Source organism: Streptomyces sp. NPDC002671, from assembly GCF_053592475.1.
Window position 1 is genome coordinate 1 of the sequence record NZ_JBSFVU010000038.1, and the last position, 57,671, is coordinate 57,671.

43 protein-coding genes and 5 pseudogenes (1 of these 48 running past the window's edge) are annotated in these 57,671 nt (G+C 69.4%); 34 read left to right on the forward strand and 14 right to left on the reverse strand.

The window, feature by feature from the left end; all coding sequences use genetic code 11:
- Positions 1–95 precede the first annotated feature (95 nt).
- Positions 96–502, reverse strand: a pseudogene (locus tag ACWD35_RS37440) (adenosylhomocysteinase); the annotation flags it as partial.
- Between the two features lie 9 nt (positions 503–511).
- On the opposite strand from ACWD35_RS37440, the gene ACWD35_RS37445 reads away from it, so the two are divergent.
- The 5 genes from ACWD35_RS37445 (at position 512) to ACWD35_RS37465 (ending at position 7,558) form a co-directional block, all read left to right on the forward strand.
- Positions 512–1,267 (forward strand): DUF6531 domain-containing protein, encoded by a 756-nt coding sequence (locus ACWD35_RS37445; protein WP_451355840.1) that lies wholly within the window; start codon positions 512–514, stop codon positions 1,265–1,267.
- Between the two features lie 404 nt (positions 1,268–1,671).
- A complete protein-coding gene (locus ACWD35_RS37450) occupies positions 1,672–2,475 on the forward strand; it encodes a hypothetical protein (RefSeq protein ID WP_451355841.1) in 804 nt (267 codons plus the stop codon).
- 204 nt (positions 2,476–2,679) lie between these two features.
- A complete protein-coding gene (locus ACWD35_RS37455) occupies positions 2,680–3,045 on the forward strand; it encodes a hypothetical protein (protein WP_451355842.1) in 366 nt (121 codons plus the stop codon).
- The gene (locus tag ACWD35_RS37460) at positions 3,029–7,309 is read left to right on the forward strand and encodes a polymorphic toxin type 17 domain-containing protein (protein ID WP_451355843.1); all 4,281 of its coding nucleotides are present in this window, start codon (positions 3,029–3,031) and stop codon (positions 7,307–7,309) included. The genes ACWD35_RS37455 and ACWD35_RS37460 overlap by 17 nt, the downstream gene beginning before the upstream one ends.
- Positions 7,310–7,330: 21 nt before the next feature.
- Positions 7,331–7,558 carry a hypothetical protein gene (locus tag ACWD35_RS37465; protein ID WP_451355844.1) on the forward strand — a complete coding sequence of 76 codons (228 nt, stop codon included), beginning with the start codon at positions 7,331–7,333 and terminating at the stop codon, positions 7,556–7,558.
- 775 nt (positions 7,559–8,333) lie between these two features.
- Here ACWD35_RS37465 and ACWD35_RS37470 read toward each other — a convergent pair.
- From ACWD35_RS37470 to ACWD35_RS37485, 4 genes and pseudogenes are all read right to left on the reverse strand, one after another.
- Positions 8,334–8,822, reverse strand: a complete 489-nt coding sequence (locus tag ACWD35_RS37470) for a hypothetical protein (protein WP_451355882.1) — start codon at positions 8,820–8,822, stop codon at positions 8,334–8,336.
- A 322-nt stretch (positions 8,823–9,144) separates the two neighbouring features.
- A pseudogene (locus ACWD35_RS37475) lies at positions 9,145–9,585 on the reverse strand (SWIM zinc finger family protein); the annotation flags it as partial.
- A complete protein-coding gene (locus ACWD35_RS37480) occupies positions 9,582–12,416 on the reverse strand; it encodes a DEAD/DEAH box helicase (RefSeq protein ID WP_451355845.1) in 2,835 nt (944 codons plus the stop codon). The pseudogene ACWD35_RS37475 and the gene ACWD35_RS37480, both read right to left, overlap by 4 nt.
- 126 nt (positions 12,417–12,542) lie before the next feature.
- Positions 12,543–14,786 carry a plasmid pRiA4b ORF-3 family protein gene (locus ACWD35_RS37485; protein WP_451355846.1) on the reverse strand — a complete coding sequence of 748 codons (2,244 nt, stop codon included), beginning with the start codon at positions 14,784–14,786 and terminating at the stop codon, positions 12,543–12,545.
- A 420-nt stretch (positions 14,787–15,206) separates the two neighbouring features.
- Here ACWD35_RS37485 and ACWD35_RS37490 point away from each other — a divergent pair, with 420 nt between their 5' ends.
- Together ACWD35_RS37490 and ACWD35_RS37495 are read left to right on the forward strand one after the other, a co-directional pair.
- Positions 15,207–15,722 (forward strand): RHS repeat-associated core domain-containing protein, encoded by a 516-nt coding sequence (locus ACWD35_RS37490; RefSeq protein WP_451355847.1) that lies wholly within the window; start codon positions 15,207–15,209, stop codon positions 15,720–15,722.
- Entirely contained in the window at positions 15,719–16,156 is a 438-nt protein-coding gene (locus tag ACWD35_RS37495; protein ID WP_451355848.1) for a hypothetical protein, read from the forward strand. Before ACWD35_RS37490 ends, ACWD35_RS37495 begins: the two co-directional genes overlap by 4 nt.
- 815 nt (positions 16,157–16,971) lie before the next feature.
- On the opposite strand, the gene ACWD35_RS37500 is transcribed toward ACWD35_RS37495, so the two are convergent.
- Both ACWD35_RS37500 and ACWD35_RS37505 read right to left on the reverse strand, forming a co-directional pair.
- Positions 16,972–17,652, reverse strand: a complete 681-nt coding sequence (locus ACWD35_RS37500) for a hypothetical protein (protein ID WP_451355849.1) — start codon at positions 17,650–17,652, stop codon at positions 16,972–16,974.
- Entirely contained in the window at positions 17,649–17,981 is a 333-nt protein-coding gene (locus tag ACWD35_RS37505; RefSeq protein WP_451355850.1) for an amidase family protein, read from the reverse strand. Before ACWD35_RS37505 ends, ACWD35_RS37500 begins: the two co-directional genes overlap by 4 nt.
- Before the next feature lie 272 nt (positions 17,982–18,253).
- On the opposite strand from ACWD35_RS37505, the gene ACWD35_RS37510 reads away from it, so the two are divergent.
- Positions 18,254–20,320: a discoidin domain-containing protein gene (locus ACWD35_RS37510; RefSeq protein ID WP_451355851.1), complete on the forward strand. Its 2,067-nt coding sequence runs from the start codon at positions 18,254–18,256 to the stop codon at positions 20,318–20,320.
- A 395-nt stretch (positions 20,321–20,715) separates the two neighbouring features.
- Positions 20,716–21,759 (forward strand): annotated as a pseudogene (locus tag ACWD35_RS37515) (alpha-galactosidase); the annotation flags it as partial.
- Between the two features lie 147 nt (positions 21,760–21,906).
- Here ACWD35_RS37515 and ACWD35_RS37520 read toward each other — a convergent pair.
- Positions 21,907–22,530 (reverse strand): TetR family transcriptional regulator, encoded by a 624-nt coding sequence (locus ACWD35_RS37520; RefSeq protein ID WP_451355852.1) that lies wholly within the window; start codon positions 22,528–22,530, stop codon positions 21,907–21,909.
- A 60-nt stretch (positions 22,531–22,590) separates the two neighbouring features.
- Between ACWD35_RS37520 and ACWD35_RS37525 the strand changes: the two genes are divergently transcribed.
- The 3 genes from ACWD35_RS37525 to ACWD35_RS37535 all read left to right on the forward strand — a co-directional run bounded on the left by ACWD35_RS37525 (position 22,591) and on the right by ACWD35_RS37535 (position 25,372).
- Positions 22,591–23,937 (forward strand): GH1 family beta-glucosidase, encoded by a 1,347-nt coding sequence (locus tag ACWD35_RS37525; RefSeq protein WP_451355881.1) that lies wholly within the window; start codon positions 22,591–22,593, stop codon positions 23,935–23,937.
- A 233-nt stretch (positions 23,938–24,170) separates the two neighbouring features.
- Positions 24,171–24,350 (forward strand): hypothetical protein, encoded by a 180-nt coding sequence (locus ACWD35_RS37530; protein WP_451355853.1) that lies wholly within the window; start codon positions 24,171–24,173, stop codon positions 24,348–24,350.
- A 251-nt stretch (positions 24,351–24,601) separates the two neighbouring features.
- Positions 24,602–25,372 (forward strand): hypothetical protein, encoded by a 771-nt coding sequence (locus ACWD35_RS37535; RefSeq protein ID WP_451355854.1) that lies wholly within the window; start codon positions 24,602–24,604, stop codon positions 25,370–25,372.
- 233 nt (positions 25,373–25,605) lie between these two features.
- On the opposite strand, the gene ACWD35_RS37540 is transcribed toward ACWD35_RS37535, so the two are convergent.
- Complete coding sequence (locus ACWD35_RS37540; protein ID WP_451355855.1) at positions 25,606–25,977, reverse strand: hypothetical protein; 372 nt, start codon at positions 25,975–25,977, stop codon at positions 25,606–25,608.
- A gap of 222 nt (positions 25,978–26,199) precedes the next feature.
- Here ACWD35_RS37540 and ACWD35_RS37545 point away from each other — a divergent pair.
- A pseudogene (locus ACWD35_RS37545) lies at positions 26,200–26,316 on the forward strand (family 1 glycosylhydrolase); the annotation flags it as partial.
- Positions 26,317–26,530: 214 nt separating this feature from the next.
- Here the strand turns inward: ACWD35_RS37545 and ACWD35_RS37550 are convergent.
- Positions 26,531–27,628, reverse strand: coding sequence for a baeRF2 domain-containing protein (locus ACWD35_RS37550; RefSeq protein WP_451355856.1), 1,098 nt, complete (start codon positions 27,626–27,628; stop codon positions 26,531–26,533).
- Positions 27,629–28,007: 379 nt separating this feature from the next.
- Between ACWD35_RS37550 and ACWD35_RS37555 the strand changes: the two genes are divergently transcribed.
- Together ACWD35_RS37555 and ACWD35_RS37560 are read left to right on the forward strand one after the other, a co-directional pair.
- A complete protein-coding gene (locus ACWD35_RS37555) occupies positions 28,008–28,136 on the forward strand; it encodes a hypothetical protein (RefSeq protein WP_451355857.1) in 129 nt (42 codons plus the stop codon).
- Positions 28,124–28,465, forward strand: a pseudogene (locus ACWD35_RS37560) (transposase); the annotation flags it as partial. The gene ACWD35_RS37555 and the pseudogene ACWD35_RS37560, both read left to right, overlap by 13 nt.
- Here ACWD35_RS37560 and ACWD35_RS37565 read toward each other — a convergent pair.
- Positions 28,408–29,319 carry a TetR/AcrR family transcriptional regulator gene (locus ACWD35_RS37565; RefSeq protein WP_451355858.1) on the reverse strand — a complete coding sequence of 304 codons (912 nt, stop codon included), beginning with the start codon at positions 29,317–29,319 and terminating at the stop codon, positions 28,408–28,410. The pseudogene ACWD35_RS37560 and the gene ACWD35_RS37565 overlap by 58 nt on opposite strands.
- On the opposite strand from ACWD35_RS37565, the gene ACWD35_RS37570 reads away from it, so the two are divergent.
- The 15 genes from ACWD35_RS37570 (at position 29,306) to ACWD35_RS37640 (ending at position 45,806) form a co-directional block, all read left to right on the forward strand.
- Entirely contained in the window at positions 29,306–30,661 is a 1,356-nt protein-coding gene (locus ACWD35_RS37570; RefSeq protein WP_451355859.1) for an MFS transporter, read from the forward strand. The two genes, ACWD35_RS37565 and ACWD35_RS37570, sit on opposite strands and share 14 nt — an antisense overlap.
- Positions 30,662–30,819: 158 nt before the next feature.
- Positions 30,820–31,362 carry an MOSC domain-containing protein gene (locus ACWD35_RS37575; protein WP_451355860.1) on the forward strand — a complete coding sequence of 181 codons (543 nt, stop codon included), beginning with the start codon at positions 30,820–30,822 and terminating at the stop codon, positions 31,360–31,362.
- 320 nt (positions 31,363–31,682) lie between these two features.
- A complete protein-coding gene (locus tag ACWD35_RS37580) occupies positions 31,683–33,071 on the forward strand; it encodes a condensation domain-containing protein (RefSeq protein ID WP_451355861.1) in 1,389 nt (462 codons plus the stop codon).
- A gap of 38 nt (positions 33,072–33,109) precedes the next feature.
- Positions 33,110–34,303: an AMP-binding protein gene (locus tag ACWD35_RS37585; protein ID WP_451355862.1), complete on the forward strand. Its 1,194-nt coding sequence runs from the start codon at positions 33,110–33,112 to the stop codon at positions 34,301–34,303.
- A gap of 70 nt (positions 34,304–34,373) precedes the next feature.
- Complete coding sequence (locus ACWD35_RS37590; RefSeq protein ID WP_451355863.1) at positions 34,374–35,837, forward strand: MFS transporter; 1,464 nt, start codon at positions 34,374–34,376, stop codon at positions 35,835–35,837.
- Positions 35,834–37,627: an ABC transporter ATP-binding protein gene (locus tag ACWD35_RS37595; protein ID WP_451355864.1), complete on the forward strand. Its 1,794-nt coding sequence runs from the start codon at positions 35,834–35,836 to the stop codon at positions 37,625–37,627. The genes ACWD35_RS37590 and ACWD35_RS37595 overlap by 4 nt, the downstream gene beginning before the upstream one ends.
- On the forward strand, positions 37,624–39,339 hold the full coding sequence (locus ACWD35_RS37600; RefSeq protein WP_451355865.1) for an ABC transporter ATP-binding protein: 1,716 nt from the start codon (positions 37,624–37,626) through the stop codon (positions 39,337–39,339). Before ACWD35_RS37595 ends, ACWD35_RS37600 begins: the two co-directional genes overlap by 4 nt.
- 69 nt (positions 39,340–39,408) lie before the next feature.
- Entirely contained in the window at positions 39,409–39,891 is a 483-nt protein-coding gene (locus tag ACWD35_RS37605; RefSeq protein WP_451355866.1) for a thioesterase II family protein, read from the forward strand.
- A 750-nt stretch (positions 39,892–40,641) separates the two neighbouring features.
- On the forward strand, positions 40,642–41,190 hold the full coding sequence (locus tag ACWD35_RS37610; protein WP_451355867.1) for a hypothetical protein: 549 nt from the start codon (positions 40,642–40,644) through the stop codon (positions 41,188–41,190).
- 450 nt (positions 41,191–41,640) lie between these two features.
- Positions 41,641–42,222, forward strand: coding sequence for an AAA family ATPase (locus ACWD35_RS37615; RefSeq protein WP_451355868.1), 582 nt, complete (start codon positions 41,641–41,643; stop codon positions 42,220–42,222).
- A 125-nt stretch (positions 42,223–42,347) separates the two neighbouring features.
- Positions 42,348–42,887, forward strand: a complete 540-nt coding sequence (locus tag ACWD35_RS37620) for a hypothetical protein (protein WP_451355869.1) — start codon at positions 42,348–42,350, stop codon at positions 42,885–42,887.
- A gap of 170 nt (positions 42,888–43,057) precedes the next feature.
- A complete protein-coding gene (locus ACWD35_RS37625; protein WP_451355870.1) occupies positions 43,058–43,468 on the forward strand; it encodes a DUF5959 family protein in 411 nt (136 codons plus the stop codon).
- A gap of 372 nt (positions 43,469–43,840) precedes the next feature.
- Positions 43,841–44,197 carry a hypothetical protein gene (locus ACWD35_RS37630; protein WP_451355871.1) on the forward strand — a complete coding sequence of 119 codons (357 nt, stop codon included), beginning with the start codon at positions 43,841–43,843 and terminating at the stop codon, positions 44,195–44,197.
- A 206-nt stretch (positions 44,198–44,403) separates the two neighbouring features.
- On the forward strand, positions 44,404–44,709 hold the full coding sequence (locus ACWD35_RS37635) for a hypothetical protein (RefSeq protein ID WP_451355872.1): 306 nt from the start codon (positions 44,404–44,406) through the stop codon (positions 44,707–44,709).
- Between the two features lie 308 nt (positions 44,710–45,017).
- A complete protein-coding gene (locus ACWD35_RS37640) occupies positions 45,018–45,806 on the forward strand; it encodes a thioesterase II family protein (RefSeq protein ID WP_451355873.1) in 789 nt (262 codons plus the stop codon).
- A gap of 52 nt (positions 45,807–45,858) precedes the next feature.
- Here ACWD35_RS37640 and ACWD35_RS37645 read toward each other — a convergent pair whose 3' ends face one another.
- Entirely contained in the window at positions 45,859–47,418 is a 1,560-nt protein-coding gene (locus ACWD35_RS37645) for a long-chain-fatty-acid--CoA ligase (RefSeq protein WP_451355874.1), read from the reverse strand.
- Positions 47,418–48,962 carry an AMP-binding protein gene (locus ACWD35_RS37650; RefSeq protein ID WP_451355875.1) on the reverse strand — a complete coding sequence of 515 codons (1,545 nt, stop codon included), beginning with the start codon at positions 48,960–48,962 and terminating at the stop codon, positions 47,418–47,420. The genes ACWD35_RS37645 and ACWD35_RS37650 overlap by 1 nt, the downstream gene beginning before the upstream one ends.
- Positions 48,963–49,330: 368 nt before the next feature.
- Here ACWD35_RS37650 and hemA point away from each other — a divergent pair, with 368 nt between their 5' ends.
- A complete protein-coding gene (gene hemA, locus ACWD35_RS37655) occupies positions 49,331–50,557 on the forward strand; it encodes a 5-aminolevulinate synthase (RefSeq protein WP_451355876.1) in 1,227 nt (408 codons plus the stop codon).
- Positions 50,558–50,805: 248 nt separating this feature from the next.
- Here hemA and ACWD35_RS37660 read toward each other — a convergent pair whose 3' ends face one another.
- On the reverse strand, positions 50,806–51,000 hold the full coding sequence (locus tag ACWD35_RS37660; RefSeq protein ID WP_451355877.1) for a hypothetical protein: 195 nt from the start codon (positions 50,998–51,000) through the stop codon (positions 50,806–50,808).
- A gap of 201 nt (positions 51,001–51,201) precedes the next feature.
- Here ACWD35_RS37660 and ACWD35_RS37665 point away from each other — a divergent pair, with 201 nt between their 5' ends.
- From ACWD35_RS37665 to ACWD35_RS37675, 3 genes are all read left to right on the forward strand, one after another.
- Positions 51,202–51,798, forward strand: a complete 597-nt coding sequence (locus tag ACWD35_RS37665; protein ID WP_451355878.1) for a hypothetical protein — start codon at positions 51,202–51,204, stop codon at positions 51,796–51,798.
- Positions 51,799–51,803: 5 nt separating this feature from the next.
- Positions 51,804–52,871, forward strand: coding sequence for an arylcarboxylate reductase (locus ACWD35_RS37670; RefSeq protein WP_451355879.1), 1,068 nt, complete (start codon positions 51,804–51,806; stop codon positions 52,869–52,871).
- Between the two features lie 366 nt (positions 52,872–53,237).
- On the forward strand, positions 53,238–57,671 hold part of the coding region annotated (locus tag ACWD35_RS37675; RefSeq protein ID WP_451355880.1) for a beta-ketoacyl synthase N-terminal-like domain-containing protein (this coding region is incomplete at its 3' end). Its footprint extends 623 nt past the window's final position; 4,434 of 5,057 annotated nt are visible.

Genomic DNA, 57,671 nt, shown 5'->3' on the forward strand with positions numbered 1-57,671 from the left:
AGTTGCCTGCGCGTCACGATTGCCTTCCTACCGGATCCGCCTTCCCGACGGACCCGGATCGGCAAGATTGATCACGACATCACACAGGCCCTAGTGCCGTGGAGGAAGTTGACGGCGTTGCCACCGTTCGCCAGATAGAAATAGTGACCGGTGGCCTGGTATCGGGTGACGTGGTCGCCGACCTGAGTGCGGGTGTAGACGTCGGGGAGCCCGGCGAGGTCGAGTTACTCTTCGCTGGAGGTGACGGTGGCGACGTAGGCGCCGTTGCGCAGGTGGGAGAAGTCCTCTCCGCGCAGGGACACCGCGCCTGTGGCGCACAGGACCAGGCCGGCTCCGGTCAGAGCGGCCTCGCGGTCGCGGGCGACGGCGAAGCCCTGGGAGAGGGCCTGGGTGCGGCGTACTGGGTCGATGTCGAAGGCGGTGGCCTGGACTCCCTTGGCGTGCATGAGGTGGCGATGGAGGAGCCGAGCTTGCCGAAGCCGATCACCAGGGCGGGTCGCAGCCCCTGAAGATGGCGACCGGTCTGCAGCACGGCCTCAGCCCGGACGAGGTCAACCAGGCCGCCAAGGACGGCATGATCTTCGGCGGCGCACTCGGAGCAGGCGGCGGCCTGCTGAAAGCGAGCATCGAAGGCGGACTCACCGACACCACCGCGCTGTTCCTGCGCCCGCCATCGCTCCGCCCCGACGTGGTCGAGATAGGCCCAGCAGCCCGCAACGCCGAACGCACCCCGTGCGTGGGCGAGCCGATCGACGTGGCGAACGGCGCGATGCTGATGACGCAGACGGACCTGACGCTGCCGGGGAGTCTGCCGCTTCAGTTCACGCGCACCCACCTCTCCTCCTACCGGGGCGGCGTCTGCTGCGGCCCGACCTGGATATCCACCCTGGACGAGTGCCTCCAGATCGACGGCGAAGGCGTCGTCTTCGCCGTGGCAGACGGCATGCGCCTCGTCTACCCGATACCGGAACCGGGCATCACGGCCATGCCGGCCAAGGGCGCCCGCTGGCCCCTGGAATGGGACGGCACGCCAGACGGCGCAATGACAGTCACGGACCCGACGACGGGGTGGTCCCGCACCTTCGCCGCCCCCGTACCTTCACCCACCTTCGGGGTCTTCCACCTGGCCCTCGAATCCTGGACCGACCGCAACGGAAACCGCATCGACATCGAACGCGACGTCGAGGGCATCCTGTTCGGCATCCGTCCGTTCTCCGCAGACGAGAGCCCCGAACAGCTCAGGGAAGTGGGCTCGTCCGACGGCTAGGTGGAAACGAACGTAGTCTTCGATGACGGGTTATGGCACGCCGCCTGCCCCGTCCGACTGAGACCATCGTGCCATCCAACACCTGAAGAGCCCTGACGGACGTCCGACCGTCCGCCGCTCGGTCCGTTCCTTACGGTACCTGTGCTAGGACTCCTCCAGGTCGTCGAGACCAGAGGCTCATCTTTGCCGCGCGTGGATCTTTGCGCTCAATCCCACGGGACCGGCCGAGGGCGTGATGGCGGGCTCGGACGATGGGTCGGCCAGCGCCGTGGCTTGGAATTCGCGGCCCTGGAACGGCGTTCATTATCGAAATAATCGCTAGACAAAAGCGCTGATTGTTTTCGATTTCTATCCAAAGGAGAACAACTGGTGGATGAGCACTCGGCGGCGAGGAGGGTGAGGTCATGAACATCGCAGACTTGGGCGCTGTCGCTGCTCTGCTCTCCATACCCGCCGGCCTGATCACTGTTTGGTGGAACGGGCGGAGCGTCGACCGCGGGACGAGAGCCACGCTCTTAGCGGGTCTCACCCAAGCTGATGCCTCCGTCGTGGCGGCGCGAGTTCAGGGGCTGGGCGAGTCTGACCTATGGCAGCAGGCCGCCCTCGCCGACGCCTCGGCAGCGTTTCTTCGCTCGGCCGATGCGTTCATACGCATAGTGCGGATGTTGCCAGAACTCGATCACGATCAGCGTGCGTCCCGGCTGGACAAACACGGGGCAGATGTGGAGACCGCGTTCAGTTCGTTGGACTTGCTGGCGTCACCCGACCTACGCCGCTCGGCGGAGGAGGTGCTGTCCTACTGCAAGTCTCTGGAGAGAAGGGCCCTTGACCGGGCCGTGCTGCGCTCGGCCATCAAGGCCCTGGAGGATGGCTGGTGCTACGGCAACCCCGAACTCTGCAACCACCCTCACCATGATTCTGCTTGGGTGGCTTGGGAACTCCTTGTGGACTGGCCCCGGAAGGAAGAGGAGACTAGGGAGGAAGACCGCGGCCTCCTGGAATACTGTCTGGAAGAGAGCCCATGCTTCTCCGAGCAGGAGGCGCGCCGGGTTCTCGCCCTTGCGGACCGCAATCCAGCCTCCTGGGCACACATGCTCGGCGGCTGGATCAGGGACCCCCTCCTTGAACGTTTTACCTCTCTGCGTACGTCCTTTGTGGACGAGGCTCGCGGTGCGCGTCCCGTAGCCGTGACGTCTCTCGGTGCGTAGAGGCTGCCTCGCGACCTGACCGGCTGTCCGTCATTAAGTCAGTGCGGCTGCACTCCGATAGCTCCAAGGTGCCGCGCAACGTCGTTGAGGGGCACTGCCTCACCGTCGGCACATTGCAATTGCATGCCTTCAATATGGCCTTCCCTTGACTCGCCTCCTCTAGGGTCAGAAGCCGCAGTTGCGAACCAGGGGGAGGCGACAGCGATGGACGACGGCAAGGTCCCCGGCAAGGTGCTGGACATCAAGACCGCCGACATCAAGGCGGCAGCACCTGCCTTCCATCAGGGCGCCATGGATCTGAGCAAGGCCCTGACCACTCTCATCAAGACCCTGGACGGCCTCGGTGAGCCCTGGGGACACGACAAGCAGGGCGACCAGTTCGGCGGCGTCTACAAGCCGCACCAGAAGAAGATCGAGAGCGCGGCGGGCATCCTGGTGCTCGGGTTGACGAGCATTCACGAGGCCATGGTGGACATGGCGGACGGGCATGTGGACAACGACGAGCTCATCGCCGGCATGTTCACGGAAGTGAAGACCGACAAGCAGAGCGACGGTGCCGGTGAGCGTTAAGGACAAAGCCCGCCACATCCTTCTCGACATGGGCCTGTGGTGGCCGGAGGCCGACTCCGGCCAGCTGCGGGAAGCCGCCAAAGCATGGCGTGCGTTCGCCGATTCGGTGGATGACGTCCGTTCCCCGGTGAACCGCAGCGCGTCCGGGATCATCCACAACAACACGGGTGAGTCGATCGAGGCGTTCCACAAGTTCTGGGACCGCTACGCCAAGGGCAAGGACGGCGGCTGGCTGAGCGACCTCGCGGAGTCCTCGCGAGAGATGGCCAACGGCTTGGACAAGTTCGCCGACGGCATCGACGACGCGATCAACAAGCTGTGGACGCGGATAGCCATCGACGCGGCAGTGATCGCGGGTGGCGTGGCGCTGGCCATCATGACCGCGGGCATCGCCTCGGGGGCGGCGGCAGCTGCGGCGGACGCGGTCATCGAGTTCGGCGCCACGATAGGCGTCGGGGTCTCCGCCGTGGTGGCCGACATCATCGGAGGTGCCTTCGCCGGCATCGCGTTCGGCGGGGTCGAGTCGGTCACCGTCGACCTTGCCGTGGCCCAGCCGCTACAGATGGCGACGGGTCTGCAGCACGGCTTCAGCCTTGACGAGGTCAACCAGGCCGCCAAGAACGGCATGATCTTCGGCGGCGCCCTCGGAGCGGGAGGCGGCCTGCTGAAGGCGAGCATGGAAGGCGGCCTCGCCGACACCACCCCGCTACTGCTGCGCCCGCCGTCGCTCCGCCCGGACCTGGTCGATCTGGGCCCGGCGGCCCGCAACGCCGACGACACGCCGTGCGTGGGCGAGCCGATCGACGTGGCGACCGGCGCCATGCTGATGACGCACACAGACCTGACACTGCCAGGCAGCCTGCCGATTCAGTTCACGCGCACTCACCTCTCCTCCTACCGGGGCGGCGTCTGCTTCGGCCCGACCTGGATATCCACCCTCGACGAGTGCCTCCAGATCGACGGCGAGGGCGTCGTCTTCGCCGCTGCCGACGGCATGCGCCTGGTGTACCCGGTGCCGGAACCAGGCGTGCCAACCATGCCGGTCAAGGGGGCCCGCTGGCCTCTGGAGTGGGACGGCACACCGGATGGCGCGATGACGGTCACCGACCCGTCGACGGGCGTGACCCGCACCTTCGCCGCCCCCGTTCCCTCTCCTACCTTCGGCGTGTTTCACCTGGCCCTGGACTCCTGGACCGATCGCAACGGCAACCGCATCGACGTCGAACGCGACGACGAGGGCATCCCGTTCGGTATCCGCCACTCGGGCGGCTACTACGTCGCCGTCGACACCCACGGCCCCCGCATCACGGCACTGCGCCTCGTGGCCGAGCCGCCCTCCCGCTACCGCTTGGGCACGGCACTCGACGAGGGCACGATCGTGATGCGCTACGGCTACGACGACGCCGGAAACCTAACAGAAGTCATCAACTCCAGCGGCGAGCCCTTGCGCTTCAGTTACGACACCGAGGGCCGCGTCACCCGCTGGACCGACCGCAACGGCACCTGGTTCGGTTACGTTTACGACGAGCGCGGCCGGGTCACCCGCACCGAGGGCATCGACGGCATCCTCTCCGGCACCCTGATCTACGACGACACCGCCCGCACGACGACGTACACCGACTCCCAGGGCCACGTATCGGTGTACCGGTACAACGCCGAAGGGATGGTGGTGGAGGAGACGGACCCGCTGGGCCATGTCACGTGGACCGAGTGGGATGAATACGGAGTTCGGCCGGTCGCCGTGACGGACCCATTGGGGCACATCACGCGCTACGCGTACGACGGCGCCAGCAACCTCACCGGCCTCACCCTCCCCGATGGCGCGGAGGCCCAGGCGGAGTACAACGCGCTCGGACTGCCGACAAAGGTCATCGAGCCGGGCGGGGCGGCCTGGCGGCACACCTACGACAACCGCGGCAATGTGCGTGTCACCGTGGACCCGACCGGTGCCGAGACCCACTACGAGTACGACAGTTCGGGACACCTGGCCGCGGTCACAGACGCGCTCGGCCACACTCGGAGAATCGTGTCGAACGCGGCCGGTTTGCCGATCACGCTCAGCGACGAGCTGGGACATGAGACGACCGTGGGCCGCGACTTGTTCGGCCGGATCGTCGCGGTGACGGACCCACTCGGTCACACCACACGCATGGGCTGGACCGTTGAGGGCAAGCCGGAGTGGCACGAGTACCCCGACGGCACGCGTGAGTCCTGGACCTGGGACGCCGAAGGTAACCTGATCGCGCACACCGATCTCGCCGGAAACACGACCCGGCAGACGGCCGCACCCTTCGACGTCCCGGCAACCCGCACAGACTCGGACGGCACCCGGTACGGGTTCACATACGACACCGAGTTGCGTCTGACAGGCGTCACCAACCCCGAGGGGCGAACCTGGTCCTACCTCTATGACGAGGCCGGCCGGCTGATCGCGGAGACGGATTTCAACGGGCGCACGCTGACGTACGCGTTTGACGCCGCAGGCAGGCTGATCGCCAGGACCAACGGCGCCGGCGAGATCCTGCGCTTCACCCGTGACGCGCGCGGCAGGGTCGTGGCCCAGGAAACCGACAGCGGTGAGATCACGACGTACGCGTACACACCGGACGGCAACCTGTGCCGCGCGGCCAACGCGGACGCCCAGGTGGCTCTGGAACGGGACCCACTGGGGCGGATCTTGTCGGAGACGGTCAACGATCGCACGTCGGTCTTCCAGTACGACGCCCTGGGGCGCCGTACTCGGCGTGTGGCACCGTCTGGCCTGGCTTCGGACTGGACGTACGACGCGGCCGGACGACCGGTACGACTGCGCTCAGTGGCGGGCTCGCTGGACTTTTCGCACGACGCCGCGGGTCGTGAGATCGAGCGCCGGTTCGGAGAGGGAGTGACGCTCACGCAGAGCTGGAACCCGAACGGGCAGATGGCCGCGCAGTCTCTGTCCTCCGACACCGCCGGGCCCGGTCCGGACCACCTCCTTCAGCACCGCACGTACGCATATCGGGTCGACGGCCATCTCACCGAGATCCGAGAGCTGACTTCGGGCACACGCTGCTTCGGCCTGGACGGCACGGGCCGGGTCACAGAGGTACGGGCGCACGGTTGGACCGAGACCTACGCCTACGACACCACCGGCAAAGTGCGGGAGGTGTCGGCACCTGGCCACGGCTCCCCCGGTGAGCGCGCGTTCGAGGGCACGATCGTCCGCCGAGCGGGGCGGACGACGTACGAGCACGACACCCAAGGCCGGGTCATCCGCCGTACGCGCAAACTCCTCAGCGGGAAAACGCATACATGGTCCTACGACTGGAACGCTGAGGACCGTCTGACCGAGGTGGTCATGCCGAGCGGCGACAGATGGAGGTACACCTACGATCCGCTGGGCCGACGCATCTCCAAGCAGCGTGTGGCTGACGATGGATCACCCGCCGACCGTGTCGAATTCTCCTGGGATGACACCCGTCTGACCGAAGAGACGGGCTCGGACGGCAAGGTGACCACGTGGGACTACGAACCGGACACACACCGCCCGGTCACCCAGACCCTTCACACACCGTCGCCGGTCCCTGTGGGAGGCTCCTTCCTCGCGCGACTCGCCGAGGAGACGGGCCCCGGGAACGCCACGCGTTTCCTCGCAGTCATCACCGACAACGCCGGTTCCCCCATGGAGCTCGTCGCCGAGGAGGGCGAGGTGGTGTGGCAGCGTCGTAGCACGTTGTGGGGCACCCACGTCCCTGCCGGGACCGACGAGCCGGAATCTGTCATCTGTCCGCTGCGCTTTCCGGGCCAGTACGCCGACACTGAGACAAGCCTGAACTACAACTACTTCCGCTACTACGATCCGGAAGTCGCCCGGTACCTCAGCCCCGACCCGCTTGGGCTCGACGCCGCTCCCGATCACTATGCCTACGTCGACGCGCCGCTGCTGCTGGTCGACCCGCTGGGTCTGAAGTGCGAAGAGGTCGTTCCCACGCCCCGGACCGGGGTCAAGGGGCTCATCAAGGACGCTCAGCTCCCCCACACGGGACGCATCCGCTTCGTCCCGGACAAGAGGGTGTCGGTCAGTACGGGCCTGCCCCGCGGCGCTCGGAAGGGCTATATCGACCGGTTCGGTAATGAATGGATCAAGGGACCGTCCAGGACCGCCGGGCAGCCGTTCGAGTGGGATGTTCAGCTGAGCAAGCTGGGCAAGGCCAAGATGGGGTGGCTCAGCAGGGATGGTAGCCACCTTAATGTGTCCCTCGATGGCGAGATCACTCATAAGTGATCGGAAAGGACTGACTCCAAGATGGCGGACACCCTTCCGTTCTACGCAGAAGTGCGCGTGCTCCGGGCCTCCGACAGACCGGATCTGGAGGGCAAGCTCGGAGGCATCCTCGGCATCACCGAGCCGCCCGACGAAGCGACTCCGCCTGCCTACGCCGTGCTGATCGACGGAGAGGAGGAGGTGTACACATTCCTCCGTGAGGAGATCGAGCCCACGGGGGATATGCGAAAGCAGGAGGACTACTACTGACGGCGGTCGCCGACGGTCTGGGCGTCACTGTCTACGACGCGGGTCCGCGGTTATGCACGAGAAGAACGGCGTTGTCGCTCGGACGACAACTCCTGGGCCGGCTTTCGCCGTGTTGCGCGCGGCGGAGGTCCTTGGCCGCAGTCACTTTCCGGAAGACAAGGTCGTATTCGGTTGGGGAGCTGTCCTCGCTGAGTTCCGTTCCTCGTACTAGACGGAAAGAGATAGGGGACGGGCGCTGGAAGGACGAGCCGTATGTCGGTCGTCCGACAGCAAACCGGCTTTCGCCTTGTGGGAGCCCGGTCCTTGGGTCTTGCGGGGCTGGGCCTGGCGTCCCCTGCGGCGGCATCCGGGAGCAGGGTGGAACGCGAGCTGGCCGCGCGTGTTGGATCCGGCAGCCCAGTGGCTTCTGCACCGTCGTGATGGGTCCTGACGCATTGTTGACCGTCGTGCCGGTCAGCCTACGAGCTTCCAATGGAGGACAGAGCGGCCGACGCGGTTGCCCCGAGACGGGATGACCACGGCACCGACGTTGGGTGCGTGTCCGCAACCCGGTTAGCCTGGGGTTGTCTTTGCGGAGGTTGGCGGACACGAACGTCTCGAATCACAACCGTCAGGTGCGGTTGTCGTTCCTTGGCTGGATCCGAGGCAGCCACGACGGTACGGCCGATGTCCGGCCACACCAAGTGAACCGGTGAGGGGCGATGCCGGATGACGGAGCAGTCGGTAGATGTGAACTTGTGGGCTGAGGAGGCGGTTCACGGGTCTGTCGTACGTGTCACCTCTCGGTCTGCTGCCAGACGGAGGTGAGCGCCGTGACGGGGTCGAGGTCGGCGGGCGCTGCCGGCCACCAGTCGCCGTCGTCGTGCTGGAGGTAGGGGTACCAGCGGGTGTCGGGGCCCAGGCGCAGCTGGATGCGGTGGTCGGTGAGGGTGAGGCGGTTGCGCCAGGCCCTGAGGGTGGCGGGGGCGGTGGTCATCTCTGTGAGGGCCGTGGTCAGGGCGTTGCGCGCCGCCGCCATCACCGTCGGGTCGGGGGTGTGGGGGTGTTCGGCGACGGTGATGCCGGTTGGGCCGCCATACCGCCAGGCGCGGGTGAGGCGGGCGAACGCGGTCGGTTTGGCACCGGTGTTCTGGATGAGGTGGTGGAACCACTCGGGGCCGCAGTTGCTTGCGGCGATCCGTGCCGCGTCCTCGTGCTGGTTCAGGTGCAGGCTGGTGGTGTCGCCCGTGAGCAGCCGGGCGGCGCGTGCGGCGGTGTCCGCCATGAGGTGTTCGAGGTCCGTGGCAGACAGGCCGGTGCCGGGTGCCGGGTGGCGGGGCGGCGGGCAGCGCGGCGGTGTGGGGGGCCGGTTCGGGGAGTTCGGGAAGGGGCTGAGTGTGTTCGGTCAGGGCGGCCCAGGCCGCGTAGGCGCCGGCGGCCGCGAGGCCGGCTGGGGCCGGTGGGGTGGAGGTCGCCTGGGCGGCCGTACGGCGGGCGCGCAGCTGGGTGAGGACTTCCTCCCGGCCGCGGCCGCGCAGGGCGAACACCACGAAGGGGTCGGTATCGATGGTGGCGGCGATGGCGTAGCAGAGCGCGGCGGCGTGTTTGCAGGGGTAGCCCCAGTCGGGGCAGGAGCATTCGGGGTCGAGTTCGGTGGGCTGCGGGAGCAGGGGGACGCCGGAGTGTCGGGCGTCGTCAACGAGTTCGGCGGGCATCTCGCCGTCGAGGAGTGCGGCGAGATGCCCGGCCCGGGTCGCGATGGTGTCGAGGAGGGTATTCCACTGCGCGTCGGTGAGGACGGGCAGGTGGACGGCGGAGCGGTAGGGGCGGGGCCTGCTGCCCTGGACGGCGGCTTTGACCTGGCCGGGGGCGATGGTGACGGGGCCGACCATGCCCTGGCGGGCGTAGGTGCGTCCGCGGGACAGGCGCCCCGAGTCCAGGGTGGAGTCCTCCAGGGCCGTCACCCATGCCTGGCCCCACCAGGTCGCGGCGAAGGCCCGCCTGCCGCGGGCCGGCACGCGGCGCGGGCTGGGGACCGAGGGGCTCATGACTGCCTCCCCAGGGCAACGAGTGCGGCGAGATCGTCGTCGGACAGTTCGGTCAGAGCGGCCTCACCGGAGCCGACCACGGCGGCGGCGAGCGCGCGCTTGGATTCGAGAAGCTTCGCCACCTTGTCCTCCACGGTCCCCTCCGCAAGGAGTTTGTGGACCTGTACGGGCTTGTCCTGGCCGATGCGGTAGGCACGGTCGGTGGCCTGGTCCTCGACCGCCGGGTTCCACCAGCGGTCGTAGTGCACGACATGGGTGGCCCGTGTGAGGTTGAGGCCGGTGCCCGCGGCCTTCAGGGAGAGCAGGAACACCGGCACCTCGCCGCGCTGGAAGCGGTCCACCATCTCCTCGCGAGCGGTGACGGGCGTGCCGCCGTGCAGGAAGAGTGTGGGGACGCCTCGTTCCGCGAGATGCTTCTCCAGCAGGGTCGCCATCTGCTTGTACTGGGTGAAGACCAGCACCGACTCGCCCTCGGCGGTGATGGTGTCGATCAGTTCGTCGAGCAGCGCCAGTTTGCCGGAGCGGCCGTGCAGCGGTGTGGACTGGCGCAGGCTGTGCTCTTTCAAAAACTGGGCGGGGTGGTTGCAGATCTGCTTCAGCGCGGTGAGGAGCTTCAGGACCAGGCCGCGGCGGGCGATGCCCTCGGCTTCGGCGATCTTCGCCATGGTTTCACGGACCACCGCCTCATACAGGCTCGCCTGCTCGGCGGTCAGCGGTACGACACGGTCGGTTTCGGTCTTGGCGGGCAGTTCGGGCGCGATGCCCGGGTCGGACTTCTTGCGGCGCAGCAGGAACGGGCGGACGAGACGGGATAGCCGTGCGGCAGCCTGCGGGTCCTCGCCCGACTCGATCGCTCGGGCGTGCCGGTCGCGGAAAGCCGTGAGTGGGCCGAGGAGTCCGGGGGTGGTCCAGTCGAGGAGCGCCCACAGTTCGGAGAGGTTGTTCTCCACGGGGGTGCCGGTGAGCGCGACGCGGGCGCGGGAGGGCAGGGCGCGCAGCTCACGGGCGGTGACGGCGTAGGGGTTCTTGACGTGCTGGGCCTCGTCGGCGGCGATCAGCGACCAGGCGTTCTCGGCGAGGGCCTCCCGGTCGCGGCGCAGCACTCCGTAAGTGACCAGGACGATCTCGTCCCCGGCCAGGTCCTTCAGGTGGCGGTCGCCGCCGTGGTAGCGGCGCACGGGAGTGGATGGTGCGAACCTGGTCGCCTCGCGCTGCCAGTTGCCGAGCAGCGAGGCGGGGCAGACGACGAGCGTGGGGCCCGCGGTGTCGGGATCGGTCTGGCGGTGCAGGTGCAGAGCGAGCAGGGTGATGGTCTTGCCCAGGCCCATGTCGTCGGCGAGACAGCCGCCGAGACCGAGCTCGCACATCTCGGCCAGCCAGGCGAGGCCCCGCTTCTGGTAGTCGCGCAAGGTGGCTTTGAGCGCGGCGGGCTGGGCGGCGGGGGTGCGGGATTCGGGGTCGCGGATGCGGGCGACGAGGTCGGCGAGCGCCCCGACCGCCGCGCAGCGAAGAGTCTCCCCGTCCCGCTCCATCGCGCCGGTCAGCGCGGCGCCCAGTGCTTCCATGGGAGTGAGCGGTTCCATCCGGCGGTGCTTGGCGCGGGCTACCAGTTTCGGGTCGGCGACCACCCACTGGTCACGCAGCCGGACGAGGGGGCGGCGGGCCTCGGCGAGGGCGTCCATCTCAGCCTCGGTGAGCGGGTCGCCGCCGAGCGAGAGCTGCCAGCGGAAGTCGAGGAGGGTGTCGGCGTCGAGCATGCCGCCCGCGCTGGAGCCGGGCGCGGTGCGTTGCTCGATCTCCGCGGTCGCGGTTAGCGCCTTGACCAGCTCGCGCGGCCAGTGCACGTCGATACCGGCCCCGCGCAGTGTGTCGGTGGCGTCGCCCAGCAGGTCGAGGGCCTCGTCGTCGGTCAGCCGCAGCTGGTCCGGAGCCGCGTCCTTCAGTAGCCGGTCGAGCGGTGGCCAGACGCGGGCGCCGCGGCGCAGTGTGAGCAGCGTCTCGGTCTCGGCGCGCGGGCCGAGTAGCCGCTCCACTTCGGCCGGTTCGCTCCACAACTGTGCGGCCTCCACGACGAGCGCGGGATCCGTCGCTGTGTGCAACTGCAGGACGGCCCGGAACTGCCGACGCCTCCCCTCGGGTACGTCGACCCGCAGCGAGACCCTGGCGTCGGCGGTGAACGCGGCGGCGGTCTCCTCGGCCCACTCGCGCAGGGCGGGCACGGCACGCGGCTCGCGCCAGGCGTACGGCAGGGCTCCCATGGCAAGCGGAGCGGCCGGGGTGCGGACCAGTTCGTCGGCGACCGCGTCGCAGAAGTGACGTACCAGCGCGGCCGGTTCCGCGATCCTGAGTGGTGCGGGACCGGGCTCGGGCAGGCAGTGGGCGTGGGGCGGGAAGGCGGCAGCGAGGGTGTCCAGCGTCTGCCGCTGGGCGGAGGTGAAGGGGCCCGCCTGCCAGGTGTCGTAGCCGGCGGGGGTGAGAGCCGGGTGGAGGCGGCCGTCGGCAAGTAGCCGCAGCGCGAAGCGGGCGGCGGCCTGCCAGGCGGCAGCGGACGGATGCGTCGGCTGTGCCCCGGACAGCGCGGCAACGGCGAGGGCGACGGGCAGCGCGTAACCCTCCACTCTGCGCCGTCTGACCGAGCGGCCGTGCGGGAGCACCAGTTCCGCCGTCTCGGCCTCGACGCCCACGGGTGCCATGCCTTCGACGGCGGTTGCCCCGGCGGGCTGCCAGAGCAGCAACCGGCCGAGGCGGGCAGGCTCGCCGGGGAGGAACACCGCCGCCCAGCCGCCGTCGAGCAGACTCCGCCCCCAGGCGGCCGACTCCGGTGCGGCCAACGGTGGCACGCTCCTCGTGCCTGTGCTCTGCTCCCGTACGAGGACTCGTGCCACTCTCTTTCGCCTCACCGTCGTCTAGGCGGTCTTCACCGCGCCTTCGTCCACCAGCAGGTTCCGCCCCTGCTGTCACTGACGGGAGTGGGCCTTGTTCGCTGCGGTACGCATGCGTTTGGCCAGCCGTTTGTCGATGTCGCGCAGGCCCTCACCCAGTTCGGTGAGTACTTGGGCGGTGGCTGCGTGCTCCACTCGCCACAGGTCGTCCACCCGATGTTCGAGCGTCTCCGGCGCCGTGTTCCAGTTCTCCAGGAAGCCCTGGGTCAGCTCCTCGCTCTCCTGAGCACCGGCGAGGATCGACAGTCCGTCGATGAGCAGCCACAGCCCGGCCTCCTCCGCCTGTGCCGGGGCCACATGGGCTTCCGACCCAGGGCGTGCGCCCAGGGTCGCGGTGGCCACCTGGCGGCACCCCTCGATGCCGGAGTCCGCAGCCTTGCGCAGTACGCGCAGTGCGCGGGGGTCGTCGAGGTCGGCCAGCACCAGTTGGGCTACGGCGCGCTTCGCCGCGGCCTCGGGGCCGTCTCCCGCGCAGGCGTCGAGCAGCCCCACCGCGGCATCAGCCGCAGAGCGGTGTTTCAGCCACCCTTCGACCTCCCGGCGCATCTCCTCGGCGGAGTAGCCCAGGAGCCCTTGGAGCAGAGCGGCAGCGTCCGCTTCGGCGTACTCACCGAGCAGCGGCACGGGCACACCGCACTCCATCAGGTAGGCACGGAGCCCATAGCGGCCGAGCGGGGTGAGCCGCATGCGGTCCCCACGCCTGTCGTCCCGTGACCGGTCAGGCGCCGCCGACGAGGTTTCCGAACCGCCGCCCAACTCCTGCCCGCCCATGGCGTTCAGGAGCGTACGCAGAGCCAACTCCGGCGAAGTGTCGCCGTCACCGGGCTCGTACTCCACCGCGCCCAACAGGGCGAGCCCGTCCCCGAGCTCCCGGAAGGACACCGCGAACAGCGCCTGGAAGAGTTCGAACTCCAGCCCGTTCGGGCCCACCTCGCGGGCCTTCGCACGCAGGTCGTCGACATCCACCCAGGTGTCGTCCGGAGCGTCGTACAGCAACCCGACCAGTGAGTCGGCGATCTCGCCCGTCAGCTCGCTCAGCTCACCGTGCCACCCGTCCAGCACCCCCGTCTCACCGATCTCTTCCAGCAGATCGCCCATCGTGGTGGCCCAGAACTCCAGAAGGCTCTCGTCGGCGAAGTCAGTTGTCTCGCCGCCCCGCGCGCGACCCCCGCTGATCGTGATCAGCCCGCCGTCCACGGCGAGCCACCACGGATCATCGAGAACGGCCACGTCCTTGGCGCTGCGCAGCGATTTCAGCGCGCGAGCCCGCGCGACGGCATCGGCATACGGCGAGTCGTCGTCGGCCAGCTTCCACAGCTGGAGTCCCTCGACGGCCTCACGGGCGAGCGCGGGCCGCAGTACCCGGCCGGCGGTGACCTGCCGTCCCTCACGGCACCAGGCGGAGAGCCGCAGCGCCGCGTCGAAGAGCGGGACACCCCGCACGGCAGCGATTAGGTCCTCCTGCGGAGCCAGGGCCACCGGGCGCAGCACAGGCACATCCTCGTCCGGTCCGTCGACTCCGGCCTCGACCGGATCGCCCGCCCGGCACTGCCCGCAGGTGCACAACGCCACGTCCTCGGCGGTCAGCCGACGGACACCGCCGCGCCCGCCCCGATCGCCGGTCGGCGGCTTCGCCGTGCCGGACACCGTGTCCGGCGTCAACCGGGCCAGCCGCGCGGTGATCCCGTCCCGGTCGAAGGCCGCCGGATCGTAACCGGCCACCCGCAGCTCGGCGACAAGCTCACCGTACGGGCCATCCCCGGCCCCGTCCGGGGCATCGAGGAACTTCAGCACCTCGGCCAGCCCCCACACGCCGCCGATGTCCTCGGCCGGGACATCGGCGCGACGTCCGCCGGCGCAGCGCACCGTCCGCTCCGCGCCGGCCGGACACGGCAGAGTCTTCTCCAGCGTGATCCCGTGCTCCCAGTCCTCGCCGAAGTCGTAGACGTAGCGCAGCCGTGCTCCCTCCGCGGCCAGCACGTCGCCGAGCGCGGTGGCGTCCTCGTCGCCGACCCCGTGGCCGAAGCCGAGATCGATGTCGGTGAGTCGGGCCGCATCGCCGTACCCCTGGCCGAACTCGTCGGTGAAGAGGTGTAGATGGCCACCATGCCATCCGAAGGCGACCTGGATGGCGTCGTGCAACGTCCCGAGCGAGGTGTCGGACGGCAGTACCAGGCGCCGCCACAGGGGTGGTTTCGTGCCGTGCAGCACGATCTTCAGCTGGAGATCGGACGGGGCCGTCTTCCCGTCTTGCCGCATCTGCTGCTCCCACCGCACCGGGGCCACTCGAACGGCCCCATCATGGTGCTGTCGGTGGGCCTACCCCAAACCCGGTTGTGGTGGCCACCGTCCATCTGGGCACATTTGGTCTCGACGCTGCCCGCAGCGGATATCCTGCTTCCTCACTTTCGCGGGCAGAGCAGGCGCTCGGGAGCCCACGGCCCTGCCAGCCACAGTTGTCACAGCCCTCGACATGTGCAGACGCAGCGAAATGCCGGGTTTCGTAACCGACCGGGTGCTTGAGCGACGCGGAGACGGCGACGGGAGGAGGAGCCCGACTGCTCGGCTACGCATTGCTCGGCCTGGGTATTGCAGCGATCAGCCCCGTCGCCTTCGGCCACGTGGCCCAGCGGCACTTCGCCCGACCGAGCCCCGCGATCGCGGCCGTCTCCCGAGTCCGTGGACTGCCCCCTGCGATTTCCCGGCCAGTATGCCGACGCCGAATCCGGCCTGCACCAGAACGTGCAGCGCTACTTCGACCCGGAGACCGCGGCGTACCTCTCCCCGGATCCGCTCGGTCTGGAAGCCGGCCCGCACCCGTACTGGTACGGCCCTCACCCGCTCACCTGGACGGACCCTCGTGGTCTCGCGCTCTGCCGCACCACTCCGCGGCTGGAGAACGGAAACCCCAAGGAGGGCTGGCAGCACATCGACGAGCGTCATATCGCGGGAACCGCCCAAGGCGGCCACGGTGATCTCATGCCTCCGTCGACCACCCGTGAGCAGGTGGAGAAGGCTGCGAGGACAATGATCCAGCGAGGTCAGCGTGTATCGGATCCCTCACGCCGAATCCAGACATTTGAAAAGAGAATGACCGTCAACGGCATGTCGGCCCGGTACCGACTCATCGTCGATTCCGGGGACGGAAACCGCATCATCACCTTCTTCCCGGTAGGAAAGAGCTACACACCGTGATCACTGTGGAGTTCACCGTACGACCCGGCCAGGGCGACGCCAGCGGGTTCGATCTGGGAGACATGACCGTCACCGGGGACCTCGGTACGGCCGACTCGGCCGGGCACGTCCCCGATCAGGGGATGATGATCTACCTTTCGGTGGTCCAGCTGCTGGACAGCCTGGGCGACTTTCTCCGGGGCAATGCCCGCGTGCTCAGCTACATCGGTGCCGACACCTCGTTCAAGCTTGTGGTGCGACGGAACAAGGGCGGTCTGTCGGTCGCCGGCAAGAACGGCGCAGTCGCCCGGACAACCGCTCCAGAGCTCGCCTCCGCCGTGCTGCACGCGGCCGAAGACCTGGGGCGCTCTCTCCCCCAGGAAGACCCGGTCGCATCCGACTGGGAAGCCGTCGTCACGGCGTTCCGTCCCCTCGCATCAGGCGGAAAGGGATAAGGGCAGGCGCTCGAAGGGCTAGCAACGGCTGTCCTTCCTGAGGCTCGGGGGCCCGTGCGTGGTGGTGAGCTCGTCTGCACGGTCCTCTTGGAACCCACCCCTGCCAGCAGGTACTACACGCTACGGATCACCTACCAGCACAGACACCGACCGCGCGTGAGAGTCATCGACCCGCCTCTGGCTCTGCATTCGCGTGCCACGGCCTTGTCGCACGTCTATCCCGACGGTGACCTGTGCCTGCACCTGCCATGGGAGTGAAAGGAGGACATGCTGCTTTCAGACACCATCCTGCCGTGGGCCTCGGAGTGGCTCCTCCACTACGAACTGTGGCGAGTCGTGGGGCGCTGGACCGGCAGTGGTCACGAATACGCTGTTCCGCCGTCTGCTGAGGCCGACGGTGGAGATCAGCCGACTGCCGGAGGCGCGTGCCGACCAGCGCCTGATCTTGCAGGGCGGTCGTCTGGGAACCGGATTCCGAAGTCGGCTCCCAAAGCAACCCCACAAACCACTTAGGGGCCTGACCCGCTAAGCGGATCAGGCCCCTAACCTGGTACTACGGCGTCGGGGTGGCGGGATTTGAACCCACGACCTCTTCGTCCCGAATGAGGTTCGGCCAAGAGCCACACCGACTGTTCTGCTGTTTTACCTGGTCAGGGCGTTGGGGTGAGGTGGTCTCGGGTGGTCTTGAAGGGGCCTGGGGAGCGGGTTGGCTTCCAGTTGGCTCCCAGCCGGACATCGGCCAACGGCCGCTGGGGTCGCCCGTCCCGCCGTATCGGCTCGCGTGGAATCCTTGGTGCAACGCTCGACCGACGGGCTCAGATCACCGTTGAGGGTACGTGCTTGCTCAGGTAGCTCTTGAAAGTCTTCCTGATCTCGGCTTGGAGATAGCCTGCCGCTGCCTGCGGTGAGTTGGGCACCACGTCCGGCTCGAAGCCTCTCTTTCGGGTATCGAGGTACCGCACGATGCTCGATGACCTGGTGTTGGAGACGAAGAGCTCGTTCTGGGTGCGAATGTCTGCGCGCAGCCCCTCGAAGTTCCGCGCGAGACCGATGCCGAGGTTGGAGACGTAGTACTTGCACTCGACGATGAGGACGCACTGACTGCCCCGTGGTGCGATGCCCTGCGCCCGGCTCAGGGGGGCTTCCTCCGCCGGCAGCACCAGCACGTCGCACTCGTGCAGGACGCCCGACGCACCGGTCACGTACACGCCGAGATGGACCTCAAGGGCGGGAGCACCGTCGAACTCGATCACGGCGTGGGTGAAGGGCTGGCTGTACAAATGACCAGGCCCCGTTCGGAAGACAAGACTGCTGGTCTTTGCTCCGTAGACGTCTTCGTAGGTGACAGTGGCGCCGTGCCGACTCGCAGCGGCGACGATCAGGGAGAAGATGAAGCCTTCGTAGACGTCGGACGGCTTCGAAGCGGAGTCGTATGACACCGCCCCCGTCTCCAGAAGGTTTTTGATCTCGTTGACCAGGTGATCGACCGTGCTCAACTGACAACCTCCCTCGGGGCTTCGGCCAGCAGTTGACTGACGCGCGTACGTCGCTCAGTCGGCATCCGATCTCCCCGGAACTCCGTTCGGCTACGGCGCGATCGAGCGCATGCCAGCAGGGTCGTACCGGCGAGTGCGGCATCGGCGCCGTCGGACGAACCGCCCGGAGTGAACTTGGTGTTCCACGGGTTGAGGGTGACGCCCCACAGGCGGGTGTTGGTGTACGTCGCGATGGAGAACTCGGGGGCAGTGGTGCGGGCATGGACGGTGCCGCCCGCGTTCAGGATGCGGTCGACGAGCGGGTGGTTCTCGGTGGCGATCTCGTCCAAGATCTTGCCGCCCGGCTCAACACCCCTGACGCGCGGGAGATCCTCGACGGCCTCACGCCCGAAGCTCGCTCCCTCGCCCGAAGGCTGATCACCCTGGCCTGGCGGGGCGCCCCGGCTACCTTTCCGGCGCGTTCGCCGCCCGCGCCTTCTCGGGCATGAGGGCCCCCTGTGGAGCGATCTTCGATAGCCCCCGTCAGGGGGTTGGCGTTGCGAGCTCGCGTCTCTAACGTATAGCGGAACATGAGCCCCGCTCACATTTAAGGATCCATGCGATGACCATGGTTCAACCTCAGCACCGCAGACTCAGATCCCTCACGGTGGCGTCACTGCTCCTCGCCGTGATGGCCTTGGTGCTCGGTCCGATGCCCAGCTCCGCGGCGGAGTCCAACTGGTGGGATCCGTCCGCGCGGCCCGCGCCCGACTCGCAGATCAACGTCACTGGTGAGCCCTTCAAGGGCACCGACGCCCAGGGGCGCGTCAGGGGCTTCGTCGACGCCCATGACCACATCATGTCCAACGAGGGCTTCGGCGGCCGGCTGATCTGCGGCAAGCCGTTCTCGGAGCAGGGCGTCGCCGACGCGCTCAAGGACTGCCCCGAGCACTACCCCGACGGCTCGCTCGCCATCTTCGACTTCATCACCAAGGGCGGCGACGGCCGGCACGACCCGGTCGGCTGGCCCACGTTCAAGGACTGGCCCGCCCACGACTCGCTGACCCACCAGCAGAACTACTACGCCTGGATCGAGCGGGCATGGCGCGGCGGCCAGCGGGTGCTGGTCAACGACCTGGTCACCAACGGCGTGATCTGCTCGGTCTACTTCTTCAAGGACCGCAGCTGCGACGAGATGACCGCCATTCGTCTCGAGGCGAAGAAGACGTACGACATGCAGGCCTTCATCGACAAGATGTACGGCGGTCCGGGCAAGGGCTGGTTCCGGATCGTGACGGACAGCGCGCAGGCCCGAGAGGTCATCGAGCAGGGCAAGTTGGCCGTCGTTCTGGGCGTCGAGACCTCGGAGCCGTTCGGCTGCAAGCAGATCCTGGACATCGCGCAGTGCAGCAAGGAGGACATCGACCGGGGCCTGGACGAGCTGTACAAGCTGGGCGTGCGCAGCATGTTCCTGTGTCACAAGTTCGACAACGCTCTGTGCGGGGTGCGCTTCGACTCCGGCGCCCTCGGTACGGCCATCAACGTGGGCCAGTTCCTGTCGACCGGCACCTTCTGGAAGACGGAGACCTGCCGCGGCCCGCAGCACGACAACCCCATCGGCAACGCGGTGGCACCGCAGGCGCAGAAGCAGCTCCCGAAGGGCGTGGCCGTCCCCTCGTACGCCTCGGGCGCGCAGTGCAACACGCGCGGGCTGACCGACCTGGGTGCGTACGCGGTGCGCGGCATGATGAAACGCCACATGATGCTGGAGATCGACCATATGAGCGTCAAGGCCGCGGATCAGGCCTTCGACATCCTCGAGTCCGAGTCGTACCCGGGCGTCATCTCCTCCCACAGCTGGATGGACCTGGGCTGGACCGAACGGCTCTACAAGCTCGGCGGGTTCGCCGCCCAGTACATGAGCGGCTCCGAGGCGTTCAGCGCGGAGGCCAGACGCACGGAGGCGCTGCGCGAGAAGTACAAGGTCGGCTACGGCTACGGCACCGACATGAACGGTGTCGGAGGCTGGCCGGGCCCACGGGGCGGGGACACCCCGAACCCGGTGAAGTATCCCTTCCGCAGCACGGACGGCGGCTCGGTGATCGACAAGCAGACCACCGGCGACCGCACATGGGACTTCAACACCGACGGCGCCGCGCACTACGGCATGGTCCCGGACTGGATCGAGGACATCCGGATCGTCGGCGGCCAGCGGGTCGTGGACGACCTCTTCTCCGGCGCCGAGTCCTACCTTCGCACTTGGGGCAACACCGAGAGGCACAAGGCCGGGGAGAACCTTGCCTCGGGCGCAGCCGCCACGGCGTCCTCGTCGGAGTGGTGGAACCCGTTCGTCAGCTTCGCGCCCGGCAAGGCGGTGGACGGTGACACGGGCACCCGCTGGGCCAGCGAGTGGAACGACGACCAATGGCTGCGGATCGATCTCGGATCCGCGAGGCCGGTCGGGCGCGTCACCCTCGACTGGGAGACGGCCTACGCGAAGTCGTACCGCGTCGAGCTGTCGGAAGACGGCACGAACTGGAAGACGGTGTGGTCCACAGCCTCCGGTGACGGCGGCCTGGACACGGCACGATTCGCCGGAACTCAGGCGCGCTACGTACGGATCAAGGGGCTGGAGCGCGGCACCCAGTGGGGCTACTCACTTCGCGAGGTCGGCGTCTACGCCGACTGAGGCACCGGTGAGGCGGTGTCCAGGGCCCGGGCCTGCCGGATCGGCTCTCCTGACCCGGCCGGCCCCGGCCGACTTTCCGGCGCCTTCGCCGCCCGCGTCTCCTCGGGCACGAGGGCCCCGGTGGAGCGATCTTCGATAGCCCTCGTCAGGGACTTGGCATTGCGGGCTCGCGTGCCTGACGCATGAGCAGAACATGACCCCCCCACTCACATTTGAGGATTCGCGTGGGGTCGGCCGCTGACCCTGGAGCAGGCCGTCGTGATCGCGACCGACCTGCCCACCGAGGACCCCGGCGGCGACGACCCCGGGGGTGAGGAGTACGTGGTCGAGGGCGGCCTGCGCTTCGGGGCGCCGTCGCTGACCGTCCGGTTCGACGACGGTGTCCGCGGCTTCGAGTGGGGTTCGGCTCGCACACGGTCGAGGGTGACCTGCTCACGCTCTCCTTCACCGACCGTGTCCGCTCCCTCGGTCTCGACCTGCACTACCGGCTCCGGGACGGCCATGACCAGATCGAGCGCTGGGCCGTCCCAACCGCGGACGAGCCGGTGGACGTTCTGCGGTTCGACTCCGCCGCCTGGACGCTGCCCGCCCGCGACGACTACCGGGTCGGTCACGTGGTGGGGGAATGGGGCCGGGAGTTCCAACTCCAGCGCGACCGGGTGCCCGTCGGGGAGACCGTGTTCACCAGCCGTCTCGGCATCACGGGAGAGCACGCCGGACCCTGGCTGATGCTCGACGCGCATGACGCGGCCGAGGAGCACGGCGAGGTCTGGAGCGCGGCCCTGGCCTGGAGCGGCAGCCGCCGGATCACCCCGCGCCGCGCCCCCTACGGTCGCGCCTCCTGGACGGGCGGGTTCGGACACGAGGGACTCGTCTGGAAGCTGGGCGCTGGCGAGCGTCTGGAAACCCCTGTCTTCACCGGGCTGTATGCCCCCGACGGCTTCGGCGGCACCAGCCGCCGCTGGCACGCCTACGTCGAACGTGAGGTGCTGCCCGCCCGTCCGGCCGAACGCCCGCTGATCTTCAACTCGTGGGAGGCGACCGAGTTCGACATCAGCGAGAAGCAGCAGACCGAGCTGGCCGACCTGGCCGCAGGTCTCGGCGTCGAGGTCTTCGTCGTGGACGACGCCTGGTTCGGCGCCCGCACCAGCGACATGGCCGGTCTCGGCGACTGGTGGCCCAACCCCGACCGCTTCCCGAACGGCCTGGGCCCGCTCGCCGACCACCTCCGCGCGCTGGGCATGGGCTTCGGCCTGTGGGTCGAGCCGGAGGCGGTCAACCCCGACAGCGAGCTCTTCCGTGGCCACCCTGACTGGATCCTCTGCCAGAAGGGCCGTACCCGCACGCAGCGTCGCAACCAGCACGTGCTGAACTTCGCCCGCCGCGACGTCCGGGAATGGGCGGTTGAATGGCTGGTCAGGACCATCACCGAGTTGGACGTGGTCTTCCTCAAATGGGACATGAACCGGCCCTTCAGCGAGGCAGGGCAGCCCGGGGCCATGTCCGCGCTGGGCGCGGCATTGTCTGGAAGGTCAAGAGCGTCCGTTAGAGCTCAGCCGGGCGCTGGACCACAAACTGGTTGCCAGTCACCGGAGCCGGTCGTTCAGGTAGCCGTTGAGGACTCGCTTGCACTCGGCGATCAGCTGGGGGTCGCCCTGCGGATCGGTGCGGAAGGCCAGTTTCAGCACGCTGTCCGCGCACTCCAGGGCCACCCGCACAGCGATCTCGAGTTCGGCGTTGTCCTGGACACCGGTCAGGGAGGCGGTCAGTGAGCGCAGCCGTCCGGCGACCGCGGTGTTGTTGTCCAGGGCCGGCTCCAGGATGTGGTCCTGTCCCGCCGCGCCGAAGTCGACCACGCCGAAACCGGTGATCGTCCGGCGCATGGCGACGAACTCGTCGACGGTCACATCCACGATGCCCGGGATGCCGTCGGGCGCCTCGCGCTCCAGCCGGTCCGAGACCCGCTCCAGGAAGGACTCCAGATTGCGGGCGGCGAGCGCGCCGATCAGCCCCTCCCTGTCGGAGAAGAACTGGTAGAGGGTGCCGATGGGCACCTCGGCTCTGCGTGCCACCTCTTTGGTGGTCAGCGCGGCATAGCCGACCTCGTCCAGGAGTTCGGCGCAGGCGTCCAGCAGTCGTTCGAAGCGTTCGGCGCTGCGCTTCTGGACCGGCAGCCGGCGCAGCGTCCCCGCGGTGCGGTCTTGATTCACGCTTCCATCATCCCATCGGGCCGACTAACATGAGCACTACTCATGTTTTAGGGGGTGCGCGTGACACTGGACCATCTGCCCGCGGACTTCATCTGGGGTGCCTCGACGGCGTCGTACCAGATCGAGGGCGCCACCAAGGAGGACGGTCGCGGACCGTCGGTATGGGACACCTTCACAGCCCGCCCCGGCACGATCCGCGACGGGCACACCGGTGACGTGGCCTGCGACCACTACCACCGGTACGAGGAGGACCTCGCGCTGCTGGCCGAGGCGGGCCTCACCGGCTACCGCTTCTCCATCGCCTGGCCCCGGATCCAGCCGACCGGCAAGGGTGAGGTCAACCTCCGGGGCCTGGACTTCTATGACCGGCTGGTCGACGGTCTGCTCGTACGCGGCATCGAACCTGTCCCGACCCTGTTCCACTGGGACCTCCCACAGAGCCTCGAGGACAGCGGCGGCTGGCTGAACCGTGAGACCGCACACCGCTTCGCCGATTACGCCGCCATCGTGGCCGACAGGCTGGGCGACCGCGTCCAGAAGTGGATCACCCTCAACGAGCCGTTCATCCACATGGTCTGGGGCTACGGCCTCGGCACCCACGCGCCGGGCCGCACCCTGTTCCTGGACTGCCTGCCGGTCGCCCACCATCAGCTGCTCGGCCATGGCCTGGCGCTGAGGGAGCTGCGGGCACGCGGCCTCCAGGTGATGATCGCCAACAACTGCACCCCGGTCTGGCCCGCCTCGGACGCTCCCGCCGACCGCACCGCCGCGCGAGCCTATGACAACCTGCACAACCGCCTGTTCAACGACCCGGTGCTCACGGGCACCTACCCCGACCTGTCGGCCTTCGGCGCGGACGCCACCCTCGGCGGCTCCGTCCGGGACGGCGATCTCGAACTGATCTCGGCCCCCCTGGACGCGCTCGGCATCAACTACTACAACCCGACCCGGATCCAGGCGCCGGCGTCCGAGGGGCTGCCGTTCGAAGAGGCCCCCATCGAGGGCTACCGCCGCACCGCCTTCGACTGGCCCGTCGTCCCCGACGGCGTACGGGAACTGCTCGTCGGCCTCAAGGAGCGATACCCGGCACTCCCGCCGGTTTACATCACGGAGAACGGCTGCTCGGTCGAGGACGTCGTCAACGCGGACGGCACCGTCCTCGACCTCGACCGCATCGACTACTTGGACACCCACCTCCAAGCCGTCGACGCCGCCGTAGCCCAGGGCGTGGACGTGCGCGGCTACTTCACCTGGACCCTGATGGACAACTTCGAATGGGCCGAAGGCTTCAATCAGAGATTCGGCCTGGTGCACGTCGACTTCGACACCCAGGTCCGCACCCCCAAGGCCTCCTACACGTGGTACCGCGAGCTGATCGCCACCCACCGGTCCCGGCACGGGAGGTAGGCGGACGGTCTACCCGGACGAGGCGCGGCAGATTGGCAGTCCTGACTGGAACCGGCATGGTCGCCAGCCTCCGACGTGGCACGACAGTAGGTGGAGACTCCGGCCGCGCCAAACGGCCACCCCCATCAGGTCCGTCCGGCCCTTTCATCCGAGCCGAGGCCGCAGAGTGGGCTGGTGCGGGGGAGAAGCCGGGGAGGCCGCGCACGTGGGCCCGTCGGCAGCTGATCGACGCGATGCGGTGGCGGACCCGGACCAGCGTGCCGTGGCGGGACGTCCCCGAGCGGTATGGGCCGTGGGAGCGGATCCTGGAGGAACTGCAGGTCCAGGCCGACGCGAAGGGGGCTGATCGGCTGGGACGTGAGCGTGGACTCGACTGTCTGCGGTGCCCACCAGCACGCCGCCGGCGCGCGTAAATGTGGATCTGCAGGTCGAGCCACCCGGCGGTGTTCTCACCGAACCCGACGACCACGGGCTCGGACGTTTCCCAGGTGGGCTGACCACCAAGAGCCACCTGGCGGTCGAGCAGGCCCAGAAGCCGACGTCACTCGTGATCACGGCCGGCAATGAGAAGGAACCGCTCACCCCGTCCGCCCGTCATCTCCAAGGGGGTTGCCACAGACTCGACGCCCCTACAGCTCTTCACCACCGAGGCCCGAGGAGATCCATGGTCGACACCGTCAGCTCACTGGCCACCCGTCTTCACGAAGTGCTGGTGGAGCTCCTGACCAAGGGACCCGCCGTGGCGGGTACCAGGGGCCTCCACGACGTTGTCGCGCGTGCCACGGCGCTCGGCCCCGACGGTGCGTGGATCGCCGCTTCGGGTCACGCGAGCCTCGCTGGACTGGCGTGGGCGCAGGGGCAGGCGGAACCGGCCATCCTCCACCTGGAGGCCGCGGTGTCAGGGGGCTTCAACGACTGCGTGGTGCTCCACATGGCCCCCATGCTCCCGCTGCACCGAGACCCCCGCTTCCGGGCGCTGTACGAGCGGATGCGTATCACCCAGGCCGACCTCGACGAGTTCTTCTGGCTGCACCGGGAGATGCAGATCACGGTGAGGGAGGCCCAGGACGCGAGCGTCGACAACATCGGCCGCCTCGACACCGGGGTATCGCTGCTCCCGCAGGCCCCCATGCCGACCCGCGAACCGAACACCCTCGGCGTCCTGATCACCCGCATCGATCTCGCCGCGGCCCAGACCGCGCTCCAACAGGCCGCCGTGAAGGCGAAGTTCCAGCGCAGCTCCGGCAACACCAGCCTCAGCCTCATCGACGACTCGTGGGACTACCCCCGTGCCATGCGCGACGCCTGGCACGCCGACGAGCTGGAAACCCGGCGCCGGCAGGCCGCCGAGGCCCGGGCCTTCGTCGAACGCCCCGGCGCCGGAACCGCGCTCGTCCCCTGCCCGCCGCTGGGCTCGATCAGCTACCCGGAGTGAGGAGGCCGGACCCGGGAACCCTGGCCGGTGCGGCTTCCCCGCCGGCCGCCCCCGCCATTTCGCGCGCCTGCCCCCTGTCCGCACGCGCCTCCCGCGGCCCACACCTGCGATCACCACCGCGGACACACCGCGCTCGCCGTGCGAATTCGAGTCGGGTCTCGCCGAGATCGGTGACAACCAGCTACGGAGAGCACGACGCCGTCACCGGCCGGTGGCGGCACGCTGGCAGATGCTCAGGCTCCGGTCAGCCAGCCTTCTTCGAGACCGCCGAGAACGAACCCGTTCTCGAAGCGCACCCTGTACCTGATCTGAGCGCCGACTCCGGCGTCGAACGCTCCCGGCCCGATGACCCGCTGACGGAGGTCCTCGACCAGGCCGGCCGCGAAGCCCTCGAGTCGGACGTCGCGGATCTGCTGGTCGAAGTTCGCGAGCATGTCCTGGGACGCGCCGCCGGCTTCCTTTGCCAAGCCCGTGTCCGTGACGATGCCCGCCAAGCCGCCGGCCAGGAACAGCGGACCGGGGAAGCCGATCCTGGCCGCCGTGCCGTCTGCGGTGACCTGCACATCCCTGGTCAGCTTCACCTTCGCGCCGATCTCGTACGGCATGGGTGGTACCCCCTCGTCCGATCTTGGTCGTGACCGGGGCAAGCGTAGTCGGGGTGCCATGGAAGGAAAGGGTGTCCGGCAAGATCAGGAGCCCCACGACCTGCCAGACAGGGTCGGACAGCCGATGGCGCACGGGCGCCATGGATCGCCAACAAGGCAGACTAATAGGTTAGTTGGTCCATCGTGCTGGTGGCCTGGCTACAATGACACCCTGTTCGACGGGCCGAGGGCTTCCACCAGCGCTTCGGTCTCGTCCACGTCGACCACGACACCCAGGTCCGCGCCCCGAAGGCGTCTTTCGCGTGGTACCGCGACCTCATCCGCACTCAGCGCGTTTGAGCCGCCCGCCGAGCACACGCGGATCCCGTACGCGGCCGAGGTGGCCGGCGCCGTCCGTCTCCTCCACGCCGCTCCTGCTCCTGTCCATGTGCCCCATCCGCCGCTCATGCGCCGCGCTCCCGCTCCCGCCCAGTGTCGGCATGTCCCGCCCGCGGCGCGATTCGGGGCGGTCGGGCGCAAGGGGCCGTGATCCGGGAGGCGCCGCGCGTCGGCGTCAGGACGGGGTCCCCGGGTCGGTGTACCGCAGCAGGGCGCCCACGCCCTCGTACAGCCTCAGCTCGCTCTCCGGTACGACGACCAGCTCGGCACGGGTGCCGACGAGGGCCCGGACGAGGGCCTCGTCGGCGCGTTCCTCGCGCGGGGCCCGCACGCCGAAGGACATCAGCTCCGCCTCGGTCAGGGCGAGCTGAGTGGGCTGGGAGCCCGCCCAGAGCCGCAGCGAAGACTCTGGCGGTCGGTTCAGCAGCAGTGCCGCGACCTGGCCACGTTGGAGGGCGGCGACGGTGGCGGCCAGCCCTTCCGTCATGGGTCCGTCCAGGGCACGCCGGCCGATGAAGGTGTCCACGAGTTCCCGGTCGTGCGCGGCCATGCGGCCGCGGAACACGCCGTCGAGCTGCGGCTCCAGCAGGGCGCGTCCGGTGTCGGTGGGGGTCCGGCCGCCCACGCGTACGACCTTGTCACGCAGGGTGTGCGGCAGGCGGCGGATCAGTACGTTGCACGCCCACTCGTCCCCGCCCACCACGACGGCGTCGGCATGGGCGCGCCGCGCCCGTTCGTCCAGCCGGTGACCGAGCCGGAGGGAGGCGTGGTGCCAGGTCGCCACCGCGACTCTGCGGTGCAGCCGCTCACCCGGGGTGACGGTGGACGTGGGCCAGGTGCCGGTCTCCGCCTCCAGAGTTACCCAGCCGTGGGTCTCGGCGGTCGGAAGGCCGCCGTAGCGGACGACTACGGCCATGTAGGGGATCTCCGGAAGGTGCTGGGTGACCAGGGGCATCGCGTCCGGCAGGGTGCTGTAGCGCGCGGAGTCGTGCTCGGGCGGCCTGGGAAGCTCCCCATCCAGGACGAGCGCGCCGTGGGCGGCGAAGATGACCTGACCGTGCACCCCCGGCACCTCTGTGTCGGCGCCGACCACCTCCTCCAGTACGTTCAGCAGCGCCCGGTCCGAGCCCTGACGGGACAGACTCTCGCGCAGCCGCCGCCAGCGCAGCGCGATCGCCCGCTCGGGATGCTCGACGTTTCGGGAGGTGTCCAGGTACACGGAGGCGAACGGGCCCGGCTCCGTGTAGAGGGGTTCAAGGAACGACAACTTCATCGCCACTCCTCGTCGATGGTCTCCCTTCCCTTTAATGATGCGCGCCCCGGGGGCGATGGAGCTCGACGAGCGCAAAGCGGTGCGGAACGCGGGGCGGTCAGGCGCCGGCAGCAGCCGGCCCATCGTGAGCTGAGCTTCATGGCCTGAACACGATCGAACGCCCCTACGACGGATGCGGGAAGTGCCTGCTCGGCGTGCGACGGCTGTCGCGGATGGAGCTCGCCACGTCGTCCCCGGAGCGGCAGCGCGAGGACGTGCTCACCGCCGCCGCATCCGTCGGAGGCCACATCATCGGCTGGGCCGACGACTGGGAGGCGTCGGGCGCACCGCCCGATGACCCGGCCGCAACGTCGTGGACTGCCTCAACACTGGCTACAAGATGCGGGACGAGGGGAAGCGGCTCGTCACCTGCGGCCATGACGGTCCGTGGGACCTGGACGACCAGGTCGACGAGAACCGCTTCACCATGGAGGCCTGGGGCGCGCAGATGGAACTGCGGGCCATCTAGAGGTGCACACCGAGACACGCACGACGATGCGCAACGGGCACCGGGCGAAGGTACTGACCACCCAGGCCGGGGACCTGGACCCAGCGATCCCCAAGGTACGCACAGGGTCGTTCTTCCCGTCGCTGCTGGAACGCCGACGCCGCATCGACCAGGCTCTCTACGCGGTCATCATGGAGTCCCGGATCTGCGGTGATCTCGACGTGGAACTGAGCGTGTTCCGCACCCGGCCCCTGGACCACACCAGCTTCCCCTGCATCTATCCGGACGCCACCTACTGCAAGGCCCGGGTGAACCACCAGATCGTCTCGCAAGCCGTGGTCATCGCCACGGTCTTCGCCCAGCCCACCGCCGACGCCGTCCGCACCCAGCTCGACACCGTCGCCGATATGCGCGGACGGCAGTTCCCCAAAGTCAGGGCCATGCTCCTGGAAGCGAAGCAGGACCTGACCGCCTTCGCGGGGGGTGCAGCGCGTGAAGCTCTTCCAGCTGCCCGGCCACCGTGTCGATGAACTCGGCCAGCTGGTCCGGATCCATAGTGACCGCCCTGATGTTCCAATCGCTCGGATATGTGCGCTTGGCGTGGGACGAGTACGCCTTGGCGCTGGCGACTGCGTCCAGGTGGTGCGCGGGTGTCCGACTGGGCGCACGGCCATGGAACGAGCCGAACGCCCATGAAGTCAGCGGGGGTTGGCCGATCGTCTCGCCGGGTGGGGGGACGCCGCTTGTGCGAGCAGCCCGTCGACGAACGCCTGGAGTCCCTGGAGGTAGGTGTCTCGTGCGGCCGGTGCGGTCCAGTCGTCACCGATGGCGGCAAGGCACGGCGCCTGGGACGCGTCACGATGGCTTCCACCATCCACGGCGCGGACTCGTCGAGGAGGCCGACGAACCCGTCGACGGTCAGGATCTCGGCGGCCCACGGCCAGACCGCGAGGGCGTCGTGCATCGCGGTGGCGGCCGTGACGATGCGCTCCCGCGGGTCGTCGGGCAGCTCGGGGCGTTCGAGCTGGTCGATGTAGTGGTTGAGCAGGAGGACCAGGAGGTCCTCCTTGTTCTGGATGTGGTGGTACAGGGTCGTCGCCCCGATGCCGAGCTCGGAGGCCAGTCGGCGGATGGTCAGCTTCTCCCAGCCGTCCCGGTCGATGAGCCGACGGGCCGCCGTCAGGATCTGCGTGCGTGAGGTCACCGGCGGACGGCCGGTGCGGCCTTGCGGCGCGAGCGGTGCGGACGGTCCGGGCCTACGCCCTGACCTTCGGCGGACTGTTGCTGCTGGGCGGCAAGGCGGCCGCCCTCGCCCCGGCCGCAAACGGGTCCTGCTGTTCGGACTCGGCCTGTTCGGACTCGCCTCCCTCGCCGGCGGCTTCGCCCAGGAGCCCGGCCAGCTGATCGGCGCCCGGGCCGCCCAGGGCATCGGGGCGGCCGCCCTCGCCCCGGCCGCACTGGCGCTGCTGACCGCGACGTTCCCCACGGGCAAGGCTCGCGTGCGTGCCTTTGGCGTCTGGAGCGCGATGAACGCCGCCGGAGGCGCCCTCGGCGTCCTGGCCGGCGGCCTGCTCACCCAGTACGCCGGCTGGCGCTGGGTGATGTTCGTGAACGTGCCGATGGCCCTGGTCGCGCTGGCTCTGGCCTGGCGCGGCATCGTCGACAGCCAGCCGACGCAACGCGGCGGACGCCCCGATATGCTCGGAGCCGTCCTGGCCACGGGAGGCCTGTGCCTGCTGGTCTTCGGTGTCGTCGGCACCGATCAGCACGGATGGACCACGGCGGTCACCCTGACGACCCTGGCGGTCTCCGTTCTGCTGCTCGCCGCCTTCATCCGGGTCGAGCGGACCACCGCGCGCGAACCGCTGGTCCGGCTCGGCCTGTTCGCCAACCGCGCGGTGGCCGGCGTCAGCAGCTACAACCTGCTGGTCGGCGCCGTCATGGCCTCGGCCTTCTATTTCATGTCCCTCTACCTCCAGCGGGTCCTCGGCAAGGGCGCGGCCATGACCGGGCTCATGTTCCTGCCGTTCGCCCTCGGTGTGGTCGTCGGCTCCGTGCTCGCCATCAAGCTCGGCTACCGGGTCGCTCCCCGCACTCTCATGGTCTGCGGCGGCCTGCTCACCGCGCTCGGGTTCGCCTGGTTCGGCCTGATCAGCCCCGACGGCGGCTTCCTCGCCGATGTCCGGGGGCCTTCGATGGCCGCGAGCGTCGGCTTCGGCCTCTGCCTCGGACCGGTCGTCTCCACCGCCACCGCCGGCGTCGCGCCCCACGAGACCGGCACCGCCTCCGGCCTGCTCAACAGCTCGCGCCAGATCGGCGCCTCGCTCGGACTCGCTGCCCTCGGCACCGCGGCCGAACACCGCACCGGCCACTCCCTCACACCCCAGGCCCTCAACGACGGGTACGCCGTCGGCCTGAACCTCAGCGCCGCTCTGCTGGTCGCCGCCGTCCTCATCGCTCTCACCGTCCTGCGGCGGTCCGACGCACCAGCACCGGCACCGGCGAGTGTGCCCGCGCCGGCTCCCAGCGAGACGGCCGCCAGCTGATTCCGGGCCGCCCGTCCGGAATTAATCCGTGAATTATTCATACTCGCTGATGAGTAATTCACCTAGGCTGCGACATCGAATGTCGGTAATGTAATTCAGGTCAGTGACCGATCAATGTGAGGTAATTCCATGATTACCCGGGCGGGGGGTTCCGGCGCGTGATCGGCACGGTGACGGCGGTCAGCAGCGACCGCGAGCACGCGTTCAGCAAGCCGAACCGGGACAGCATCACCCTGCTGGCCGGGCTGGGCGTGGAGGGTGACGCTCATTCCGGTGTGACGGTCAAGCACCGGGTGCGGGTGGAGCAGGACCCCACGCAGCCGAACCTGCGCCAGGTCCACCTCATGCCCGAGGAGGTATTCGCCGAGCTCGGTGCCGCGGGATTCCCGGTGGCGCCCGGCGGACTCGGGGAGAACATCACCACGCGCGGCATCCACCTGCTCGGCCTGCCCGTCGGCACGCTCCTGCGCATCGGCGCTGCCGCGGTGCTGGAGGTGACCGGCCTGCGTACTCCCTGCCGGCAGATCGACGACTTCCAGGACGGGCTGCTGAAACAGGTCGTCGGCCGGGACGAGGACGGCACCGTCGTGCACAAGGCCGGAATCATGAGCGTCGTACAGGTGGGCGGTGTGGTGCGCCCCGGCGACGCGATCGAGGTGGAGCTCCCGCAGGAGCCGCACGTCCCGCTGGGCCGGGTCTGAGGCTCCCGGCCACCTCACCTTCGTGGAACCGCTCGCGCTCCCCCTGCGCGGGCGGTTCCGCATGTCGAGGGGCGTCCACTTTGGCGCGGATCCCAGAAAGCATCCAGATTCTGGCCAGTCGCAGGTGTGAGTCTGGGTCGGGCTTCCGATCGCTCCTGAGCCGGCCCATACCCAGGCCAGGGTGCGCAGAGCCGCTCGCACCAGGCCGACGAACCGGAGTTAACGGATGTCACAGGAGATTGTGCGCCCAAGGCCGTGGCCGTGCAGCTCCCGCATGGGAACCGGAGACCCTGCGACAGGAGGTCTCCCGGCTGCTGGACATGGAACTGCGCCCCGAGCACGACGACGTCAACCTCTTCGAACTCGGCCTGCACTCCATGCAGCTGATGGTTCTCACCAACCGGCTCAACCGCGCCGGCGCCCGGGTCGACTTCAGACGTCTGTCCGCGGATCCCCGTCTCGCGGCGTGGTTCGAGCTGCTGACGAGCGCGGCCGGACCCATACCCGCATCGGACGGAGCGGCCGGCAGACCCGTCCCTGGCGTTTCCATCGACGCCAGGGAACCCTTCGCGCTCACCGCGGTGCAACAGGCGTACTGGATCGGGCGCGGCGACGACCAGCCCCTGGGCGGGGTCGGATGCCATGCCTACCTGGAGATCGACGCCCATGAGGTCGACACTGGCCGCCTGGAGAGCGCCGTACGCGCCCTGCTGGATCTGCACCCCATGCTGCGGGCCAGGTTCGAGGCCGACGCGACACAGCGTGTGCTGCCCCGGTCGCCCTGGCCCGGCCTGACCGTGCACGACTTCACCGGCCTGCCCGCCCAGACCGCCTCCCTGGCAGTGGAGGAGTTGCGCGGGCGGCTCTCGCACCGCCGGCTGGATGTGCGCGCCGGCGAGGTGCTGGACCTCCAGCTGAGTCGGCTGCCCGGAGCCGACCGGCTGCACCTCAACGTCGACCTGCTCGTCGCCGATGTGCACAGCATCCGGCTGCTCCTCGCCGACCTGGCCGCGCTGTACGAAGACCCCGCGGCGGTGCCCGCGCCGACCTACACCTTCCAGCAGTACCTGGCCGAACGGGCCGGGACCCGGCACAGGGAGCGGGAGACGGCGCGCGCGTACTGGCAGCGCCGGCTGCCGGAGCTGCCCGGCGGTCCCCGGCTGCCACTGGCCGTCGAGCCCGCCGACCTCCCGGTCACCCGCTTCGTACGGCGCACCCACGAACTGGCACCCGGCGAGGCGCACGCCCTGCGGCGGCGGGCCGCCCGGGCCGGCGTCACGCCCGCCGTGCTGCTGGCCACGGTCTTCTCCGAAGTCCTCGCCCGCTGGAGCGGCGAGGACCGGTTCCTGCTCAACCTGCCCCTGTTCGACCGGGATCTGGAGGCGCATCCGCACATCGGGCGCATCGTCGCGGACTTCACCAGCCTCGTGCTGCTGGAGGTCGACCTGACCCGCGGGGACGACTTCGCCGAACGCGCCAGGGCCGTGCAGCAGCAGCTGCACGAGGACGTGGCGCATGCCGCCTACACCGGCGTGGACGTGCTGCGCGACTTCGTCCGCGCCGACGGGGACGCGCCGCGCAGCACAGCCGTCGTCTTCGCCTGCAACCTCGACGCCCCCCTGGTCCCGGACGCCTTCGCCGCGCGTTTCGGGGAGTTGTCCTGGATGCTCTCCCAGACCCCGCAGGTCTGGCTCGACCACCAGGTCTAGCCGCCCGGGACGGGGGCCTGCTGCTCGCCTGGGACACGGTGGACGACCTGTTCCCCGTGGGGATGCCGGCCGCCATGATGACCGCGTACACGACGCTGCTGCACGACCTCGCCGCCGACGACGAACGCACCGACGCGGACCTCGCCCTGCCCGTCGCCCAGTGCCGCCGCCGCGACGAGGTGAACTCCGCGACCCGCGGACACAGCGGACGCCTGCTGCACACGGCCTTCTTCGAGCACGCCCGGGAGCGGGCGGCCGATCCCGCACTGCTGTGGCAGGAGAGCGGGCGGCTCACCCACGGCGAACTGGCCGAGCGGGCCCTGCGCATCGCCGGGGCCCTTGTCCGGCGGGGCGTCGGACGCGGCACGTCCGTGGTGGTCACGGCGCCCAAGGGACCGGACCAGATCGCCGCGGTCTTCGGCGTCCTCGCCGCGGGCGCCGCCTACGTGCCCGTCGGCGTCGACCAGCCGGCCGCGCGCCGCGACCGCATCCTGGAGCTCAGCGGGGCCCGGATCGTCCTGGACGGCACCGGAGCCCCGCAGTCGCCGGGCCAGGACACCGAGGTGCTCGCCCTCACCGAGGCGCTGGCCGATGAGCCGCTCGCCGCCCCCGTGCCCGCCGGCCCGGAGGACACGGCGTACGTCATCTTCACCTCCGGCTCCACCGGCACGCCCAAGGGCGTCGAGGTGAGCCACCGGGCCGCGGTCAACACCGTCGAGGACATCGACGAGCGGTTCGACATCGGTGCCGGCGACCGGGTGCTGGCCGTCTCCGCCCTGGACTTCGATCTCTCGGTGTGGGACGTCTTCGGACTGCTGGCCGAGGGCGGCGCCCTGGTGCTGGTGGACGAGTCCGACCGGCGGGACGCGAACCGATGGCTGGCCCTGTGCGTCCGGCACGGGGTGACCGTCTGGAACAGCGTTCCCGCTCTGCTCGACATGCTGCTCACCGCGGCGGACGGGACCGCGCTGCCCGCCCTGCTGGTGCCCGCCGAGGCGCCCTCGTGGAAGGCGGTGCTGGAGGAGGTGTGGCCGGACGGTGTGCTGCACGCCCTGGACGAGCTGGCGGCGCGGATCGCCGAGGGCGGCGATTCATTGCGCGGCCCACAGCGGCATCTGACGGTGGCTCACGCCTGGCAGGAGCTCACCGGAGCTCTCGGATATCCGCAGGAGGCCGGTCCCCGGCCCGGGTCTCCGGTGACGGCGGCCGACCTGCTCCCCATCGTGGGGTGAAAGGGGGTTCCGCCCCGAGTACAGTTATCGTACGCGTACAAATAATGCGTGCGACAAGCATGGAGGAGCAGTGATCGAGAAAGGTCCGAACCGGGGGCGAGTGCTCCTCGCGGTGGCCTTGGCGCAGTTCACGGTCACGATGGTGATGTCGATCGTGAACGTGGCGCTCCCCGCCATCCGCAGCGGCCTGGGATTCGACCCGGAACAGCTCTCGTGGGTCATCAACGCGTACTCGCTGGTGTTCGGCGGTCTGCTGCTGCTGGGTGGCCGGGCGGCCGACGTCTACGGACAGCGCCGGCTGCTGGTGCTCGGCGCCGTGGTGTTCGCCGCGGCGTCGCTCGGCGGGACGCTGGCCCAGAACCCCGCCGAGATGATCGTCGCGCGGGTGGTGCAGGGTCTGGGCGCGGCAGCGATGGCGCCCGCCGCGCTCGCGGTGCTCACCACCACCCAGCGGGAAGGCAAGGAACGCACCAGGGCGTTGGGCGTGTACGCCGCCGTGTCGGCCGTCGGCGGTGCGGTGGGCGTGCTCGCCGGCGGGCTGCTCACCGAATACGGCGGCTGGCGCTGGGTCATGTTCGTCAATGTGCCGCTGGCCCTGGCCGTCGCCTGGCTGGCGATGCGCCACGTACCCGCGGGCGTTGTCGCGGGGACGCGCCGGCTCGACGTCCTCGGCGGCGTCCTCGGCACCGGAGGCATCGGACTGCTCGTCCTCGGTGTCGTCCGCACCAACGAGTACGCCTGGGGCTCGGGAACGACCATCGGCACGCTCGCGGCGGCGGCCGCACTGCTTCTCGCCTTCATCCTGGTCGAGACGCGGTCCCGGACGACCGACCCGCTGGTCCGGTTCGGGCTCCTGGCCCGGCGCGGCATCGGCGGCGCCAACCTCTTCCTGCTGCTGGTGTGCGCGGGACAGTTCGCGGGCTTCTACTTCGTCTCCCTCTACCTCCAGCAGGTGCTCGGACTGAAACCGGTCGCCACCGGTGCGGCGTTCCTGCCCTTCTGCGCCGGCATGATCGCCGGCAGCGCCGTCTCCACCCGGCTGCTCGGGACGCTCGGCGCCAAGGCGCTGCTCGTGCCGGGCGGTCTGGTGGCGGCCGCCGGCTTCGGCTGGTTCGGTCTGATCAGCCCCTCGGGCAGCTTCCTGGCCGACATCCTCGGACCGTCCCTGGTCGCCGGCTTCGGCATCGGCGTGTGCTTCGTACCGCCGACCGGTGCCGCCACCCAGGGGCTGCCGCCCCACGAGGCGGGCATGGCCTCCGCGCTGCTCAACAGCGCCCGGCAGATCGGCGGCGCGCTCGGCCTGGCCGTACTCGTGACCGTCCAGGTCCAGCACACGGTTGGTGCCCTCAGGGCAGGCCACACCACCAAGGAAGCCATGACCAGCGGATTCGGGCTGGGCCTCGGCCTGGCCGGAGCGATCCTGGCCGTCGCCGCGCTCGTGGCGGCCGTCGTGCTGCCCGGGCGCGCCCGCGAGACCGCGCCGGCCCAGGCGCCCGGCCGGGTCGGCACCCCCGCGACGGAGGTGGGGCGATGACCACCGAAGCGGAACCCACCGGACAGGGGCTCAGCGGGCTGCTGCGACCCCACCGGCTGGGCCTGGCCGCCGTCCTCGTGCTCCAGGTCATCAGTGCCCTCGGGGGACTCGCCCCGCTGATCGCCGTGGTGGAGCTGGGTCGCGCACTGCTGCTGCCCGGCCCGGTGGACAAGGGCCACGTGTGGACGGTCGTCACCGTCGGCGCGATCGGACTGCTCGTCCGCGTCCTGTTCGGCGCCCTGTCCTCCGGGATCGGGCACCTCATCGACGGCGAACTGCAGCTGTCCGTACGGCGGACGCTCGCCGAGCACCTCGGCCGGGTGCCGCTCGGATGGTACGTGCGGCGCAGCTCCGGCGAGCTCGGCCAGGTCGTCCAGAACGACGTGGGCGCCCTGCACCCGCTGACCGCACACACCCCAGGGGAGATCACCTCAGCGGTCGTCGTGCCCCTGGTCTCCCTGGTCTACCTGTTCTTCATCGACTGGCGGCTCAGCCTGGTCGCCCTGGTCCCGGTGCTGCTCGGCCTGTGGCTGAACCTCCTGCTGATGTCGGAGAGCCGCCGCCGTGACCAGCTCGCCCTGGACGCGGCCATGGGCCGGATCGCCGGCTCCGCCGTCGAGTTCGTCGAGGGAATCTCCGTGGTGAAGGCCTTCGGCGGAGCCGGTCGCGCGCACCGCACCTTCATCAAGGCAGCCGACGACTTTGCCGACTACTTCCTGGGCTGGGTGCGCGGGGTGGCGGCCCTCGGCGCCCTGGCCTCCCTGGTGCTGTCTGCACCGTTCGTCCTGGTCGTCATCCTCACCGGCGGCGCGGCACTGATCACCACCGGCACCATGCAGCCCGCAGACCTGCTGCCCTTCCTGCTGCTGGGGCTCGGCCTGACCGCCCCGGTCGCCGCGCTCGGACACGGTCTGGACGACGTGCAGGCGGCCCAGCGGGCGGCCGGCCGGATCCAGGCCCTGCTGAACGTGGCACCGTTGCCCGAGCCGAGCAGTCCGGTGGCGCCGCGCGGTCACCGGGTGGAGCTCCGCCACGTCAGCTTCTCCTACGAGCCCGGACGCGAGGTGCTGCGCGGCATCGACCTCATCCTTGAACCGGGCACCATGACGGCCCTGGTGGGTCCCTCCGGGAGCGGAAAGTCCACCCTGGCCCAGCTGCTGCCGCGGTTCTTCGACCCGACGCACGGAAGCGTGCTGCTCGGCGATGTCGACCTGCGCGAGATCGCGTCACAGGACCTGTACCGCCTGGTCTCGTTCGTCCTGCAGGACGTCCGGCTGCTGCGCGCCAGCGTGGCCGACAACATCGCCCTCGCGGTTCCGCACGCCGACCGTGACGAGGTCGTTCGCGTGGCCCGACTCGCCCGCATCCACGACCGGATCCTCGAACTGCCCCGCGGCTACGACTCCGTGATCGGCGAGGACGCGGGACTGTCCGGTGGAGAGGCCCAGCGGATCTCCATCGCCCGGGCCCTGCTCACCGACGCCCCGGTGCTGGTGCTCGACGAGGCCACCGCGTTCGCCGACCCCCGTACCGAGTACGACGTGCGGCGCGCCCTGGACACGCTCAGGGAGAACCGCACCCAGCTGGTCATCGCCCACCGCCTGGAGACCATCGCCGAGGCCGACACCGTCGTCGTTCTGGAGAACGGCGCCGTGTCGGAGCAGGGAACACCCGCCGAACTCCTTGCGAAGGATGGGAAGTTCGCGGCCATGTGGGAGGCCCAGCAGGCCTGGCCCGACAACGAGCCGCAGGACCGAGGAGCAGCCATGAAAGGAGGCGAGTCCTGGTGATCTCCCTGTTGTTGCGCGTCCTCGGTGACGAGCACGCCCGCCCGCTGCGCCGCACGCTCTCCCTGATGACCGTGACCGCGGTGGCAGAGGGCCTCTCGTACGCGCTGCTGGTCCCGATACTCAAGGCCCTCTTCGGCAGCCAGCCGCACGAGGTCTGGCCGTGGCTGGGCTCCTTCGCCGCCGCGGCAGCCGTCTGCGCCGTACTGCGCTACTGCGCGGACGTCTCCGGCTTCCGCGCCGGGGCCACGCTCTCCCGCGGGCTGCATCACCGGCTCGGTGACCATCTGGCCCGGCTGCCCCTCGGCTGGTTCACCCCGCGCCGCGTGGGAGACGTGACGGTCCTCGCCAGCCGCAGCGTGCTGCAGGTGATGGCGGTCCCGGCCCACCGCCTCCAGCCGCTCATCGCCGCCTGCATGACACCGCTCACCGTGGTCATCGTGATGCTCTGCTACGACTGGCGGCTGGGCGTGGCCGCGCTGGTGGCCAAACCCGTCGTCGCGGCGACGCTGATCTGGACCGGCCGGGCCACGGCGGCCCAGGACGCGGAGCGCGCCCGACGGGACGACGAGGCGGCCGGACGCATCATCGAGTACGTCCGCGCACAGCCGGTGCTGCGCGTGGGCGGCCGGACCACCGAACGGTTCCGGCTGCTGGACGACGCGCTGGACGGACAGCGACGCGCGGTACGACGCTCCGCGCTGTCGGCGCTGCCCGGCGTCCTGGGACTGTCCTTCACCGTGCAGGCGGTGTTCACCGCGCTGCTGGTGCTCGGCACCTGGCTCGCCCTGGGCGGACGGATCCAGCCGGCCGAGGTGCTCGCGCTGCTGGTGCTGGCCGCTCGCTGCGTGGAACCGCTGCTGTCGCTCTCCGACCTCAGTGGCCAGATGCGGGCCTCGCGCGTCGAGTTGGAGCGGCTCTACGCCGTGCTCCGCGAACCACCCCTGCCGGAGCCCGGGAAACCGGTCGAGCCGCACGGCAGCGACCTCGCCTTCGACTCGGTGGTGTTCCGCCGAGGAGGCCGCACGGTGCTCGACGGAGTCTCCCTGACCGTGCCCGAGGGGAAGCGTCTCGCGGTGGTCGGTCCCTCGGGTGCGGGCAAGAGCACCCTGCTGCAACTCCTCGCGCGGTTCCACGAGGTGGACGCGGGCGCCGTGCGGTTCGGCGGCGTGGATGTGCGCGACATCGGCACCGAACAGCTGATGAGCCGTGTCTCCATCGTCTTCCAGGACGTCTACCTCTTCGACGGCACCATCGAGGAGAACGTGCGTCTCGGGCGCCCCGGTGCCGACGATGCCGAGGTCCGTGCCGCCGCGATGGCCGCCCGTCTGGACGAGGTCGTGGCACGGCTCCCGGACGGCTGGTCGACCAGGGTGGGTGAGGGCGGCGCCGTGCTCTCCGGAGGTGAGCGTCAACGCGTCTCCATCGCACGGGCGTTGCTCAAGGACGCCTCCGTCGTCCTGCTGGACGAGGCGACCTCCGGTCTCGACCCGGAGAACGAACGAGCCGTCCAGGACGGCCTCGACGGCCTGCTGGCGGGGCGGACGGTGGTCGTGGTCGCCCATCGGCTGCGCACCATCCGCGAGGCGGACACCATCGCCTTCCTGGAGGGCGGACGAATCGTCGAACAGGGCACGCACGACGAGCTGTTCAGCAAGGGCGGGCGCTACGCCCAGTTCTGGCAGGTCTCCCTGGCCCCCGTACCGAGCGAGTGAGGCAGAGATGCTGACCGATCCCTGACACCGGCCCGGCCGGGGACCGCAGTGCGGCGTCCGGTGCCGCGCATGTGCGCCCGAGCCCAGGTGCTGTGCTTCCCGCACGCCGGCGGCGCAGCGAGCCACTACCGCGGGTGGGGCGCGGACGCCCCCTGGGACGTCGAGTTCGCGGTGATCCAGTACCCCGGCCGCGAGGACCGGTACGAGGAACTGGCACCCACGGACATGGCGGAGCTGGCCGGCGCGATCACCTGTGAACTCCTGGCGGACCGACAGGAGGGGGCAGGCCTGCCCACGGTGCTGTTCGGGCACAGCATGGGAGCCGCCGTGGCGTACGAGGTCGCCCGGGGGCTGACCGCCGCCGGCCGGGCGCCTGCCGCCCTGGTGGTGTCCGGGCGTCCCGCCCCGCGGCTGTCGCGGCCGGGCACCGTGCATCTCGGCAGCGACGACGACCTGGTGGCCGACCTGCGCCGGCTCGGCGGCACCAGCAGCGGCATCCTGGGCAGCGACTCCCTGATGACGGCCGTCCTGCCCACCATCCGCCGCGACTAACGGCTCATCGAGACGTACCGGCCGCTGCCCGGCGTCCCGCTGCGCGCCCCGGTCACCGTCCTGTACGGCGCTGCGAACTGCACGTCTTCCCCGGAGACCACTTCTACCTGGAGGCACACCGCCGGCAGGTGCTCGACCACGCCGTGACGCAGGCCCGGAAGGCGGCGGTCGGCACACCGGCGGCAGTTGACGTGTTGATCTGCGGCGGGGCGGTGTTGGAGCCGTGGCCGCACCCGTGGCCGGTCCCCGCTGTTCCCCGTGGTTCCCCGCGGGTTGTGGCACGCGAACGGCATGACATGTTCGCTCTGAAGAACCTTCGGTCGAAGGGCGATGTCCGTCAGAGCAAGCCGCGGCGGCGGAGCCGTGGTGACGAGGCATTGGGCAATGACCTGCGCTTAGAAAATGCGGGCAGCCCTGGCCGGCAGGTCCGACGGCTCGCTGCTGCTACCGCGCCGGGCTGCCCAGCGCCGCTGACGTCCACTGTCACTGCCGTCACTGCCGTCACTGCCGTCGGTACCGCGGTGGCGAAGACATGCCCGATCGCCAAAATCTGCTGGGCCAGATCATCGACCGCCTCGGGGACGATCGGCTCGACGTCTGTATGCGCAGGTCCGCTCAACAGCTGATCACATTAGCCATCGGAGCATCGATGGGCCACGTTAGTCTCCGATCATGGCCTTGCGACCTGATGAGTTCTACGACCACGCACGTGCGGCCGCGGATGGTGAGCTTCGGCTTCCGTTGGCACGGATGACCAGCTGGGACATAAGCCCGTTCGAGCCTGATGGACTTCGCGTTGCGCCGCTGCGCCCACCCGTTCTTCCCGAGCCGGAACGGCACGGCGAGGACCCGGCGAACTGCGACGTGTGCCGCGCTCGAGACGAAGGCATCTGGTTCAACGAACGCTGGCGACTGGCCCGGGTCACGGGCGTCGGTGTGCCGCTGGTGCTGATGCTGTACTCGCTCAACCACTACGACATGACGGATCTGTCCGACGAGATGGCCGCCGAACTGGGGGTTCTCACCTCTCACATCGTCCGCCATGTGCAGGCACTACCACATATCTCCCGAGCACACGTCTACCGGTTCGGGGACGGAGCCGCACACCTGCACATCTGGTTCTTCGCCCGGCCCGAGGGGCAGGCTCAGCTGTATGGGTCGTGGATGCCCGTCTGGGACGACCTGCTGCCGGAGTACCCGGCGGACGTAGCCGATGCAGACGCGGCGGCCGTCGCTGACGCATTGGTCGCCTCGTACGGAGGCCGTCGCTCGGCCACCGACGAACAGCTGCACATCTGACCCTTCTGCACGATTTCGAAGGCCACGGTCTTGCCGCTGGCCCCGCACGGCACCCACCGCCTGACCGCACTGCCATGTCGTGTCCGTCGGTGGTGCCTCACCTTCCGCGGGCGTGGTCAACGGGGACCCGTTGGCCCGCGGCCGTAGATCGGCACTGAGCGGGTGGGTCCCTGCTCGATCGGGCAGCGTCGTGGGACCTGCAGCTGGCCCTCATTAGCCGGTCTACTGATCACCGGTCTTGCTGACCAGCGAGTCAAAAGAGGCCCACGGCTCTGACCAGTTCAGATGCCGTGGGCTTCTGTCGTTGTTGGTCGTCGTCGGCTGGCCACGGACGACTCAGAGACGGCCCGCACGTCGCACCACGCTACGTGCGGTGCGGTCGCTGAGGGCTGCCTGGCTGACCACGATCGGCTCGTAGACAGCACGGTCAAGATCCGGCAGGATCGGCGGATGCTGAGGTGTGAACGGCCGGTGGTGGTCGCCGTATGCGGGTCCCCGGGGGCCGGAAAGACCACCGTTGCCCGCGCAACGGCGCGCCGCCTCGGTGTGCCGTTCCTGACCCGGGACGAGATCAAGGTCGGTCTCGGGCTGTCCTCCGCTTCCGTCGCCAAGGACGGTGGTGTTCAGTTCAACCCGGACTTCCACATTGCCGGCGGTCCTTTGAGCCTCCGTGCTGAGGCCGTGATGGTCAACGCAGCCAGGCTGCTCGCCTCGTCAGGGATGAGCTTCGTCGTGGAGTCCTCCGTGTTGTCGCGCAAGTTGCTGGATGCGCTACTCGCATGTGACGCCCGAGTGCTCGCTGTTCACGTCGTCGCCCGCGAATCGGTCATCGGCGAGCGCCTCCGCGCCCGGGCGGCCGGAGGCGGGGCAGTCGACCGACAGCTCTCATCTCAGTTCCAGCGAGGCGAGATGAAGCGCTCGATTTTCGATCCGCCGGGTGGAGTCGATGCCGTCGTTGAAGTCGATACCTCAGATGATGGTGATCCGGACATCGAAAGCATCGAGGCAGCAGTCGTCGCCCTGATTCGGTGACCGAGCGCCGCTCAAAGGTAGGTGGCTCCCCGTTGGTCGCTGATGGACAGCGCGCCCCTGATCCGCCATGCTGCCTTGGCCGTGATAGGCCAGCGCTGGCTGCGTTGTGTGAGGGGCGGGGATTGATGGAGCAATCGCAAGTCGAGGCTATGTCGCCGGAGAGCATCCGTTACCGGTTGACGCGCCGCCAACGGCTGCTGTCTGCGCTGCCCGCCATCGTCGTCATGGCCGTCCAGGTCTTGTTCTGGTTGGACGGGGGCCCGTTTGGTCCTGTATTTGTCTCACTGCTCATGTGGGGTGTCCTGTTGCCCGTGGCACTGATCACCTCGCCGCCCTTCGGGGTCACTCTCACGCCGTCGGCGGCCATCGTGCGCAACCTCCGCCGCAGGACCATCCCGTGGTCGAAGGTCCAAGCCATCCAGATCGAGCCTCTCTTCGGAAGCCGGACTGTCGTGATCTACGAAGCGTGCGGCCGCCGTACCCGCCTGCGGGCGCCGATCACCGGGTTCCTCAGCTGGGATCGCAGCTTCGAGGAGAAGTTCCACACCATCGGTAGGTGGTGGCTGGATCACCGCGGCCCGGACTGGGCTCCTGCCCCGCCGTCGGGGGCGCAGTGGGGTGGCTCACTGGCGTCCGACGGGAACCCTTACGCCCCTCCCGCGTAGTCAGAAGCTGATCCACGCACCCTCCGGGCGGCGGAGTTTCAATGACTGGGGCAAGCCACGGGGCGCCGTCCATATGCTGGGATCGCCCACGATGTCCACGTCATCCTTGTCGGACGCTGCGCGTATCGTGCACGCAAGCTCTGGATACGCGACCGACAAAGGGGAGTGGGATGGACGAGTGGGTCCCCGTTGACTTGATACATCTGTCTGACGGACGAGACGTCTCCCTCGTCCTGCGTGCGGTTGAGCGCAACGAAGCCCGACGCGCCCAGGTTCGAGCCGAGTGCCTGATAACGACGGATTTCGTGAACGCCCGCTTGGAGACCAGTATCTGGCTTGATCACCTCGAAGAGTGGGAGGAAGCACTGAGACGCCTCAGTGCCGGTGAAGACGCCAGCTGGCCGCAAGGAAGCCGAGGGCTGGAGCTGTACTTTCACCCACACGAAAACGGCTGGCTCTCCATCTCGGTCCACGACCCCGACAGGTTGACTGTGGCCCTGGGACTGGAAGCAACGCCTGAGTGGATTGATGAGCACGAGGCAAACCTTCAGCGTCTGCGTGACGCCTGCGGCGAGTCCTGAAGACGTCAGCGCTCCAGTTTGAGGTCTCGGACGGCGCGATGACGACCTCGACGTCCGCCGCGTCGCTTGTGAGGACGCGAGACGTGCTCATGGGAGCCCCGGAAGCACCTGTCTTCTTGCCCTGGGTCAGAGGGTGAGGATAGGCGCTTGAGGGGTCGTCATCGGTCATCGTCGGCCGGTGTTGAACGGCCTCGGACGGCCCAGGACCGCCCCAGGCCACCCCGCTACGATGCAGGTCATGGGGACCTCCGGTTCTGCACCACTCATACGCGCCTGTTGGCTTTCATGGCTCGCGGTCGAAACCGTCGATCAGGCAGCGGTGGTGAAGGCCCTCGGCTTGACGGAGGTACGGGAGACGAGCTGGGCCGAGATGTGAGCGCTCGCTTCGGCAAAGCTCAACCCTTCTTCCACAGTGAGCAGAACGACGGGGAGGCGTGGCTGATCGCCGAACGCGGACGGATCCTCAGGCGTTGGATCAGTGAGTCCCCGGAACTCGCCATGGGCGAACCGTTCGGAGTAGAGCGAAAACTTCTCGATGCCTACGGGATCACGGGCAGGCCCGAGGATCTCGATCCCGACAGCGATCTGGCCGGCGACTGGGCAGCAACTTGGGGGGATTGCTGGGCCACGACGGTCGCGGAGGAATCCAGCACCGACCCCACCAGAGCCGCCTCCGACACCGGCTCGATCAGCAGCATGTTGGTGGCAGCCGCTCCGACTTTCGCGTAGGCGTACCGCCTGACAGCGAAGGGGGTGCCGCCGACCACCGCTTCAGGAGTTCGATCCACGTTCCCTTCCCCTGGCCCGGCCGTTGGATCTCCGTCCTCTCCTCGACCGCCGCCGTCTAGATCCCAGGATATGAAGGCGGCCCTCTGGTCACGGGGAGCGCCTATCTGGGCGACCCCTTGTTCTGGCCAGTGCACCTCGGTGCCTGTTTGCGCGGTGAGGACGCGCAACGAGCCGCGTTCGGTGCCGACCGGGACGCGGCCTTGGAGCTGTGCCGCGTGCTCTACGCCGACCATGAGCGGCCGGTGTTCAGCGTGCCCCTGCGCTCCGACCACACCATCTACGTTGTCTACCGCAACTTCGACGGCGAGCGAGGGGTGGACTACCTGATTCATCACCCGACTTGGCCCGCAGCGGAAACTCTCGCTGTGGACGACGGCCACTTCATGGGGCCCGGCACGGGCGCCCGCCGCCGCGAGGCTCGCTCCGGTCACGACGGAGCGGACAGCCCCTGAACAGCGAAGTGCATACGGGCCGCCTGACACGACCCCGGTCCGTTCGCGACCACAGCCACCCTTACTCGGGGCGGACGGCCACCGCTCCCCTTCGATTGTGGCATTGGCCTCACCCGGGGTCCGCAGGCCACGCACCGTCACCTGGTCCTCCGACCCGACTGAGCAGGTCAGCGGCCATCCGAGCCGTCCGCCCCGGCCGTTCCCCGCACGGTGACCGCCTTGATCATCGCGCGCCGGTCCGCAAGGGTGGGACCTGGGGGCGTCCGCAGTAGGACGCGTCCGTCAAGGCAACGGAACGGACGGGGCACATGGCTGACTTGCACGAACTGAGGCAACGCTGGATCAGGCGATTCCATCCCGCGCCGGACAGCGACGTCACGGTGGTCTGCTTCCCGCACGCGGGCGGATCGGCCAGCTACTTCCAGCCCCTGTCCGCTCGGCTGACCCCCCGCGCCGAGGTGCTGGCGCTCCAGTATCCGGGGCGCCAGGACCGTCGCTCCGAGCCCGCTCTCACCAGCGTCGACGCACTGGTGGACGAGATCACCGAGGCCCTGCGCGGACACACCGACCGGCCCCTGGTGCTGTTCGGGCACAGCATGGGCGGCACGCTCGCCTTCGAGACCGCGCGGCGCATGGAGGCCGAGCTCGGCGAGCGGCTGCTGGGACTGATCGTCTCGGGGCGCCGGGCGCCCAGCAGTGTGCACCGGGACACGGTGCATCTTCGGGACGACGCGGGACTCGTCGAGGAGATACGCAAGCTCCAGGGGACCGACTCGACGCTGCTCGACGACGAGGACGTGGTGCGGATGATCCTGCCTGCGCTCCGCGCCGACTACACCGCGGTGGAGCGCTACGCGTACCGGCCGGGGCCGGCGCTGAACTGCCCGCTGCATGTCTACACCGGGGACGCCGACCCGCAGGTGCGCGGGGACGAGGCGCGCGGCTGGGCCGAGCACACCCGTGCCGACTTCCGGATCCGCACGTTCGGCGGCGGCCACTTCTACCTCGCCGACCGCAGCGAGCAGGTGATCGCGGCCCTGCGTGAGGACCTGACGGGCTTCCAGGAGCGTGCCCGCACCGGCGTCGCCGACCGCTGACCGGGCCGGGACCGGTGCCCGCGCCGGCCGGGCCGGCGCGGGCGGTTCGCCGTCAGCGGCGGCCGGCGAAGCGGGCCGCGAGTTCCCGCTTCAGCACCTTCCCGCTCGGTCCGAGCGGGAAGCCCTCGACGAACTCCACCAGGCGCGGGTACTTGTGCCCGGCGACCCGCTCCCTGCTCCAGGACACGATGTCTGCGGCCAGGCCCGCGTCCGGGACCGCGCCCGGCCGGGTCCGCACCACGGCGCACACCTCCTCGCCGTACCGGTCGTCCGGGACGCCGATGACGGCGACCTGGGCGATGGCCGGGTGGCGCATGAGCACGTCCTCGACCTCGCGCGGATAGACGTTGTAGCCGCCGCGCAGCACCATGTCCTTCTTGCGGTCGACGATGGTCAGGTATCCGTCGGCGTCCTTCACCCCCAGGTCGCCGGAGCGGAACCAGCCGTCGACCAGCACGGCCGCGGTGGCCTCCGGCCGGCCCAGGTAGCCGGCCATGACGTTGTGGCCCCGTACGACGATCTCCCCGATCTCGCCTGCCGGCAGCAGCTCGACGCGGTCCTCGACATCGGCCGCGGCGATCTCCGCCTCCACGCCCCAGATGGGACGCCCCACGGTGCCGGGCCGGCGCGGCCACGCCTTCTGGTTGTACGCCACCACCGGCGATGTCTCCGTGAGGCCGTACCCCTCGTAGATCGGGCAGCCGTAGACCTCCTGGAAGTCCTCCAGCACCTTGACCGGCAGGGCCGAGCCGCCGGAGAAGGCGCGGTCGAGGGCGGGGCGCCGGGCGTCGTCGTCGGCGGCGTCCAGGAGGGCGAGGTACATGGTTGGGACGCCCATGAACACCGTGCAGCCCTCGGTGACCATCAGGTCGAGTGCGGCGGGGCCGTCGAAGCGGCTCATGAGCACCAGGGTGCCGCCGGCCAGGAAGCAGGCGCTCATACCGCAGGTCTGACCGAAGGTGTGGAACAGCGGCAGGCAGCCGAGCAGCACGTCGTCGGGGCCCAGGTCGAAGGGCGAGCGCATCGTGGTGCTGATGTTCATCACCAGGTTGAGCTGGGTGATCATCGCGCCCTTGGGCCGGCCGGTGGTGCCCGAGGTGTACAGCACCAGGGCCAGGTCGTCGGGCGCGCGCGGGACCAGCCGGTCCAGGGGCTCTGCCCGCTCGGCGAGGACGTCCAGGCGCGGCGGGCCACCGAGGCCGTCGGTGCTGTCGCCGCCGTCCCGCGCCAGGACGGTGAGCAGCGGAACCCCGGCCGCCTCCGCGGCCTCGGCGCCCTGTGTCAGCATCGGCCCGGCGCACACCAGGGCCTTCGCCCCGGAGTCGCGCAGGACGTGGACGATCTCCTCGGCGCGCAGCAGCCCGTGCACCGGGACCGCCACGGCGCCGAGCGCCAGCACGCCGTAGTACACCATCGGGAAGTGCGGTGTGTTGGGCAGCAGCAGGGCGATCCGGTCACCGGGGCGCACACCGTGCTCCCGCAGCACCGTCGCGTACCGGCGGGTGGCCTGCCACAGCTCGGCGTAGGTGAACCGCTCCGGGCCGAAGACGAGCGCCGGGTGGTCGGGGCGTCGTTCGGCGGACTCGGCGAGGACGGACGCGGCCGTCAGCATCAGGCCGCACCCGTGTGAAGCGCGGCCAGTGCCTGCTTGTCCGGCTTGCCCGCGCCGGTGAGGGGCAGGGTGTCGTGGAAGGTGACCACGGAGGGCGCGTGCTGGGGCGACAGCTCGGCGGCGACGTGGCCGATCAGCGTGCCGGCGTCGGCGCTCGCGCCCGGCCGGAGCACCACGGCGGCGTGGATGTGCTCCACGCGGTCGTCGTCCACCACGCAGTACACGGCCGCCTGGGCGACCTCCGGATGGGTCAGCAGCGCGTTCTCGACGTCCGTGGGGTGGACCCGGATGCCGTTGGTCTTCATCACCTCGCCCAGTCGGCCGTGCAGACGCAGAAAGCCCTTCTCGTCGAGGGAACCGAGGTCGCCGGTGTACACCCAGCCGTCGCGGACGGTCGCCGCGGTCAGCTCCGGGTCGCCCCAGTAGCCGAGCATGGTGAAGGGGGTGCGCACGCACACCTCGCCGACCTCGCCGGGAGCGAGGTCACGCTGGTCGTCCATGTCGCGGATGCGTACCTGGGCGGTCAGGCGCCCGACGGTGGCGCGCAGTTCGGGGTCGAAGTGGTCCGGCGGGATCAGAACGCTGATGCCGCTGGTCTCGGTGGTGCCGTAGAACTGAAGGAGTACCGGCCCGAAGGCCTCGACCGCCTCGGCCAGCCGGGCCGGGGCGGCGGGGCAGCCGCCGTAGGAGATGATCCTGATGCTGGACCGGTCGGTGGTGGCGAGGTCCGGGTGGTCGACCAGCATGTACAGCTGCGGCGGGGTGAGGGTGAGCGCGGAGACGCGATGCCGTTCGACCGCGCGCAGTACCTCGCCCGGTTCGAACCCGTCGTGCAGGACGACCGTTCCCCCGGAGGCGAGGGCGAGGTCGACGCCGGAGCCGTTGGAGTGGCTCACCGGCAGCGTCGACAGGTACACGACGGGTTCCGGGGACTGGAGGCCCGCCTGGAGATAGAGGCTGCGCACGCGGTAGGGCAGGGTGACGCCCTTGGGCTTGCCGCTGGTACCGCTGGTGAAGAGCACCACGGCCGGCTGTTCGGGGTCGGCCTCGACGGCACCGAGGTCGAAGGAGTCCGGGGCACCCGCCGACAGGTCCAGGACGTCGGGGCCGAGGGCGTCGAGCGCGGCGAGCCGGGGAGGCTCGGGCAGCCGCGCGCACAGCTCGCGGGCCGCGTCGGCGTTCTCCTTGTCGACGGCGAGGAACGTCGCGCGGGTCGTGGCGAGGATCTCGTGCCGTGCGGCGGCGGCCAGCTGATCGGTGGGGTCGACCGCGTTCGTGGAGTGCAGGTGCACCACGGTGGCTCCGGCGAGGTTGGCCGCATAGCGTAGAAGTACGGTCGCCGGAGTATTGGTGACGGTCAGAATCGCCACAATCGGAGTTTCATCCTCCATAAAGTGTCGGCGCAGGATATCCGCCGCCGCGAGAACCGTCCGCGAGAACTGGCCCGCGGTGAACTCCTCGCCGTCCCGCCACAGGGCGATCCGGTCGGGATCGGACGCCAGTGCCTCCAGCACTCGACGGGCGTAATTCTCGTTCGAAGTCACCGAAACTCCACTTCGCAGCGCATTTTGGGTCGGAGCAGGATTGCATGATCACGTGAGCGGGGCAACAACGGGTGAACTGCTGTCAGTTTCCCCACAACAGGGCCGAGTTGCCGTTTGTATGTTCCGAATAAGCGTCGCGCGCAAGCAGGTTGGACGCCATCGGCAAGGGGATGGTATACAGAAGTTACTTCCCCGTGCCTCCTCGAAATCGAGGACGGCGAGCCGCTGGTCCCCGCACGATTCCACGGGTGACGCGTCCAGCCGGGGTGGCCGGAAGCCGGCCGTATCCGCGCGGTCTCACCTCAGATCCGCACAGTCGCCTGTACGTGCACGTGGCCTCAGTCAGCCCGAAAGCGAAGCGAGTAAACGTGACGACCCAATATCTGGACCTCTTTTCACGCCTCATCGAAGGCTCTGACGGGGGAAAGAGGGAGTTCCTGGAGATCGGCCGGCTCGCCGGACGGTTCCCCGCGGCCAGCCTGCGCGCCCCTGAGGGTGCGGACAGCATCCACGTCTGGTGCAGCAACGACTACCTCGGCATGGGCCAGCACCCCGCGGTGCTCGACGCCATGAAGGAGGCCGTCGACAAGTACGGCGCCGGCGCGGGCGGTTCCCGCAACATCGGTGGCACCAACCACTACCACGTGCAGCTGGAGAAGGAACTCGCCGCCCTCCACGGCAAGGACGACGCCCTCCTGTTCACCTCGGGCTACACCGCCAACGATGGCGCGCTGTCCGTCATCGCCGGCCGCATGGAGGGCTGCGTCGTCTTCTCCGACGCGCTCAACCACGCCTCCATCATCGACGGCCTGCGCCACAGCCGCGCCGACAAGCGGATCTTCCGCCACAACGACACCGCCCACCTGGAAGAACTGCTCGCGGCGGCAGACCCGGACGTGCCCAAGCTCATCGTCGCCGAGTCCGTGTACTCGATGAACGGCGACATCGCCCCGCTGCCCGAGATCGCCGACATCGCCAAGCGTTACGGGGCGATGACCTACCTCGACGAGGTGCACGCCGTGGGCATGTACGGCCCCGAGGGTGCCGGCATCGCCGCCCGGCAGGGCATCGCCGACGACTTCACCGTCATCATGGGCACCCTCGCCAAGGGCTTCGGCACCACCGGCGGTTACATCGCCGGCCCGGCCGAAGTGATCGAGGCGGTGCGCATGTTCTCCCGCTCCTTCATCTTCACCACCGCCCTGCCGCCCGCCGTGGCCGCCGCCGCCCTGGCCGCCGTGCGCCATCTGCGCTCCTCCGACGCCGAGCGCGAACAGCTGTGGTCAAACGCACAGTTGATGCACCGGCTGCTGAACGAGCGGGGCATTCCCTTCATTTCGGATCAGACGCACATCGTGTCCGTCCTGGTACGGGACGAGGCCCTGTGCAAGGAGATGTCCGCCCTGCTGCTCGACCGGCACGGGATCTACGTGCAGGCGATCAACGCCCCGAGCGTGCGCGTCGGCGAGGAGATCCTGCGGGTCGCCCCCGGCGCCGTGCACACCGCCGACGAGGTGCGCGGATTCGTCGATGCCCTGGACCAGGTCTGGGAGCAACTCGGCGCCCACCGCCTGACCCTCGGCACCGGCAAATGATCTTGATCGTATAAACTCCCGCTGGTGACAGCCTGTTGACCTGCCGTCAGCGTTCTCACAGGAAGTCCTCGCTTGACATGAGATCGCTGACGGGGGTTGGATGAAATTGCCGAACAGCCAAGCGACTCGCGGGTAGATGTGACCCGCAAAGAGTGACGAGGCCCACAAGGGAGTCTCGTCGACGATCGCCGCTATGCGGTGTTTGCCCACCCGTTACCAGGGGAGGGCTGGAACGGGGGTTCTGAGTGTCACTTGCGTATGTCCTCGACGGCGGCATGAACGATCAGCCAGGAGCCGGTGCGGAGCTGTATGAACTGTTTCCCAGCGTGCAGCGGACCTATGCGCAAATAGCGGACTGGACCGGTCTCGACGTTCAGCGCATCTTCCATGAACAAAGAGAAACCGGACAGGAGCACCGCCAAGGAGTCGGTGCCATTCGCCAAGCAGCCGCCGTTCTCGGAATCGCCGACGTACTCGCCGAAGAATACGGAATCACGCCTACTGCGGTATGCGGGCTCAGTTTCGGCGCGCTTGTCGCCGCAAGCCTCGCCGGATCAGTGGAACGTCAGGAACTCTTCACCTTCCTGATGCGTTTGCGGGAAGTGCCGGCCCCTTCTTCGGGCGCCCCGCGACAGGCCGTCGCCATGCTCCGTGTTCCCCTCGACACCGACCCCGGCGCATTCGTCGCGGACGTCCCCGACGTCCACCTCTCCGCCGACCTCGGCCGCGTGGGCACCGGCACCGAACGCATGGTGCTGCTGGGCGGCTACCGGACCGCCCTCGAAAGCTTCGGCGCGACCCTGCAGCCCGGCGCCCTGCACATCGCCGAGGAGCACGGCGTCGCCTTCCACTCACCCCTCCAGCGGCACGTCACCGAGTTCATGGAGCCCACGCTGGACGCCATGACCTTCAAGAACCCGCGCGTCCCCGTCCACTCGTGCATGGAGCGCAAGACGCTCACCACGGGCGAGGAGATCCGCGACCTGTTCCGCCGCAACCCGACCGACCCGGTCAGCGTGCCCCACATGGTCGCCGGCCTCGAGGACGCCGACACCCAGCTCGGCCTGGTCCTCGGCCCCGCCGCCTTCGGCACCTTCCAGAACGCGGGCTTTCCCGTGGTCCACGTGGAGTCCCCGGACCACGTCTTCGAAGCCATGACCGCCGTCTACGACTTCGGCATCGAACTGCCCGCCGTGGAGCCCGCGGTCGGCGTCCCCTCCGACGAAGCAGTGGCCAGGTGAGCACGATGAAGGACACGACCCCCCTCATCGACACATGGCTCGCCCAGGACATCGACGCCTGGACGCGCCGCATCGTCCGCCGCCACTTCGACCCCGACATGGGCGCCCCGTACTGGCTCAAGCGCGCCGCCGGACTCGGCGTCGACCCCAAGGACGTCACCCGGTACGAAGACCTCGCCGCCTTCGGCCCGATGCCGCTCGGCGAACTGCGCACGCTCGACCCGACCGACCTCGTGCCCCTGGCCGTACCCCGCCCGCTGACCGGACGCATCTGGGACTCCGGCGGCACCACTGGCAGCCCCTGCCGCGTGTACTACACCGAGCCGATGCTCGAGCACCGCGCCGCCTGGCGCCGCTGGGTCATCGAACGCGAGGGCTTCGAACCCGGCCGCTGCTGGCTCCAGGCCACCCCCACCGGCCCCCACCTCATCGGGCACGGAGCCGTCGACCTGGCGGACCTCTACGACGGCCGCGTGTACGGCGTCGACTTCGACCCCCGCTGGGTCAAGCGACTGCTGCGCGGCGGCAGGCTCAAGGAGGCCCAGGAGTACACCACCCACCTCGTCGAGCAGATGTCCGCTGTCCTGGAGAGCCAGCCCGTCGACTACCTCGTCACGACACCGGCCCTCCTCCAGGCCCTGATCAAGGCCCGGCCCGAGCTGGTCGCCCGGCTCAGCGGCGTACGGCTCAGCGGCACCCACGCCACCCCGGCGATGCGCCGCGCCTTCCACGAGGCCCTCGGCGGGGGAATCGTCGCCGTCACCTATGCCAACACCTTCGGCAACACGGTCGCCCTCCCCCTGGAGAACGACGACGCGCTGATGCCCTACCTGCCCAACTACCCGCAGGTGACCATGGCGGTCGTCGACAAGGACGACTGGTCGAAGGTCGTCGGCTACGGCGAACAGGGCCAGGTCCGGCTGACCGTCCTGCACGACGACCTCTTCCTGCCGAACATCCTCGAACGCGACCTCGCCGTCCGGTACGACACCGGCGACGCCTGGCCGTGCGACGGCGTCGCCAACGTAAGACCGCTCCAGGTCGTCCGCTCGGCGCCCGAGGGCATCTACTAGACCCACCTCACAGACCCACCCAGGCCGGTACCGACCCCGCACCGGGCCCCTTCCGGGGCCCGTCGGGCGGCGGGAACGGGGCTGACCGCACAAGAACAACGAGACGTGCGGCAGTCCCTGCCGTCCGCCCCCCACACCTCACACCCGCCACCCGTCCCGCCGCCCGGCGGGCCGGGACGTGCGCCACGACGTGTCAGCCATCCCTCCGCCACCACGCGTCGCCGCGCGCGGTCGGACACCCACCCGTGCCGCACGTCACGCGGCGTCCCCGGCCACCCCAGCCCGAACATCGTCACAACCACCGGAGCCGGCAGCGCAGTTCCGGCGCGCCCGCACTCCACCTCTGGTCCCAGGGAGTCATGCCACATGAAGCGTTCCGAGGCCGCCTCCGCGCACCCGGCGAACACGGCGGACACTCCGATCGCCGTCGTCGGACTCTCCTGCCGCCTCCCCGGCGCGCCCGACCCCGCCGCCTTCCGGGACCTGCTGCGCAACGGCGCCCACGCCATCACCGACGTCCCACGGGAACGCTGGGACGCCGACGCCCTCTACGACGAGGACGCCACTCGCCCCGGCACGATCAACACCCGGCGCGGCGGCTTCCTGGACCAGACCCACATCGACCACTTCGACGCGGCCTTCTTCGGCATCTCGCCCCGCGAAGCCGCCGCGATGGACCCCCAGCAGCGCCTCGTACTCGAACTGACCTGGGAGGCCCTGGAGGACGCGGGCATCGTCCCGGACCGCCTCCGCTCCACCGCGACCGGCGTGTACATCGGCGTGATCGCCGACGACTACGCCACCGTGCAACGTCGGCGCGGCCTCGCCGCGATCGACCGGCACAGCTTCACCGGACTGCACCGCAGCATCATCGCCAACCGCGTCTCCTACCACCTCGGACTGCGCGGTCCCAGCCTCACCCTCGACGCCGGCCAGGCCTCCTCCCTGGTCGCCGTCCACCTCGCCTGCGAAAGCCTGCGCCGCGGCGAGAGCACCGTCGCGGTCGCCGGCGGCGTCAACCTCATCCTCGCCCCAGAGAGCAGCGTCAGCGTCGCCAGGTTCGGCGGACTGTCCCCCGACGGAACCAGCTACACCTTCGACGCCCGTGCCAACGGCTACGTGCGCGGTGAGGGCGGCGGCGCCGTCGTCCTCAAGCCCCTCTCTGCCGCCCTCGCCGACGGCGACCCCGTCTACTGCGTCATCCGAGGCAGCGCCGTCAACAACGACGGCGGCGGCACGCACCTCACCACCCCCCACCAGGCCGCACAGGAAGACGTCCTGCGCCGCGCCTACGAACAGTCCGGCGTGGCTCCCGCCCGCGTCCAGTACGTCGAACTCCACGGCACCGGCACCAAAGCAGGCGACCCGGTCGAGGCCGCGGCCCTCGGCACCGTCCTCGGCAGCGCCCGACGCCAGACCGGCACACCGCTCCGCGTCGGCTCCGCCAAGACCAACGTCGGCCACCTGGAGGGCGCGGCGGGCATCGTCGGCTTCATCAAGACGGCCCTCGGCCTCAAGCACGGCGAACTCTTCCCCAGCCTCAACTACCGCACCCCCAACCCCGACATCCCGCTGGGCGAACTCAACCTGCGCGTCCAGACCGAGACACAGCCCTGGACCCCCGACCCGGCTACGGACGCACCTCTCGCCGCCGGCGTCAGCGCCTTCGGCGTCGGCGGCACGAACTGCCACGTGGTGCTTGAAGAGGCGCCGGTCGCGGTTCGGGAACGGGGTTCGGGGGCAGGGTCCAGTTCCCGTTCGGGCTTTGAGCCGGGTTCGGTTTCGGCTGAGAAGCCCTCGGTGGTGCCGTGGGTGCTGTCCGCCAAGTCCGAGGCGGCTCTGCGGGGTCAGGCGGAGCGGCTGGCCGCCGTTGTGCGGCGCGATGTCGCGGCGGGTGATGTCGGGTTCTCGCTGGCGACGGGGCGGTCGGTGTTCGAGCACCGGGCTGTGGTCCTGGATGGTCTGCCGGGTGTTGAGGCGCTTGCCGAGGGCCGTGAGGTTGCGGGTGTGGTGCGGGGGAGTGCGGCCGGTGTCGATGGTCGTGCGGTGTTCGTGTTCCCTGGTCAGGGTTCGCAGTGGCTGGGTATGGCGGCTGAACTGCTGGATTCCTCGCCGGTGTTCGCGGAGCGGATCGGTGAGTGCGCTGCTGCTCTGACGCCGTTCGTGGACTGGTCGCTGACCGACATCCTGCGGGACACCGACAGTGAGGCCTGGCTGGAGCAGGTCGACGTCGTGCAGCCCGTGTTGTGGGCGGTCATGGTCTCGCTGGCTGAGGTCTGGCGCTCGTACGGCGTGGAGCCGGCCGCGGTGATCGGTCACTCGCAGGGTGAGATCGCCGCCGCGTGCGTGGCCGGTGCGCTGTCGATCGAGGACGCGGCGAAGGTTGTGGCGCTGCGTAGCAAGGCCATTCGTGCGCTGTCGGGGCGTGGTGGCATGGTGTCCGTCTCGCTCGGTGTCGAGGACGTCGAGGAGCGGCTGTCGGCTTGGGGTGGTCGTCTGTCGGTGGCGGCGGTCAACGGTCCTGCCGTGGTGGTCGTTTCGGGTGACGCGGATGCCCTGGACGAGCTGCTGGCCGCCTGTGAGGCGGACGGTGTTCGGGCTCGTCGTATCGCTGTGGACTACGCGTCGCACTGCGCGCATGTGGAGGAGATCGAGGACGTCCTCCTGCGCGACTTGGCGGGCATCGTCCCGCAGGCGGCGCGTGTTCCCTTCTATTCCACGGTGACCGCCGAGGTGCTGGACACGACTGTTCTGGACGCGGGCTACTGGTACCGCAACCTGCGTCAGACGGTCCGTTTCGCCGACACCGTCCGCGCTCTCCTGGACGACGGTTTCCGCCTGTTCGTCGAGTCCAGCGCGCACCCGGTGCTGACCATGGGCGTCGAGCAGACGGCTGAAACCCTTGTCAACACCCCTGTTACGGCGGTTGGTTCGCTGCGCCGTGGTGAGGGCGGACTGCTCCGTTTTCTCACCTCCGCCGCCGAGGCGTTCGTCGGTGGTGCGTCCGTCGACTGGGCTGGCCTGTTCGAGGCCACCGGTGCCCAGCGGGTCGATCTCCCCACCTACGCCTTCCAGCGTCAGCGCTACTGGCTCGACGTCGTGGCTGAGCCCCAGACCGACCGGACTGCGGAGCCGGGGGCAGACGCCGCCTCCCTGCTCAGGGGGCGCCTGGAGGCACTGGGCGAGGACGAGCAGATCGACCTGCTCCTGGAGCTGGTCCGTACCCAGGTCGCCACGACACTGGGCTACGACGGCCCGGACGCCGTGGACGTGGGGCGGACGTTCAAGGAGCTCGGTTTCGACTCGCTGGGTGCCGTCGAGTTCCGGAACCGTCTCAACGCCACGACCGGGCTGCGGCTCCACACGACCCTGCTCTTCGACCACCCCACCCCCGCCGTCCTCGCGCGCCATCTGAGGACCTCCCTCATCACTGCGGAGCAGTCGGACAGCACCCTCGTGCCGACTGCCGTCACCCCCGACGAACCCATCGCGATCGTGGGCATGAGCTGCCGTTTCCCGGGAGGCGTGCAGTCACCCGAAGAACTGTGGCAGTTGATCGCCGCCGAGGGGGACGCGATCGGCGGGTTCCCGTCCGACCGCGGCTGGGACCTGTCCGCCCTGTACTCGCCGGAGCGGGGTCGGCCGGGTACGACGTACGCCCGAGACGGTGGCTTCCTTTACGACGCCGGTGACTTCGATCCCGCGTTCTTCGATATCTCGCCGCGTGAGGCGCTGGCGATGGACCCGCAGCAGCGGCTGCTGCTGGAGACCTCCTGGGAGGCCTTCGAGCGCGCCGGAATCGCTCCCGACGGCCAGGCGAAGAGCGCGACCGGTGTCTTCATCGGCGCGATGGCCCAGGAGTACGGGCCGCGCATGCACGACGCGTCGGACGGGCTTCAGGGCTACCTCCTCACCGGAAGCAGCGTCAGCGCCGCCTCCGGCCGTATCTCGTACACGTTCGGGTTCGAGGGTCCGGCGGTGACGGTGGACACGGCGTGTTCGTCGTCGTTGGTGGCGCTGCACCTGGCAGTGCAGTCGCTGCGGCAGGGCGAGTGCACGCTCGCCCTCGCCGGTGGTGTGACCGTGATGGCGACGCCCGGCCTCTTCGTGGAGTTCAGCCGCCAGCAGGGCGTCGCGCCCGACGGCCGCTGCAAGGCGTTCGCGGCGGGCGCGGACGGCACCGGCTGGGCCGAGGGTGCCGGCATGCTGCTCCTGGAGCGGCTGTCGGACGCGCGGCGCAACGGCCACCAGGTGTTGGCGGTGGTCCGCGGCTCGGCCGTCAACCAGGACGGCGCCAGCAATGGGCTGTCCGCGCCGAACGGGCCGTCGCAGCAGCGGGTGATCCGTGCCGCGCTGGCGAATGCCCGCCTGTCTTCGACCGAGGTCGACGCGGTCGAGGCGCACGGTACGGGTACGAAGCTGGGTGACCCGATCGAGGCGCAGGCGCTGCTCGCGACGTACGGTCAGGACCGCCCGGAGGACCAGCCGCTCCTGCTGGGCTCCATCAAGTCGAACATCGGGCACACCCAGGCCGCGGCCGGTGTGGCAGGTGTGATCAAGATGGTGCTTGGCATGCAGCACGGCGTACTGCCTCGGACGCTGCACGTGGACGAGCCGTCGCCGTATGTGGACTGGTCGGCCGGTGCTGTCGAGCTGCTGACGGAGTCGGTGGCGTGGCCAGAGGCGGGGCGGCCTCGGCGGGCGGGCGTGTCGTCGTTCGGTATCAGTGGGACGAACGCACATGTGATTGTGGAGCAATCTCCGCTTCCGGTTCCGGATGAGGGACCTTCGCAGAACGTG

Bases quoted from the DNA above. Each gene is read 5' to 3' on its own strand.
- ACWD35_RS37555 (WP_451355857.1), top strand. From the start codon at position 28,008: ATGCGGGACGAGGGGAAGCGGCTCGTCACCTGCGGCCATGACGGTCCG.
- ACWD35_RS37530 (WP_451355853.1), top strand. From the start codon at position 24,171: ATGCGGTGGCGGACCCGGACCAGCGTGCCGTGGCGGGACGTCCCCGAG.
- ACWD35_RS37450 (WP_451355841.1), top strand. From the start codon at position 1,672: ATGAACATCGCAGACTTGGGCGCTGTCGCTGCTCTGCTCTCCATACCC.
- ACWD35_RS37670 (WP_451355879.1), top strand. From the start codon at position 51,804: ATGAAGGACACGACCCCCCTCATCGACACATGGCTCGCCCAGGACATC.
- ACWD35_RS37605 (WP_451355866.1), top strand. From the start codon at position 39,409: ATGTGCGCCCGAGCCCAGGTGCTGTGCTTCCCGCACGCCGGCGGCGCA.
- ACWD35_RS37465 (WP_451355844.1), top strand. From the start codon at position 7,331: ATGGCGGACACCCTTCCGTTCTACGCAGAAGTGCGCGTGCTCCGGGCC.
- ACWD35_RS37595 (WP_451355864.1), top strand. From the start codon at position 35,834: ATGACCACCGAAGCGGAACCCACCGGACAGGGGCTCAGCGGGCTGCTG.
- ACWD35_RS37580 (WP_451355861.1), top strand. From the start codon at position 31,683: ATGGAACTGCGCCCCGAGCACGACGACGTCAACCTCTTCGAACTCGGC.
- ACWD35_RS37550 (WP_451355856.1), bottom strand. From the start codon at position 27,628: ATGAAGTTGTCGTTCCTTGAACCCCTCTACACGGAGCCGGGCCCGTTC.
- ACWD35_RS37535 (WP_451355854.1), top strand. From the start codon at position 24,602: ATGGTCGACACCGTCAGCTCACTGGCCACCCGTCTTCACGAAGTGCTG.
- ACWD35_RS37455 (WP_451355842.1), top strand. From the start codon at position 2,680: ATGGACGACGGCAAGGTCCCCGGCAAGGTGCTGGACATCAAGACCGCC.
- ACWD35_RS37665 (WP_451355878.1), top strand. From the start codon at position 51,202: ATGCTCCGTGTTCCCCTCGACACCGACCCCGGCGCATTCGTCGCGGAC.
- ACWD35_RS37645 (WP_451355874.1), bottom strand. From the start codon at position 47,418: ATGCTGACGGCCGCGTCCGTCCTCGCCGAGTCCGCCGAACGACGCCCC.
- ACWD35_RS37620 (WP_451355869.1), top strand. From the start codon at position 42,348: ATGGAGCAATCGCAAGTCGAGGCTATGTCGCCGGAGAGCATCCGTTAC.
- ACWD35_RS37510 (WP_451355851.1), top strand. From the start codon at position 18,254: ATGACCATGGTTCAACCTCAGCACCGCAGACTCAGATCCCTCACGGTG.
- ACWD35_RS37485 (WP_451355846.1), bottom strand. From the start codon at position 14,786: ATGCGGCAAGACGGGAAGACGGCCCCGTCCGATCTCCAGCTGAAGATC.
- ACWD35_RS37470 (WP_451355882.1), bottom strand. From the start codon at position 8,822: ATGGCGGACACCGCCGCACGCGCCGCCCGGCTGCTCACGGGCGACACC.
- ACWD35_RS37610 (WP_451355867.1), top strand. From the start codon at position 40,642: ATGACCAGCTGGGACATAAGCCCGTTCGAGCCTGATGGACTTCGCGTT.
- ACWD35_RS37625 (WP_451355870.1), top strand. From the start codon at position 43,058: ATGGACGAGTGGGTCCCCGTTGACTTGATACATCTGTCTGACGGACGA.
- ACWD35_RS37640 (WP_451355873.1), top strand. From the start codon at position 45,018: ATGGCTGACTTGCACGAACTGAGGCAACGCTGGATCAGGCGATTCCAT.
- ACWD35_RS37445 (WP_451355840.1), top strand. From the start codon at position 512: ATGGCGACCGGTCTGCAGCACGGCCTCAGCCCGGACGAGGTCAACCAG.
- ACWD35_RS37540 (WP_451355855.1), bottom strand. From the start codon at position 25,977: ATGCCGTACGAGATCGGCGCGAAGGTGAAGCTGACCAGGGATGTGCAG.
- ACWD35_RS37615 (WP_451355868.1), top strand. From the start codon at position 41,641: ATGCTGAGGTGTGAACGGCCGGTGGTGGTCGCCGTATGCGGGTCCCCG.